This is a genomic window from Amorphoplanes friuliensis DSM 7358, from assembly GCF_000494755.1.
Classification (GTDB): Bacteria; Actinomycetota; Actinomycetes; order Mycobacteriales; family Micromonosporaceae; genus Actinoplanes; species Actinoplanes friuliensis.
Genome location: NC_022657.1, coordinates 7391854 through 7449524, shown reverse-complemented (window position 1 = coordinate 7449524; position 57671 = coordinate 7391854). Strand labels below are relative to the sequence as shown.

Here is a 57671-nt window from a genome sequence, read left to right as displayed (position 1 = left end):
AGGAGTCTCCCGCAACGTGTATCCCAGGCCGCGCAGCGTGTAGATCAATCGCGGCTCACCCTCGGCCTCCATCTTGCGGCGCAGGTAGCTCACGTACACCTGAAGGTTGTTGGCGGTGGCGCTCATGTCGAAGCCCCAGATCGCCTCGAACAGCGCATCGCGGGTCAAGACCCGGGTCGCGTTGCGAACGAGAACCTGCAGCAGGGAGAACTCGGTACGGGTCAGTCGCAACGGCCGTGCGCCACGCCAAGCCTCGAACCTGTCGGGATCGAGCCGGACGTCGGCGAACGACAGAATTTGCGACTCCCCATCACCGGGCGCGCGGCGGCGCAGCAGGGCCCGCACCCGGGCCAGCAACTCCTCGGTGGCGAACGGCTTGGGCAGATAGTCGTCGGCGCCCGCGTCCAGGCCCGCGACCCGGTCGGAGACCTGGTCACGGGCGGTCAGCATCAGCACCGGCAGATCCTGGCCCGCAGCCCGCAACCGCCGGCAGGTCTCCAACCCGCCGAGGCGCGGCATCATCACGTCGAGGATCAGCAGATCCAGCGTGTCACCGCCGGCCCCACCGACCCCGTCGAGCACAGCGAGACCGTTGGCGACGGTGCTGGTGTCGTAACCCTCGACCTGCAGCACCCGCTCCAGCGACTCACGGATGGCCACCTCGTCATCCGCGATCATGATCCGCACGCCGGCCTGCCCCTTCCCGTTGATGCTTCTGCCGGTCACTCTCCCGGATCAACCTGAGACCAGGATTAGAGCCGTCGCCACTGCGGTGCGCCCGGGCGCGGCCGCTCACGCCCAGGTCATACCACGCAGCAACGCGTCGAACTCGGATTTCCCGATCGTGGTGCCGGGCACCTCCAGCGTGAAGCGCACGGCCTCGGTGTTGGAGGACCACCAGCCGGCGGTCATGCTGCCGGCATGGTCGTACACGTCGATCCGGCCACCTTTCACCTCCAGGGAATGATCAGGCTTCTCGACCGTGCCGTCGGGCTCCGGCTGCCAGCGGGACGCCAGCACCCGCAGGTCCGGACCGCCGGCCCGGGTGAACCGGAACGCGATGGTGGCGTCGCCGGAGCCGAGCCACACCGGCGACTGCTCGCTCCACCCCCCGGCCGCAAGATCAGGCAGGTCCGTGTCGGAGAAGACGAACGGTTGCCCGTACGGACTGCGCCCGTCCTTCAAGAACCGCGTACCGACCGCCTGCGGCAGCTCGAACGTCCGTGCCGTCACCTGTGTGTCATCGGCACAGTCCGTGTACGCGCCGTCCAAGGACATCGTGACCTTGTCCTCGGCGGACACCAGCTCGTCAGGGGCGGGTTCGAGCTCGACACACTTGCCGCGCAGCGGTGCCGCGTACACGGTGATCCGTTTGCCGGTCCGGTCGATCCGCGCGCCGAGCCATGGCACACCCACCACCGGCGCCTGGGAAGCGGCCGGTTGGGGAGACACAGGCGCCGGATCCTGTCGCGCGACCGCAAATCCACCGACGATCACCAGTACGGCGGCCGTCACGGCCCCCCACCCGGCTGCCCGGCGGCGACGCACCCGGCGCCGGATCGCAGCATGCGGTGCCGGCAGCAGGGCCGGCGGAACCGTGGCCACCGCCCGGTCGAACAGGTCCACGACCTCCTCGTCACTCATCGATCCACTCCCTCGCTCAACAGTGCCCGCAACTGCGGGTCGCGGCGCAACGCCGTCAGGGCGCGCGATGTGTGTGACTTCACGGTGCCGGGCCGCAGACCCAGGACCTGGGCCGTGTCGGCCTCGCTGAAGTCCCCGTGGAACCGCAGCATCAGCACCGCCCGCTGCTGCCGCGGCAGTCGCGAGAGGGCACCGGCGAGCAGGTGGCGCAGCTCGACCCCGTCGAGCTCACCCCCACCCGCCGCCTGTTCCGGCAGGTGCTCCGTGGGCAGCTCCCCCCGCCACCGCCTCCGCCACCAGCTCAGGTACGTGGTGGCGAGCATCGCGCGAAAATACGCGTCGGGCGTGCCCTCCCTGATCCGCGGCCAGCGGCTGTACCCGCGGGCCAGCACCGCCTGAACCAGGTCCTCCGCGCGGTGCCAGTCATGCGTGAGCAACCACGCGGACCGCAGCAAGCGCGGCCACGCCGCACTGACGTACGCCTCGAAATCCTCCACCGGTCACCTCCTGACCTCTCAACAACGCCGGCCCAGGAAATGGTTGTCACAGATCATGAAGTTCCGCGCGGCGCAAACAAGTGGCGATGGCATCGCGGTAGCTCAGCGCGGTCGCGGCCAAGACCAGCATCCTCAGACCTCACTGCACCTCCGCGAAGCCACGCCTTTACTCCGCGCCGCGAGCAGCGCGCCGGCCGGGACGAAAGGAAGCGGGTGGCGGCACGCCAACCGCTCCTCGCGACATCACAAGGGCGGAAGACCGGGACTACCGCAGACTGGCGGAGTTTGGAAGTTCGCGGCGTGGCTTGGTTTGGGCGACAAAATCGCTGATGGCCGCTCGCAACTTTCAGTTGCGAAAGAGTGACACTCTGCCAACATGGAGCCCGAAGTTCTGGTGTCTGCCATGGCGATGGTCGTGTCGGTTCTCGCCTTGGGGATCACTTCGGCGTTGACTCGCGCTCAAGTGCGGTCGATGCGCAAGGCCAACGACCTTCCCGTCATGATCGAGCTGCTGATCAAGGAATACGTCAATGACGAATTCCAGGCCCAGCACCGCTTGGTGACGGAAACCCTGCCTACCGTCGATGCATCTCTGGGCTTTGAAGGGCTGCCCGAGCCGTTGCGAACCGCCGCGTACCGCGTCGCCTGGTATTACAACGCTACCGGCGGTCTGATCGCGCTGGGCACGGTGGACGAGATCATGTTTGTCGGCGGCATCAACTTCCGGGTGCGTCATGCGTGGAGCGCCATGGAGGCTCACATTGGTGTCGAGCGCAACAGTCGTGGACAGCCGTTCCTTGATGGCTTCGAGCATCTCGCTGCCCGCTGTTTTGCCAACAGCCCGCATGTTCTCGAGCAGACGCGCAGGCTCGAGAAAGTACCGGCAACCGCGCAAAGAGTCGGGTTTTCTCTCGACCCCGCGCAAGCTTCAGCCCAGCCGACAACGTCATCGGGCAGCAACACTCCGTGACGAGGCACGCTGATCGCGTGGCGCGGCCACCATCCGGCGCAGGAGATGGGGTTGTCGCTGCCCACGGCCGCCGATCATGGGCCCAGTGGACAGTTGGTCAGATTTCCATCGATGGGGGTCTACCGAGGGCCGCCGGGATCTGTCAGGATGATCTTTTTTTGAAGAAGGACGCAACTTTTTCGGGCCCCGCAGCCGTCTGTACATACAGGGCCTTGGATGGCGCCGGTTGACATCCCCTTGAATGTGAGAGTAATGATTCAGCGACGTAAAGTGATCATTGGCGCGGTCGGTATAGCTGCGGCTGCGACTGCTGCCGGGTGCTCGACGTCCGACAAGGGCAAGGCGGGCGGCGCTCCCACGGGGTGGGTCGAGCCGGCGGCGAACATCGAGGCGGCGGCGGCTCCCGTCAAGGTGAGTGTGACGCCGGCGAACGGTGACACGGGTGTGTTGCCGTTGAAGCCGATCGTGGTCGGGGTTGCGGACGGCAAGCTGCAGTCGGTCACCGTCACGGCGGGTAAGTCGAAGATCGACGGTTCGGTTCAGGACGACGGGACCTGGCGGTCGACCGAAAACCTCGCGTACGGCAAGAAGTACAAGGTGAGCGTCACGGCGACCGACAGTGCGGGCGCGGCGACCACTGAGGACAGCACCTTCACGACGTTGAAGCCGGAGAACATCGCCCGGGTGACTTTCCAGGCGAACGGCATGCTCGCGTTGAAGGAGGGGCGGACGTACGGTGCCGGGCAGCCGGTGATCGTGGCGTTCAGCCGCGCCGTGAACAAGAACGCGGCGGAGAAGGCCATCGAGATCACGACGTCGCCCGCGGTGAAGGGCAAGTTCTTCTGGAAGGACGACAAGACCGTCCACTGGCGGCCGGCGAAGTACTGGGCCGCCGGGACGACGGTCAAGGTCAAGGTCGACATGTTCGGCGTCAAGCTCGGCAAGACCACGTACGGGTCGAAGAACGTGTCGACGAGTTTCAAGGTCGGCCGGCAGCTGATCGCGGTCAGTGACAACCGGACGCACCTGACGAAGGTCTACATCAACGGCAAACTTGTCCGCACGATGAAGAGCAGCCTCGGCAAGGGCGGCGGCACGACCGGCGCGAACGGCGAGCGCATCAGTTACTGGACCGCGGGTGGCCCGCACGTCGTGCTGGGCAAGAAGCGTAAGCACACGATGAGCTCGGCCAGTTACGGCGTCACCGACCCCAAGGACCCGAACTACTACGTGTCGGAGAACATCGAGTTCTGCACGCGGATCAGCTATTCCGGTGAATATCTGCACGCCGCGCCGTGGAACGCGTCGCTGGGCCGGGCCAACCTGTCGCACGGCTGCATCAATCTGAGCACCGCCGACGCCAAGTGGGTCTACAACAACTTCCTGGTCGGCGACATCGTCGACGTCAAGAACACCCCCCGCGAGCTGCCCATCTGGAACGGTCTCGGCGACTGGACGGTCCCGTTCGACCGGTACGGCAGCTGACCCGCGCCGTCAACGATGCCCGCGGGGGTGCTCGGGGCGGTTACGGTTAACCACCATGACGACCTATTCCGGCCCGGCGCGGCTGACACTTGTCGACGGCAAGCGTGTTTCGGGGATGGCCTCGCTCAGTACGAACAATCGCGGTGGTGTCGAGGGCTGGGGCGGGACGTTCCGGCCGGACCAGACGGGCGAGGACATTCGTGACGCGGGTGACGGGCTGTCGCTGGAGTTGCCCTACGACCAGATCGGGTCCGTGGATGTTGTCGGTGTCCGCAAGCTGCTCGCGACGCAGCTCCTGGTGTCCCTGGCCGGGCGCGGCCCCGCACCGTTCTGACCTGTGGTGAAGACACGCCGGTGGGTCGCCGCCGTCGCCGGGCTCCTGCTGCTTGCCGGTCTGGTCCTGGGGGCGGTGGCGGTCCTGCGGTGGAAGGCCGCCGGCGTTCCGCATCCGATCACCCCGCCGGCGGCGGGAGAAGCACAAGAGTACGACCGGGTTGTCCTCGACCGGGCGAGCATCATCGGCAGGAGCCTTCGCAACGATCGCGGGGACGCGACAGTGCGCATCTACGCCATGCCGCCGGGATCGCCGTGGTTGCAGGCGCGGAAGATCGTGGCCACGCAGCTTGATCATTGGGAGCAGCTCGGGGCGTGCACCGACCGGCCCGAGGCGCGGATCCTCGAGTGCGCGTGGCGGGAGCCGACCCGCTGGTGGCCACGCCGGGTGCAGCTCACCATGCTGCGCCCGCCGGCCGGCGAGCAGGGCCTGACCGTTGTGATCATCGGCTCCGGCCGGGGCGCCTGACTACTGCAGCAGGGCCAGCTCGGTCTTGGTGCGTTGCTGGTCGGCCGGGGTGACCCCGTACGCGCGGAGCGCCGCCGACATCCGTGCGGCGACCGTCGTGGCCTTGCCGATCGGGCAGCGGGTCGACAGTTCCAGCAGGTCGGAGCCGTCCGGGTACCGCCAGCGTTCGGCGGTCAGGTCCCGGCTGAGGCCGCGCAGCTTGATGCTGTGGCAGCGGACGTCGATCGGGCCGTACACGATGAGGCCGTCGGTCGTCGGGGCGTACCGGGTGAGCAGTTTGTGTTGCCGGGCGGAGAGCAGCCCGGTCAGCGGCCGGCCCGCCGCGAGCGTCCGGGAGATGTCGTTGCGGCCCAGCCGCCGTTTGAGCGTTCCGGAGCAGACCGCGTGGTCGGGCAGCGCATCGATCTCGACCTGGAAGCGGTCGGCGGTGCGCAACCAGCCCGGCACACGGCGGGGCTCGACCGGCCGCAGCTTGATCACCGCGTCGTCGCGCTGGTTGCGCCGGTCACGGAAGCGGATGATGACGCCGTTCCGGTAGAGGTCGAGATCCGGGGTGTCGAGGAAATAGACCCGCCGATCGGGTTTCCGGTCGGGGTCGAGGCCGAGCGACCGGCCGCGGTGCTCGGGCACCACCAGCTTGAGCTCCACCTCCGACGCCTGCCCGGCCAGGACGCGGACCGGGTCGGGCTGCCAGAATCCCATTTTTGTCACAGCGTGTGTTTTCCTCCGCCTCGGGTGGTGGCCGGGCGCATACCCCTGACACCCCAGCTTATGCGCACGGCCACCGGCTGGAGGGTCAGCTCCAGGAGGCGGAGGACCAGTCGTCGCTGGACCAGGAGCGGCCCGACCAGGCGCCGGCCGACCACGAGCGCCCGGACCACGAGCGTCCGGACCACGACGGGTCGGCCCAGGTCGTCGAGGCGCCCGTCCACGGTGCACTGTTGGACCAGACCGCCGGTGACCAGGTACGGGAGGCCCAAGAGGTGCCTGTCCAGCCGTCGCCCGCCAGTCGGTAACCCATCCAGACCCCGCCGGCCCAGGCGGCACCCGCGGCGGACTTCGCGGCCCAGCCGCTGGTCGCCAACGGCCCCCACACGGAACGCTGGCCCGAGAGCGGCACGTTGTCGAACATCACACGACTGTCACCGCGGGCGTTGTCCAGCGTGCCTGCGCCGCTCGACCTGTTCCAGCTCTGCGCCTGAACGGCGGAGCCGCTGCGGGCCAGTGCGGCGTTCACGTTGATCTCCTTGAGACCGAGCGCGGCTGCCGTTCCGTACGGGAGGTAAGTCGCGCTCCTGATCAGCCATTCCTTGATCTGGTCGGGGGTGGCCCACGGCTTCGCCTGCAGCAGCAGGGCGACGGCGGCGGAGGTCACCGCGGCGGCCTGCGAGGTGCCGCTGCCCCGGAACAGCGTGTCGCCCACCCGGGCCGACGGGTTGGCCAGGTCGACCGACGAGCCGTTGTCGCGCAGGGACAGGATCGACGTACCGGGGGCGAGGACGTTGATCTGCTTGCCGGCCTTCGGAAGGTTGGTGAAGGTGGTCAGCTCGTCGTCGTAGGTCGTGGCGGTTCCCTTGGTCGCCGTGGCGCCCACAGTGATGATCCACTCGTCGGAGGCGGGGTTGGCCAGCACTCCGGCGCCGTTGCCGTCGTTGCCCGCCGCGGCGACCACGACGATCCCGGCCTGCCACGCCTTCTCGACGGCAAAACCGAGGGAGTCGTTCCAGGTGTTCGGGGTGCCACCGGAGCCGTACGAGAGGTTGATGACCTTGATGGGGTTGGCGGTGTCGTCGTTGCGGTGCGCGACCACCCAGTCGACCGCGGCGATGACCTGCGAGACGTCGACCGTTCCGGTGGCCGTGCCGACCTTGATCGAGGTCAGCTTGACGTCGGGGGCCAGACCGACGGTGCCGGTGGCGGCGTCGTTGCCGACGATGATGCCGGCCATGTGGGTGCCGTGCCCGAAAGTGTCGAGGTAGCGCAGCTGGGGGGCCTGCGACTCCATCGACAGGTCGGGGCCGTTCACGATCCGGCCGGCCGGCAGACCGGGCACCGGCGCGACACCGGTGTCGATCAGGGCCACACCGACTCCCCGGCCGGTCAGCGCAGCCGTCGCGGTGGTGTCGGCGCCGATGACGGTACGCACCTGGCGCAGCGTCGTCGCACTCTCCGTGCTCGTCGAGCCGAGCCAGCTCGCCCAGTTGCGCGCCAGGGGGCGTGGCGGGGCTGCCGAGGCGGGGGTCGCCACCACGCCGAGCGGCAGCACCGCCAGGGCGGCGGAAACAGCTGACATGACAACGCGCTTCGTGCTGTCGGCCATGGGCACTCCAGTCTCGCTCTCCACTACGTCGAGCGAGTGCATCGGCCGCACCGGCAGGGATCTGAGAACTTTCCTGCCAGTCAGTCGGCGACGACCAGGGCCTGCGGGGCGGCGGCCTTCATGCGTGTCCGCAGCCACGCGAGCTGGATCGCGGTCTCGGCGTCGCAGCTGGTCACCACCTCGATCAGATCCCGGTCGCGGACGCCTCGCGCAGCCTGGCCGACAACCGTCCAGCACACGTCGCACTCCGCGGCCATCAGATAGAGGTCCTGCAGGTCACGCAGCAGGCCGATCCCACCCGTACGCGTGCCCCGGAACAACTCGGAGTGCAGCCGCTCCGGTTCTTCGGGGGCGTCCTCGGCGTAGCGGCGCGCGAACGGCTCCAGCCGTGCGGCGTGGTCGTCGCACCGCTCGGCCTGCTGCCGGCAGAGCAGGTCGATGTCCGGCTCGTCGCCGTGCGCGGCGGCCACCTGCCGGAACGCGTCGGCCAGGGTGAGCTGGGCGCGGTGCAGCAGTCCGAGGTAGTGGGCCAGGTGCACGGTCATCCCTCCGGTCCGGCGAGCTTGGCGATCCGTACCGCCGCGACCTTGAAGATCGGTTGTTTGGACACCGGGTCCCAGGCGGTCACGGTGAGCTCGTTGGCCGCCCGGGGCCGGCGGCCGGCCGGGTCGACGTCGAAGTAGCCGTAGTGGAACGGCACGAACACCACCCCGAGCCGGATGCCCCCGAGGCGGGCGCGGGCCTCGATCCCCCCGCGGGGTGAGGAGATATTGACCAGGTCACCCTCGGTGATCCCGTACCGGGCCGCGTCGTCCGGATGCAACTCGACCCACACGTCCGGCGCGGCCGCGTCGAGCTCCGGCGCCCGGCCGGTCTTGGTACGCGTGTGAAATTGGTAGATCGTGCGCCCGGTGGTCAGCAGCAGCGGGAAGTCGCCGGAGGGCACCTCGGGGGAGGGCTGGTAGTCGGCGGCGTGGAGGAACGCCCGCCCGGCCGGCTCCTTGGCGCGGTACTGCTCGGCGGTGAACTCCGCACCGGTGCTCAGATCCTGCCCGTACGTCTCGCAGTAGCCGGGATCGGTGTTGAAGACGCCGTCGGTGTAGAGCCGTTCACCACCCCACTGGATGCCGCTTCCCCCGCGCAACCGCTCGTAGGTGATCGCGGTGTAGTCGCACGGCCGTCCCGCCGAGCACCACTTCCACGCCTCGAACGCCTCCTCGGGTGTGGTCCAGCCGATCAGCGGTTCGCCGTCGCGGTTGCGGAAGTCCATGCGCCGGGCGTAGTCGAGGAAGATGTCCAGGTCGGCCCGCGCCTCGCCGGGCGGGTCGACGGCTTTCTCGCTCAGGTGCACGGTGCGGTCGGCGTTGGTGAACGTGCCGGTCTTCTCACCCCACGTCGCCGCGGGCAGCACCACGTCGGCCAGTTCCGCGGTTTCGGTGAGGAACAGGTCCTGCACGACCACCAGGAGCTCCGGCTGCGCCAGGATGCGGCGGATGCGGGCCAGGTCGGGCAGGGACACGGCGGGGTTGGTGGCACTGATCCACAGCAGCTTGATCGAGCCCTGTTCGGCGTACCGCCAGATCTGCAGGGCGTGGGTCGGGGGCGACCAGTGCGGGATCGTCAGGTCGTCGACGTTCCACAGTTCGGCCAGCTCGCGGATGTGGTCGGGGTTGTCCCAGTTGCGCAGGCCGGGGAGGTCACCGTCGGCGCCGGTCTCACGCGTGTTCTGCGCGGTGGGCTGACCGTTCATCTGATAGACCCCGGCGCCGGGACGACCGAGCTGGCCGCGTACCAGGTGCAGGTTGTTGATCTGGCAGGACGCGGCGGTGGCCTGGTTGGACTGGTAGAAGCCCTGCAGGACGGTCGAGAGTAGGCGGCCGGCGGTGCCGATGACCTCGGCGGCACGTTCGATGTCGGCCGCCTTCAGGTCGCAGATGCCGGCGACCCGGTCGATCGGACAGGCGTCGACCACCCGGGACAGCTCGTCGAATCCGATCGTGTGGGCGGCGAGGTAGGTGTCGTCGCACCAGCCCCGCTGGATGATCTCGCGGAGGAGACCGTTGAGCAGGGCCTGATTGGTGCCGGTCCGCGGCGCGAGATGCACGTCGGCCTCGCGCGCCACCGGCGTGGATCGCGGATCGACGGCGAGCAGCGCCGGCGGGTTCGGTCCGCTGCGGCGATCGAGCATCCGCATCCAGAGGACGGCCTGCGTCTCCGCCGGGTTGTGCCCCCACACGGCGATCGTGTCGCAGTGATCGACGTCGGTGTAGGAGCCCGGCTGGCCGTCGGTGCCGAAACTGGCCTTGAGCGCCGCCGCGGCCGTGGCCGTGCACAGCCGGGTGTTGCCGTCCATGTGCGGGTTGCCGAGACCGGCTTTCCCGATCAGGCCGAGCGTGTAGTAGTCCTCCAGGAACAGCTGTCCGCTGGTGTAGAACCCGAAATGTCCCCAGCCGCCCGGGCCCTCGAGAAGCTCCCGCGAGCGGTGCACGATCCGGCCCATCGCCGTGTCCCAGTCGGTCTCCACCAGCCGGCCGTCCTGCCGGATCAACGGCCGGGTCAGCCGGTCGGGACTGTTGTTGGCCTGCCAGCCGTAAAGATCCTTGGGCCCGAGCCGGCCACGGTTGACCCGGTCCTCCGCGCGGCCACGCACGCCGACGATCCGCCCGTCCTTGACGGCGATGTCCATGGCGTCGCCGTTCGAGTGCAGGATCGACGCCGACTGCACCCAGCGGTCGACGTCCGCTTCTTCGACACCCTCGGCGAGGTGCAGGTCGACGCGGGCGGGCCACGTCTGCCCAGGCCCGTACGGCGTCCGCTCGCCCCAGGGGTCAGCGATCCGGTCAGCCATGGTGCACTCCCTCCCGTGCCGGCCTGACCGACCACACCGACATCCGGCGGCCGCCTGACTACCCCTGCCGGGCCGGGCTAGTCGTCGTCAGTCCCGTTCGCGTTCCACGGTCCGGAAGGTGCGGAAACCGCGGCGCAGATAGTTGGGCAACGCGCCGGCGTGGTCCGCCGTTGACGTGTGCAGCCAGATTCGCCGAACGGCGGGGATCAGCTCCCAGGCGCGCCGCACCGTGAGGGTCAGCGCGTGTCCGCCGAGGCCCCGGCCGACGAACTCCGGCACCAGACCGAAGGTCTCGATCTCCACCTCCGGGCCGGGGTGCAGATCGTAAGCGGCCAGGCCGGCGGGCTCATCGTCGAAGGACAGCTGCCAGAACACCCGGTCCGGATATCGGGCACGCCAGGCGGTCCACTCCTCCGCCGTACGGGTGGCGCACTTCCAGCCGTGGGGAGCACCTATGCGTACCTGAAGGTCGACGACCAGGGGTGAGTCGCGGTCCAGAGGATCGAGCGTCAACCCGGCCACCGGATCCGCCGGAACGAGCTGGTCCTGTGCCGTCATTTCCAGATAGGTCACGGTCTCCCTCACTCTTCGGAGATTACGGGAGGTCTGGTCCGGTCGTCGTCGGCCCACCACCTCAGCCTTGGCTCGGGACCGAAGGCCGGCGGCCGTAGGGCCGTTGAAAGATCCGGGACGGGTCTGGGTCCCCGTCCCGGATCTCGTCCGTGCCGCCGCGCTCACCGTTGCAGCGCTGGCTCCTGATCGTCCACGAGCGGCCGTCGATCGTCCGGCAGCTCCACCGGTCGGGACAACCGGCTCGGCCACCACATCCGTCGGCCGATCAGCAGGGTGAGGGCGGGGACCAGGACCGACCGCACCAGCAGGGCGTCGAGCAGCACGCCGAAGGCGACCAGGAACCCGACCTCGATCAGCATCACCAGCGGTAGCGTCGCGAGGACCGCAAACGTGGCCGCCAGGACCAGCCCGGCCGAGGTGATGACGCCACCGGTGGCGGAGAGGGCTTTGAGCATGCCCTCTCTGGTGCCGAGCCGCACGGTCTCCTCCCGGGCCCGGCTGGTCAGGAAGATGTTGTAGTCGACGCCGAGTGCCACCAGGAACAGGAATGCCAGCAGCGGCACCGAATAATCGACTCCCTTGAACCCGAGAATCGTGTCGAAGACGAACACGCTGCCACCGAAGGCCGCGGCGAACGAGACGATCACGGTGGCCATCAAGATCAGCGGGGCCACGATCGCCCGCAGCAGCAGCCCCAGGACGATCAGGACGACGGCGAGCACCAGCGGGATCACCAGCTTCTCGTCGCGACTGGTGGTCACCTCGGTGTCGAGGTTCTCCGCGCTCGGCCCGCCGACGATCGCCTCCGCCCCGTTGACCGCGTGCACGGCGGTGCGCACCCGCTTGATCGTGTCGTATTCCGCGGCGGTGTCCGGCGCGTCGGCCGGGAACACGGAGATGTCGGTCCAGCCGCCGCTGGTCTCGCCCGGGGCGGCCTGTGCGACGCCGGGAGTGCGCTTGACGACGTCGAGAATCTGATCCTGGTACGCCGGCCGCGTGTAGATCGTCATCGGCTGGCCACCGAGCTCGGGGAAGTGCTGGCGCAGAACGGTGAAGCCGGTGACCGACTCCGGCGCGGACAGGAACTGGTCCTGCTCCCGCAGGGCGCCGGTGTTGCCCGACAGCCCGATGGCGAGCACGCCCAGGATGCCGAGTGAGCCGAGCGTCGCCACCCACCGGCGGCGGCTGATGGCGGTGCCGAGCCGTCCCCACAGCCCCGGCTTCGCCTCCACGGCCGCGTTGAACCGCGGGATGGCCGGCCAGAAGATCCGCCTGCCGAGCACCACGAGCAGCGCCGGGAACAGCGTCAGCATGGCCACCAGCGCGCAGAGGATGCCGGCCGCACCGATCGGGCCCAGCCCGCTGGTGCTGTTCAGGTCCGCGACGAGCAGGCAGAGCAGGCCGGCGACCACGGTGGCCGCGGACGCAACGATGGCCGGCGCCGCGCCGCGGAGCGCGTGGACCATCGCGACCCGGACGTTCTCGTGGTGGTGCAGACTCTCCCGATATCGAGCGATGAGCAACAGCGCGTAGTCCGTGCCGACGCCGAACACCAGGATCGTCAGCAGCGCCGAGTTCTGGTCGTTGACCACGATGCCGAAGCCCTTGACGAGCAGGTAGACGGTCGCCATCGAGGTCAGTGCGGCCGCGCCCACGGCCACGAGCGGGATGAACCACAACACCGGGCTGCGGTAGGTGAGGATGAGCAGGACCGTGACGACGATGACGGTGGTGAGGAAGACCTGCAGGTCGATGCCGTCGAAGACGGCGTCCAGGTCGCCGTCGATCGCGGCGGGGCCGGTCACCTCGAGCTGCAGGCCGGCGGGGCGGTCCTTCGCAGCGTCACGCAACGGGCCGACGAGCGCCTCCGGTGCGCCGTGGGTCGTGCTCACGTCGAGGGTGAACACCATCGCCTGGCGGTCGGTGGACAGTCGCGTCGGCGAATCGTCGTCGTCCTCGCCGGCCGCCGCAGTTTTCGGCGGATACCGTTTGGCCAGGGTGTTGTAGTGCCGCTGGACTGTCGCGCGGTCGGCGTCGGTCAAGGCGCCGGCGCGGTGGTACACGAAGACGAACGTGTTGTCCTCACCGCCGGGGAGACTGTCCTCCAGAACCGCCACCTTGGTGGACTCGGCGCCGGCCGGCAGGGTGTCCACGGCTCTGTCGGTGGTGACCGAGCTCAACTTTCCGCTCAGCGGCACCATGACCACCGCCAGCGCCAGCCACAAGCCGATCACCAGCCACGGCACCCACCGGCCCGCCAACCGACCGGGCGGCGTTTCCTTGGGTGACACTGCGTTGCTTGACATCAATAGCCTCCTGACGAGTTGCATTGCTTGTCCGAGGCTGAATTCGTACCGAGCGAATCTGAGACGATCGTTAATGCGGCGCTCCGGGAGCAGGACCGTGGTACTGCCTTCCTCCCGGGAATCACGACTGCGGTACGACGAGACGCGACAACATCGGTCCTAGCGTTCAGGCCATGAGGAAATTCGACAGTCCACGGTGGAAGTTCGCGGCGGGTGCCATGACGCTGGTGACAGCGTTCGCTGCCGTCGCCGCCTGCGGCTCGGACGCCGACAACAGCGTGGCGCCCCCACCCGCCGGTTCGCACAGTGCGCATGCGGGCGCGTCGTCGGCTCCACCGCAGCCGCTGCGCGCCGGCGAACGGTTCCTGGACCTGAAGATGGCCGAGGCCTACACGCCGACGCCGCCGGAGGGCGGTGGCTCGGACGAGTACCGGTGCCAGATGATCGATCCGGGCCTGACCAGAGCGGCGTTCCTGACCGGTACACAATTCGCACCGGAGAACGTCGCCATCGCGCACCACGCCATCGTGTACGCGGTGCCGCCGGGCGGTGCTGCCGCGGTGCGCAAGCAGGACGCAAAGACCCCTGGCCTCGGCTGGCAGTGTTTCGGCGGAACCGGCGTGGCCGGCGCCGAGGTCGAAGAGGGAGACGCGGCGTGGGTGGACACCTGGGCGCCAGGTGCCACGGAAACGCTGCTCGACCAGGACGCCGGCTACAAGCTGGAGCCGGGCGGCCTGATCGTCCTCCAGATCCACTACAACCTGCTCGCGACCGACGGCAAGCCGACCGGGTCGGACCTCTCGGCGGTGCGGCTGCGGCTGACGGACGGCACGCCCTGCACCCGGGAACTCGAAACGTGGTCGCTCGACGGGCCGATCGACCTGCCCTGCGCCGCCGACGAGTCGGGCCCGCTCTGCGACCGGGCGGCCTCGATCGCGGACGTGACGAAGCGGTTCGGCCCGGAGGTCGGCGAAATGGCGGACGACCAGGTGGAGGAATGCAACCGGGGCGGCGCCCCGAAGCCCGGTGACACCCAGACCTGCGACCACAAGGTGGAAGCCCCGGCAACGCTGTTCGCCGGCTTCGGCCACATGCACATGCTCGGGCGGGCCCTCAAGGTCGAACTCAACCCGGGTACGCCGAAAGCCAAGGTCGTGCTGGACGTGCCACAGTTCGACTTCGACAACCAGCGCCTGATGAAGCTGCCGTCACCGGTGGAGATCGGCCCGGGCGACACGCTACGGGTGACGTGCAAGCACGACGTCGGACTGCGCAAACTGGTGCCCCAGCTGAAAAAACTGCCACCCCGCTACGTGGTGTGGGGCGACGGCACCAGCGACGAGATGTGCATCGGCATCATGGCGGTCTCGCCCCGCAAGTCCTGACTACGGTGTGCTAAACCGGCCGGGTGAGTCTCAAATTGTAGGCGAGGATGACGGCCTGGATCCGGTCCCGAGCGCCGATCTTGGCGAGGACCCTCCCGACGTGCGCCTTCACCGTCGACTCCGACAGCGTGAACCGTTGCGCGATCTCGCCGTTGGTGAGGCCGTGGCCGATAGCGACAAGAACCTCGCGCTCGCGGCCGGTCAGGAACTCCAGCCGGGGATCCTCCCGCACGGGCCCGCCGAGATCATCGTCGAGCTGGTCGCCGAACGCATCAAGCAACCGCCGAACCAGCGCCGGCGCGATCACAGCATCCCCGGCCGCGACGGATCGGATACCGGCAAGAAGTTCCTCCGGGCGAATGTCCTTGAACAGAAAACCGCTCGCCCCTGCCCGCAGCGCGGCGAACGCATACCGATCCAAGTCGAACGTCGTCAGCACCAGGACCCGCGACCGCCCACCGGCAGCGACAATGCGCCGGGTGGCTTCGATCCCGTCGACACCAGGCATACGGATATCCATCAGCACCACGTCGGGCCGCAACTCGGTGATCCGACGAACAGCCTCGGCACCGTTCTCGGCCTCGCCGACGATCTCGGTGTCGGGGGTGTTCTCCAACAACATGCGAAAGCCGAAGCGCTGCAGCGGCTGGGCCTCCGCCACCAGCACAGAGATCATGAAAGGCTGCCTTTCAGGGTCGCGGCCGTCCGGTGGGGGCCGACGCTGACCTTGCGGCCGTGAAGCGCGACGTGGGCCTCGGCCAAGCTGACGAGGCCGAGACCCGCGTCGCCCGGCGATGCCTACTTCCTACTGAGCGATCCTGAGACGACCGTTAAAACGGCGCTCGCCGGCGGGCCGCTACCGTGCCCGCGCATCCCTCTGCGACCTAGCGCCCGGCAAAACAAGAACCGGATACCCGAATAGGGCATCCGGCTCAACAACGGTGCTGGTGGGCGGTACCAGGATCGAACCAGTGACCACTTCCGTGTCAGGGAATTGTCATGGCCGTTCGGCCAGCACCTAAGCGAGCCCTGAGCTGCAAGAAGGGTCCGTCAGCGTCCATGGGCGTCCGGGTTCGTACCGTTTGGTGGTCACTCAGTCAGTCACCCCCGGCTTCACGCGTAGCCACGTCGCCAGACCCCGGCCCACGAGCCATGCGCCGACCCCCGCCAGCATGAAGCCTGGGATGTGGTAGTCCGCAGTGGTCCAGATCGAATACACCACTACGGCGAAACCTAGGCATAGCAACACTGTACCGACAGCGAACTGCAACATCAGTTTACGAGGATCATTGTCGTGGTTCATGGCGTAAGAGAAGCACACGGTCGCATGTGGGCATGCATTGGCTGAATGATGGTCCGTCACAGCCAGGTCGCTCGTGGTCACACGTCTGCTCATGAGCTGGACGAGCCAGCTCAGTTGCCGCTGGGGATCCAGGCAACCCGTGATCCCGAATAAGCTTGGACAACACGCGGGCGACCCGCACACAGTCACCCTTCTGGTCAGCATTCCGTGTTGCGTGGCGGTTCGCGGTCTCTCTGTTTCCGAATGTCTTGCCACACCTCGTGCAAACGAGGCCGGTCTGAGAACCGAGGACACCATATTGCTCGGCATAGTGACGAAAGAAACGACTCTTGTTTCTCTCGGTAAGTGGTCGAACCGCCACCATCAACTACATAAATAAATTCGGCGGGGTTAAAGTCTTTGCTTTTTGCAGCTCCTTAGGGAGCTTCTGTGTCAAGTTTGCGCCAATCTCAAATAGGGCATCAAGCTCGTACCCACCTAAAAGAGTTTATGTGGGCACTTTTTGATGCAGTCCGGCGAACCGAGCGACGACAAGCTGGTCAGTCGATGTAAGGGTCGTCCTGTGCTCGAACCCGTGATCGATGCGCAAGCGCATGGACGGGTGGATGTCGAAGGAGTCCTGCGGTACAGCTTCGTGTCGCTGCTGTCCGACGGCGGTGTATCCATCGGCGACATCGCCGACCTGTGCGGGCACTCAGGCACCGCGACACGTAGGCCTGCAGGGACACCGCGGGACTCGCCGGCGGGTCGTCACCCCAGACCTTGGTCACCGAGAAGGTCCACCACTACCAGCGCCGGCGCGGCGGCCATGGATCGGATCTTCGCCGAGAGTCGGCTTACTGAGGCTTAGTCACTCAGGAACTGAAAGAGGCCATATCCGTCGATAGGATATGGCCTCTGACCTGGTGGGCGATACTGGGATCGAACCAGTGACCTCTTCCGTGTCAGCTAGGTCAAGGTCAATTCACCACGTCGGCGTATGGCTATCTGCCCTGCTAGCGGCGTTGGTGGTTGTTGGTTTGGGTCGGTCGTTCCGGCGCAATATTGCAAGATCGTCTCCCAAATTTCTCCCAAGCGAGGGGATCGCCTACCTGAGCGGGCATCCCGTCGCGCAGGCTTCGCCCGGCCGGGCCGCGCCAGCCCGGGCAAGGTGGAGCACCCCACGTCTGACCGACCTTGACCGGGCTGGCGCGGCCCGGCTGCCTCCCGGTGTGCGATGGATACCCGCTGGACCTCGGCATCCCAGAGCCGCCGGGTCCAGGGCGGGTAGCCCGGCCGCCGGAGGCATCTTCCGGGTGCAGGGTCGGAGATCCTGCCCGCCGGAGGCTGCTCGGTGGTTAACCCCCCGAGGGCTCAATGCATCTTGTTGCCGGCGGCGGTGATGATTGCTTCATGAGGACGATTCGGGTGTCTGCTCGACGTGGGGTGGTCGTCGCCGCTCTAATCATGATCATATCTATCGGTTTCCTCGCGGTGATCGTCGCGTCTCCGTGGCTGACAAGATCATTGGTGGGTCGGCCCGGCGACTGGCGCGAACTATCTGAAGTCGGTCAGGCGTACGGTGGAATATCCGCGATCCTGTCGGGGCTCGCATTCTGCGGGATCGCGTGCTCACTGATCTTGCAATGGCATCAAACGCGGCTGAGTCAATCTATGACGGCCCGGGAGCGCCACTTCGAACTCGTCAAGATGGGGCTAGAGGACCCGAGCCTCATCATGCAGACCGAGGTTCCGGGAGGCGATCCAGCTATGCGGCGGAAGTTTTTGGTGTGCAGTTTGTGGATGGCACACTGGGCGATGCTTTGGGATACGAGAACAGTGGACCGGACGGAACTGCGGACCCTCTTCGACGAGTTTTTCGTTGATACCGACGCCGTGACCTGGTGGTCAGGTGTGCAGTCACATGGTTGGGGACGTGGCGCCACCAGTCGACGGCGTGCCTTCCTGACAGTTGCTGAAGAAGCGCACCGCGTGGCCCGCGGGAGAACGCCAGCAGCTAACAGCAAGGACGGCGTAGAGCGTCCGCAAGAGATGAAATCTTCCAGCGCTCGCCTCGGGTCGTCCCCGTCGAATGCGGCTATGTACGGACCCTCCGCGGAGGTCTGAGTCGCGAAGTGGGCGGTGTCGCGCGTCGTTCGATGCTTACGCCGAAGCTCCGGTTGCTCCTTAAACGGACCATCGAGGCTTCGGCGCGTCTGCGTAGGCTCGCCATCTGCGCGGTCGGGGTCGGCCCCCGGGAGCGAAGCGGCAAGGCGCCGATCCCCGAATCGCGCCTTGAAGGCGTATGGAAAGTTCTCACCGTCGGGTCGGCTGTTCAACGTGTCTGTACGTTTTTCAAGGAGGCCCGAAACGGGCCGCTCACGCCGCCGCCTGGGCGCGTGCCCGGGCCGCCGCTGCCGCTTTTGCCCGGACACGCAAGCAGCCCGTCGGCTGGCGTGGAACCGCGTAGTCGGGCCGCGACGACGACAGGCAGAAGCAGCGGTTTCGTGAAGGTCAGCAGACTTCGCCGGCAGCCGACCGGGGTGCGGCCTTGGCGACGTGGGCCAGCTGTCCGCGCCTGGCCGCAAAGCGACTCGCGGCCGTCAGCTCCGGGTGCGGCGGCGCGCATGGTGTCCGGGCCGCTCCTCCACCGTCAAGGGCGCTTCGCGTCGCAAGCGACGGCCATAGACCGGCCGCCCTGGACGGCGGAGCCTCTGCGTCCCTGAGCGGTCAGGGGTCAAGCGGCAGGCCAGTGGCCTGCCCGCAGGAAGGCGCACGCCGCCGCACCCGTCACCGACTCGGTTACACGCCCGGCGGGCGTCAAGGCAGCCTTGACGAATGCACGTTTTCTGAGGACCCGGTGTGCCGTTGCATCCTAGTCTTACTATCGGCCTCGTGTTGTCGACTACAACGCCCTAGTGGACCATTCTCTTGGTAGCTGCGGTCTACCCCGGGTTTCCGGCATCCTCCTGGCACGCGGGGCGGTAGAGACTCGACTGGCCACCACCCAGGTTTAGAAGCGAGGAATCGTGACCGCAGACTTGACAAGTAGATATTCCAGGTGCCAATTCGCAATCGTGACGGTGCTCTCGTGAGTCGTGTTAAGGTGAAAGCACTTGTGCGTGCCTATGCCCTGTTGGTCATTGCTGTCTTGCTCATTGTCGCGGCAACCGCAAATCTGATATTTGGGCAGATCGGGAAAATAGTCACGTCTGCTCCTGCATGGATAGCGCACAATTGGCCAGCCGTAACCCTCGCAGCCGGCATTCTGCTACTTGCGGCTTTCCTGATTAGGCGCTTATCGCTAGGCCGAGATCCCAAATCCCAACCCGTAAGCGCGGCGCATGTTCAGCCCATATCGATGAAGTCTGTGGTATTCGTTGCGTTGCTCGCCATTTCGGTCAGCTTAGTAGCACTAGCGTTACTTATGGGTCTTGCGAATCAAGCAATCCCTGCTAGTCGACCTCAAGCTCAGATTGATGCCGTGAAGACGGGATTGAGCGTAGCAGCGGGTATCGCGGCGGCAGGAGCTCTAATGTTGGCCGTTCGCCGGCAGAGACTCGCAGAAATAGCGCATTTGAGCCAGGATCACGACGCAGCGGAAAAGCGTAAGAACGAAATGTATGTAAAAGCCGTAGAGCAAATAGCATCGGAGCGGCCACAGGTTAGAATGGCTGGATTCTATGCATTGGAGCAGCTCGGCCAAAACAACCCGGAAGTAAGGCAAATGGTTGTCGACGTCATTTGCGCATATCTACGAATGCCCTTTGTTCCGCCGCCGGAGGCGTATCGGATCCCGTATTGGGCGCGAGACGCCGCAAACGATCTCGCTTTGATGAGTCTTGAAGGACGATTGGATGAGGCGCATCAAGCGCGATTCGAAGAGTGGCAGGTGAGAATGCTGGCTCAGGAGATCCTTGACCACAAGACGTTGAAGTATGGTGACCCTGTCCCCGACAGCTACTGGCCCGGCCTGTCGCTCAATTTGACTGACGCGGTTCTTGTAAATTGGCATTTTGGCGGCGGTCATATCGAGCATGGAAACTTTTCAGGCGCCACCTTTATAGGTAGATGTTTCTTGGATAACACAACTTTTACAGGTCAAGCGTGGTTTCGAGGCGCCGTATTTGTGGGTCCGACTTCCTTCTTTAGGTCTGTATTCGAGTTCACTGCGGATTTTCACGATGCGGAATTCAAACAAGATGCACATTTCGTCGAAGCTGAATTTGCAAGAAAGCCAGACTTTAAGGGAACTATTTTTGCGAAAACCCCTGTCGCCCTCCGCGCGAAACTTGCCGACGTTGTGGTCGAGGACGGTATCTTCGAAAAGAACGCCGCTGACGCTAGGCACATGATCAGTAACGACTCGAAGCGTCCGGGTGACTAGCTGAGTGACAATCGCCAGCGACTATGGTGTACGCTCGCGGACGACTCAGGACTGATACGTGCTGTTCGCCGCACTGTTGACCAAGCTCATTCGAGATCATGAGTTGCCAGCCGGCAGATCCGGGGCATACAAGTCCGGGTAGGCATGACGCCTCCGGCGGGGACTCTAATCTCCGGGATGGGTGGCGCCATTCCGTCAACCTTCGTCAGGCGAAGCCGAGCAGACAGGGCCTGCCTGGTCAAGGCCGGTCAGACGTGGGGTGCTCCACCTTGCCCAGGCAGGCCCTGTCCGCTCCATGGTGTGCGGACGAAGGCCGACGGGATGGCTCTAGCGGGCAAATGGCTCGGCGTGGGCAACGAGCGTCGGTTTATCCCTAGATCGTTGACATATTTCGGAATGGGAGCGCGAGAAGAAACATTGCTACGCCAGACTTCTGCCGATTATGCGCGAGGTTACGGCTGGCCGGCCAGGGCTTTAGCTCGCTTGATGTGCTCCTTAACGGTAGTCGAGGCCTCGTCTATGTCGTCACTCCGCGCCGGTTCCAATCGGCCATGAGCAATGCGATTTCGTACGTCTAGCGCCCGCATTAGACGCTCCAATTCGTCAGGAGCCAAGTGGGCCAACGTGGCGTAATCCCTCACGGCTCCACCAAATGGGCGCGAGGCGTGCAACGCGTCGGTGTCGTCTCCGACGGCCGTTCGAATCGAGCGCTCAAGTTCCCCCCATAGCACGAAGAACTCTGACGCGGTAATAGAGGCACGCTTATTCTTCGAGGCAATCCGGGTTTGAAGAATGGCCTGTCGCGTCTGTCTCATAATAAGCAGTGTCAAAAGCACTCCCGCACTTGCTACAAGAGCCGCGATTGTGCTCGCCCACTCGCTGGCTCGGTCGAGATCAGACGGATCGGAACGGCTGAGTATATAGAAAACAATCGAGGTGCCCACGACTAATGCAAGGCCGCCCGTCACTACGGCGAACCATCGCTGCCGCTGACGGTAGAGCTTGCTCCGGTCAGACGCGTCCTCCGCGATAAGCCCTAATTCAAGAAGGGCGACCCTGATGTGAGGCTCTGAGATTGTCGCCGCGTCCTCTTTAAGGGCCTCGCTACTGGCGAGAGTTAGAACGTTCTCGCGGAGTCTTGCAATGCGACGGTCCAATAAGGCCTCTGCCGCCGCGTCTAGATTGAGTGGCGGCACACTCCGCAATCCGTCTGTCATGACTGCGACCCCTTATTGAAGCAGATAAGGGCAGCGGCTCCGCAAATCACGAAACCGATTGCGCCCCACGATTCAGTCAAGTTGTTTGTGAAGTGTCCACCGACGAAGGTAGCTAGTAAGCTACACAGCATCCAGTTTCGACGATCATCCGCTTTTCCGGGCTGAGCGTATCCGATCCGCTGCAGCGTGTCGGCGTCATGAATCATGGTGGGAGTGATCAGGGGAGGCGCTAAACCAGGGTTGGCTGCAGCTTCTAAGCGGCTGGCCTCGTTCAGAAGAACTCGTCCATGCTTTACAAGCGCTTCTGCTAAGGCCTTATGCGTGGCGTCATGCAAGTCGCTGGCCCCGGTGACCACCACGGGTAGGTGATCACCGTTGTGTGGCGCTTCTTGACCGAGCCGAGTTACCTGGCGGCCCGACGGGGTGGCAGTCACGTCCCGCGCTTGTGACTGCTCCTGGCCCTGAGCATTGGTCGGGTGAACGTCATCCGTCATCGCAGGCCTCCGGGCGCACGCGTACCGAAGCCCTCGAGCGCTGGAGGGCGAGCGGTCATTGGATGACGCACCATGATGACGGTCGGCGGAACTCCTCCGGGGAGTCGCCCTCGATGCTACAAGAAGCTCAAGTGCTGTGCCACCAGAGTGAACGTCGGCAGCCGAGTCGGTCGGTTGTCGTCAAGGTACATAGGAAAGACGCAGGCTGCCGTTCGCGGCCGTGCCCGCTGCGTGCCCGATGTGGCGGCCAACGGGCGGTCAAGGCGGTCAACGACGGTTAACGACGACTGCCGCTGAGCTGGGAAGACGGTAGGTGAGTGACCCGCGACCGGCGGATGATCGAGGATTCCTAAACCGTGTGTCGCAGGTTCGATTCCTGCCGGGGGCACCAGGTCGGAGCCTTGACCAGCGATCATGGTTTCTCCTTCTAGGTCTTTCGTGCCCGTTGGCCTGCCACTTTCGACGTTGTCGAAGTGCTCGGCGACCTGGGCGTCACGGTCGTCCATCGGCCGGGCGTAGTTCTGGGGCGTGACACTGGCGTTGGCGTCACCGAGCCAAAAAGCTGCGACCATCACCCCGTGCGAGCCGGCCACCCAGGAGGCGTGAATCGCCCGAGGGTTCCGTTTCGCAGGCCGCTCGCGCCGCCCAGCAGGCCGGGCCGGAGGCCCGCCCATCATGGCCCCGCCCGGTCGCTTCGCTGGGCGCGGCCCGACAGTTGCAGCCCGCCGGCAGGCTCGACACGCGAAGAAGCCCGGGCCGCCGAAGCAGCCGGCAATCCCGGGCTTAGCAGTCCGCGGTGACATGACGCCTCCGGCGGGGACCCTGACCTCTGGGATGGCTGAGCAGCGCGGAGGCTCGCCTTGCGTGCACCGCCGACAATGCTGCTGTGAACATGAGCTGGCCAATCATCGTTGTAGCTGTTCTCGGCGTGATCGGCACTTTCGGCGCTGCCGTGACAACCCAGGTTCTTACGACGCGAAGGGAGGAGCGTCGTGCGGCGAGGGACCGCGAGGACCAGCAGCGACGGTGGGACCGTGAGCAGAAAGACAGGTCCTACATATGGCAGCGCGAGGACGAACTTCGCCACCGGGAGACAAGGGAGGAGGTCTACACGCAGTTCATGCGAGCGATTTGGGCGTGGGGCCGTAAGGCGTCGGCGGCACGAACAGCACTGCAGGGCGGGGCGAAGAACATCACGCGAGAGCAGTATGACGATCTAACCGCCAGCGCGGTCGAAGCAGTGGACACCTTTGCTTTGCTGGAGCTTACGGCTTCGGCTCCAGTTAGAAAGCCGGCCCGCGACTGCTGCAATCTGATCAGTAGTTTCAACAATGCCTTCCTCGCGAAAATTGTGGATCAAGAAAAGACATTAAAGATCCACGACTCATACAAGGTGAGCGCTAGACAGGCTCTCGAACTTATGCGTCAAGATCGCGGGCTCCCTCCAGGCGGCGTAGTAGCCAACGGCGACGCGCCCGACCTGCTAGAAAGCTCGCAACCAACCACGGCAATCGGGGCGGCTGGCTCGGCCTAAGCACTCGGCACCACGATACTTGCGCTAGGCACGCCGAGCGTCTGGCGCCGGCGACCTCGCTGATGGCGATGACCGCACTCGAAGGCGTCGGGCGGCAACCGCTCCTTGGCTTAGGACTACGACCGACCTACCGGGATGCCACTCGGGCCGCGCGAGTAGGGGCCAGCGATTACTCACTGTCGTGGAACGACGATGGCTCGTACCATGCGCTCATGGCAACCGGGATCCCGTTCCACGAACCAGGCGTTCCACGGCTTGGCCCGATGGGCGGCGCGGAGCCCGAGGTGAACTTCTTCCTCCAGTCGACCAGGGAGATTGCGGTCGCCGCTCGTACCAACGTCAACCTGTGGTACTCGCGAATAAGCGACCCTACATTATCTCTCCTTAAGCGTTTGCGCGATGATAATTCGAATGTGCACCGGTCGGCGCTCGACGAACTCTTCGTCAACGAGCTATTGCGCCGTCAGTTCTGGCGAATTGAATACGAAGAGGAGTTGGGCGCTCCGGATTTCCGTTTATACGATACTGATAGTTACCTCGCTGGCCTTGAGGTGCTCTCCTTATTTGGAAGATCAGATTGGGAAGCCGAACATTACCAGCACGCCCGAATAGCTGACGAGCTAAACCGACGCCTCGTTGCTGATCGATGGTTCATCCACTTTGAAATTATTCACCTGGACCGTGAGCCGCCTATACGCAAGTTGGCTGATTGGGTGCAGCGCACAACGCGTGCTCTTGCTGCCGAAAAAATATCAGTGATGCATGACGAGCCGATTCCACCCGCCACCTTTGCTTCTGAGGGCGTGCTTCTCAAGTTTGATTTTATCCCACGAACGTCTACTGGCGAGCTGAGCGCGGATCGCATCGTCGGTATGGGCGCTCTTACCGGAGGCTTTGTGAACTCTGGTCGGCGACTCAAGGTTGCGCTGACCGGCAAGGCAGGCAGCAAGTACAAGCTACTCGGCGGCCCGTACGCTCCATGCGTCGTTCTTCACGACTTCTTTTGCTCTGACGAACAAGTTCTCGATGCTCTGTATGGAACTGAGCAGATCGAGCTGGCCTCGATGAAATGGCAAAGGGCATCGAACGGTCTTTTTGGGCTCGGAAAGAACGGTGGGAAAAATCAAAGAGTGTCGTGTGTATATGTGGTTAAGAACTGGCTGCCGTGGGCGCCGGACGAGGTTACGATATCGCGGTTCGACAACCCGTTTTGCGCAGCTGAGTACCCAGAGCCGATCTTGCAGCCCCAGGCGTGGTTTCGTCGAGTACTGAGCGACAACGGGAGCATCCATCTCGACTGGCAAGCCGAAATATGAGACCAAATTGCAGCAGCAAACCAACCAACAACGATCCAAGGCGAGCGGCGCCGGCCAAGTCTGAAAACGGCCGGTCGTTCGACCTTCCCATTCCTGATAGCGGCTGGCTAACGTGTTGATGGACGCCATGGCGGCAATCTACGACTGCCGATCACTAAAGTTCAGGTTCGCGGCTGCGACATTTTTGCCCAGTCTGAGAGCTCTGGCGGCACCGTCGCCATCATTCGGTGCAGCATGGCTCGCGCTTCGCGTTCTTGGTCGAAGTAGTGAGTCACTGTCAGGCCGTCGGCACCGCCTTGCCGCCCGAGCGCCTGCCATCCGGTCTCGGTGCGGAGCAGATAGACGTCGCGCCGGTTTGGCCCGTAGTGCCTGTTGAACCAATGTTCGATGCGCTCCGCCATGTCGTCACGTTAGAATATGTGTTCGACCTGATCGAATGGCGTGCTGCAGAGGTGTCGGGCGTCTCTGGGGTGCTGGAGGACCGCATCTGCACGAGTCGGAACTGGCTGGCGCGTACCAGTAGGCTGGACAAGTCTGTCGGATGGGTCGAAGGGTCTAAGGCATGGGGGAAGTCACGGCACGCGTCGAGGTGGCGATCCGAGGACTCGTCACGTCGGGGGAATACGGCCCACAGGACAAGCTGCCGTCTGAAAGGCGGCTTGCTGAGGATCTGGGAGCCGGTCGAACGACGGTGCGTCTCGTGCTCACTATGGTAGCCGAGCCGACGCGTGCCCGGGTCCAGGCCGCCATCGCCGAACTCGGCTACGTCCGGTAACGGGTTCGCGACCTGGGTGTTCCACCCGGCGGCGACCGGCCGCTATCCAGGCAAGGCCCCGCTGCCGGCGCGGCCGGTCCCGGTGCTGGCCGACCCATGGCCGGGGGTGCCGGTCCGGGGGCGCAACGCTGCCGGACGGGCCGACGCTTGCTGGCTGCCGATCGCCCCGAAGCTCACACCGCACGGGCTGCGTCATACCTACAAGACCATCATGGTCGAGCTGGGCACGCCTGCGACGCTCATGGATGACCAAATGGGCCACGAGGACGGCTCGGTGCAGGCCCGCTATGCGCACATCACTTCGGGCATGACGGAACGCCTGCTCGGCGGCCTGACCGAGCTATGGCTGGCGGCGCTTACCGCCCGGCGTTAGTTCAGCCAGCGGTAGGCCGTGGCGGTACTCGATCGGCTGCTGACGGAGCGTGGGGAATGACGTTCTCCCCGGCCCCAAGATCCTCTCCCCAGATTCTCCCGAGAGCCCCGCACAACGGAAAACGGGCTTCATCCCCGGAGGATGAAACCCGCTCTGACCTGCTGTCTTGCGTGGTGGGCGATACTGGGATCGAACCAGTGACCTCTTCCGTGTCAGGGAAGCGCGCTCCCGCTGCGCCAATCGCCCTCGTTCTTGTTGCCGAGGTGGAGACGGGATTTGAACCCGTGTACACGGCTTTGCAGGCCGTTGCCTCGCCTCTCGGCCACTCCACCGAGCCGGCCCCGCACGTAACCTGTGGCGGCCTCTCCGAGCGGACGACGGGATTCGAACCCGCGACCCTCACCTTGGCAAGGTGATGCGCTACCAGCTGCGCTACGTCCGCTTGTCTCTCCGGTGCGTTCCCCGGCGACGGATGAAACATTAGCGGGTACCCCGCCGCCTTGCCAAACCGGGGTACCCCGGCGCGTCGCGGCCCGGGTTATCCACAGGTCAGGAAACAGGCGAGCGCGCCGCCGTCGTTCCCGGTTGGATGGCTTCATGGAGATCCGGCAGGTGTCGGCCGCTGAGCGTACCGACACGATGTTTCCGCTGCAGACCTACGCGTTCATGCCTTCGCCGTGGCCGGAGGCCGACCGGGAGGTTTATGCCGGTCGGATGCGCTTCTACGAGACCGCCGTCAGCCTCGTGGCTGAGGAGGGTGGGCAGGCGCTTGCGGGGGTCGCGGCGTTCCCGATGCGGCAGAACGCGCGGGGCGCAGTGCACGACATGGCCGGCGTCGCGTCGGTCTCCACGCATCCTGCGGCGCGGCGGCGGGGGTTCGTGCGGGAGCTGTTGTGGCGGCTTCTGCATCAGATGCGCGATCAGGGGTGCACCGTCAGCGCGCTCTACCCGTTCCGCCCGTCGTTCTACGGCCGGTTCGGCTTTGTGGGCCTTCCCCGGGTCCGGACGGCCACCTTCGCCCCTGAAGGGCTCTCGCACCTGCTCAGGGCCGATCTGCCGGGCGAGGTGCAGCGCCTCCCCATGGCGGAGTGCTTCGACGACTTCAACGCCCTGACGCTGCGCCTGCTGGGGGAGCGGCACGGCTTCTCCGTGTACGACGAGGTGCGCACGGCCGAGTTTCGGGAGAGCCCGGCGCGCTGGGTTGCCGTCGCGCGGTCGGGTGGGGAGGTCGTGGGGGCCGTGGCCTACCGGATCGATCAGTACGGCGGTGATCTCATCGCCGACGACCTCCTGGTCACCGGGTCGCTCGGGCGGGCGCTGCTGCTGCAGTTCTTCGCGCGGCACGTCGACCAGGTGTCCCGCGTCAAGCTGACGATCGGCACCGATGAGGTGCCCGAGCTGTGGGGGACCGACTTTGCGGTGCTCACCGAGGGCCGTGTGGAACATCCCCGCAAGGGCGGTCCGATGGCGCGCCTGCTGTCCCTGGAGGCCCTGACCGGCACCTCCACGGCGGCGAAGGACGAGGCAGTGGTCGTCGAGGTGGTCGACGACGAGTTCATCGGCGGGCGCTACCAGCTCTCGGCCGACGCGGGCCGCCTTGTGGTCGAGCCGAGCAAAGCCGAGCCGCAGGCCACGCTGACCTGCGCGGGGATCTCGGCGCTCGCCTACGGTGTCCTGGATCCGATCGAGGTGTTGACCAGAGGCTTCGGCCAGGTGGACGCCGCGGCCGCTCAGTCCCTCGCCGCACTGTTCCCCAAGCAGATGCCCTACCTGTTTGCCGACTTCTGACGACCGCGTGAGGGCGGGTCAGACGGCGGCGGGGAGACCGGCGGAGCTGAAGGCACGGCCGTCGTCCGTCACGACCGCGGAGTTGTATCCGTCGGCGACCCGTTTGGCGAGCCAGGCGATGCCGGGCTCGCCCATGGCCAGCGCGGCGGTCGCGTACGCGTCAGCTAGCGCCAGGTCGGGGCCGACGACGGTCACGGAGCGCAGGCCGCGCGCCGGGCCGCCCGTGCGCGGGTTGAAGACGTGGTCGCCGCGTTCGTAGGTGCCGGAGGTGGCAACGGCCTCGTCGGTCAGGGAGAGCACCCAGCTGAGCTTGTCCGCTTCCCAGGGATGCCGGATGCCGACCCGCCAGGGCAAGCCCTGGCCGGAGCGGCCGCGGGCCCGGATGTCGCCGCCGGCGTTGACGCAGTGGTTGACCGAACCGGCTTCGGCCAGACGGGCGGAGGCGATCTCCACGGACCAGCCCTTGACGTATCCGGACGGGTCCAGGGGGCCCGCGGCGTACGCGTCGAAGTAGCCGTCGGTCTCCCGCCACAGATCAGCACACGCCTCCAGGACGTGACGCATGTCGGCGGAACATTCGGACGGCTTGAGCTCGCGGCGGCGGAGGCGGCTGACCTCGCTGTCGTCGCGGTAGGTGCTGAAGCGGTGGTCGACCTCGTGGAGCCAGCCGCACACGTCGCCGATCATCGCCCGGAGGGTCTGGTCGGGGAGGTCGTCGGCCAGGTCGATGCTGACGACGGTGCCCATGACGTGTTCGGCGTGGTGCATGGCGCGGGACTCTACGCGGTGGCGGCGTCGATCGCCGCCTGCAGAGACTTGACGTACGACTCCGACGTGAACGTGGCACCGGACACCGCGTCGACCTCGGCGCTCTGGGCCTGGACCGTGGATTCCTTGAGCGAAGCGATCGCGGGCGGGTTGATCGTCGCGCTGTCGCCCGTCACGGGGTACGTGGCGTCAGCGGCCGTGATCTTGCCGCCGGAGACCTTGATCGAGACCTGGATCGTGCCGTAGGGGTTCTTCGCGGCTTTGCCCTTGAAGATGCCGTTGGTCAGGCCGGTGCCGCCGGCCTCACCCGACGATTCTTCCGACTCGGCGTCCTCGGCCGGAGCCTTGGGCTTCTTCGAGGCCGGCTTCTTGGTCGGGGACGCCGACGGGTCGGCGTCCTGGCCCGAGTTCGCCAGGTCGACCACGGGCGGCGCCGCTGAGGGAACCACGGGCGCGGTGACGCTCAGCCGGACCCCGACGATCAGGGCGGCGCCGGTCAACGTTCCGACGGCTGCTGCGGTGCTGCGTCGCATGAGGAAACTCCCGAAATGGGCTGGGGGATCGGAGGCGGATCAGAATTCGAAGGGGTCGAGGTGCATCTGGCTGTCCGGCACTTCCAGTTCGCGCAGGGTCTGCACCGCGGCGTCGACCAGCCCGGGTGGCCCGCACAGGTAGACGTCCCGGCGGTTGACGTCGGGCACCAGCCCGAGCAGACCGGTCGCCGTGAAGAGCCGGCGGGGGCCTGGGTCGTTGCGGGAGCCGACGATGTATCGGACCCACGCGTCGCGGCGTTCGGCCAGGTCCTCCAGCTCCTCGCGGAAGACGAGCTCGTCCGGGCGGCTGGCGCGGTAGATCACGATCGTGTCCGGCGGCATGTCCTCGAGCAGGGCCCGGATGGGGGCGATGCCGCTGCCACCGGCGATGAGCAGCGCGCGGCGGCGGGTGCGGCGCTGGGCGGTGAAGGTGCCGAACGGGCCTTCCGCCCAGATCGGGGTGCCCGGCTCCATCTCGGCCAGCTTCGACGTGTGACCGCCGACGGCCGTGACGGTCAGGCGCAGCCACTCGGAGTTCGGTGCGGCGGAGAGCGAGAACGGGTGTGACTGCCACCAGCCGTTGGCGGTCAGGAACCGCCAGCGCATGAACTGCCCGGCCTGCGCCGGCAGGCTCTCGAGGCGGCGGCCGTCGATGTAGATCGAGAACGTGTTCGCGCCCTCGGCGACAACCTCGGCGACCTCGAAGCGGTGGCGCGCGTTCAGCCACAGCGGCTCGACCAGGCGGCCCCAGACCAGCGCGGCGATCACGAGGGCGCTCAGTGCGGGCCAGAAGACCGACGCGAAGCGGCCGGACAGGTTGGCGCCCGTCGCGACCTGGTGGCCGTACCCGAGCAGGAGCACCAGGTACGCGGTCAGGTGAATGAAGTGCCACAGCTCGTACGGCAGTTTGCTGCGTGCCGCGCGGATCGAGATGACGCTGATCAGCACCAGCAGACCGGTGGCGACGGTCGCGCTGATCATCTCGGGGAGCGTGGTGATGATCGTCCAGGCCTGGTCGACCACGCCGGACTCGGCCGTCAGCGCGTACCCGTAAACGATGAAGACGATGTGTGCCAGGACCGTCACGACCAGTGAGGTGCCCAGCCAGCGGTGCCAGCGCAGCAGGTCGCGGGCGCCGACCCACTCCTCGAGCCAGGAGACGCGGCTCATCATCAGCAGCTGGATGAAGAGCAGGTAACCGGCGATCAGACCGGTGATCCGGCCGACGGCCATCATCAGCGTCGCGGTGTCGTTGATCGCGCCGGCCTGGGTGTCGAAGAGCCAGAGCGAGACGCTGGTCGCCAGGCCGGCGAAGAACAACAGGACCGTGAGCAGGCGGTTTCCCGAAGTGGCCTCGGCCGGCGGGCGATCATCGGTGGAGATCGGCGGGCCGCTGGTCTGCCAGCCGGACGGGTCCTGCGGCGCCTCGACGACGATGTCGCCGCGCGGCACACCCTCGTTCAGGTCGGGCTGCGACCAGAAGTCGCGTTCCGGTGCCAGGGTCTGGCCGAACGAAGGCTCACGCTGGTCTTCGAAGGATTGGAACATGGTCGGCTCTGGTCGCCCGGCAGTATCGCCGTACGCTCGCGCCATCGACCTCACCCGCTCAGCAGTCGTCTTCCGGCGTCTGCCACCCCCCAGCGGCCGACGTGACGACCCGGTCTCGGCAGGCCGTCGACGGGTACTACGCGGTTCAGCTGGCGAAGGCTCAAACCTGAGAGAGAAAAAATCTGCGGGGGAGGGCTGAGAGCCCTCCGCGACCGGCGGCTACCGTCACGACGTGACTGACAAACCCGCCGGACTCACCGTTGTCGGCGTCGGCGCCGACGGCTGGCCGGGCCTGTCGGGTACGGCCACAGCAGCGCTCACCTCCGCCGAAGTGATCTTCGGCAGCTCACGCCAGCTGACGCTGCTCCCGTCAGCCGTGACCGCCGAGCGTGTGCCGTGGCCGTCGCCGCTGGTGCCCGCGCTCCCGGGTCTGCTCGACGCGCACCGCGGCCGGCACCTCGCGGTCCTGGCCAGCGGCGATCCGATGTTCCACGGCATCGGCACGACACTGGTCCGCCTGCTCGGCGCGGCAGCCGTCCGCGTCCTGCCGCACCCGTCGTCGGTGTCGCTCGCGGCGGCGCGCCTCGGCTGGCCGCTCCCGGAGGTCGACGTCCTGAGCCTGGTCACCGCCCCGGTCGAGGAACTCCACCCCCTGATCCACCCCCACCGCAAGATCCTCGTCCTCAGCGCCGGTGCCCACACTCCGGCCGCCGTCGCGGCCCTCCTCACTTCCCGGGGGTACGGGGACAGCAGCGTGAGCGTCCTCTCCCAGCTCGGAGGCCCGGCTGAGCAGATCCGCACCGGCCGCGCGGCGGAGCTGGACGCCGGCGATATCGACCCCCTGAACGTGATCGCGGTCGTTTGCTCGGGTGGCTCCGAGCCGAGGCCGCTCGTGCCGGGGCTGCCGGACGACGTCTACGAAAGCGACGGGCAGCTCACCAAACGTGAGGTCCGGGCGGTCACACTGGCGATTCTCGGGCCGCAGCCGGGGGAGCTGCTCTGGGACGTCGGCGCCGGTTCGGGCAGCATCGCGATCGAGTGGATGCGCGCGCACCGGGACTGCCGGGCGATCGCGGTCGAGTCCGATCCTGTACGTGCCGGACGCATCCGGAGGAACGCGGGCGCTCTGGGCGTACCGAAGCTGACGGTTGTGGAGGGACGCGCGCCCGCAGCCTTGGACGGCCTGGCCGGGCCGGACGTGGTTTTTGTCGGCGGCGGCGTGACGCGCGAGGGTGTGGTCGAGGCGGCCTGGGCCGCGCTGCCGAGCGGCGGGCGACTGGTCGCGAACGCGGTGACGCTGGAGTCGGAGGCCGCGCTGGCGGCCCGATATGCCGAACTGGGCGGTGAAATGACCCGGATCGCCGTCAACCGGGCGTCGCCCATCGGCGGTTTTACGGGATGGAGAGCGATGATGCCGGTGACGATCTGGTCGGTGAGCAAGCCGTGACGGTGCACTTCATCGGTGCGGGGCCGGGCGCCGCGGACCTCATCACGGTGCGGGGCCAGCGGCTGATCGGGTCGTCGCCGGTGTGTCTCTACGCCGGGAGTCTCGTTCCGGCGGAGCTGCTGACGTTCTGCCCACCCGGCGCGCGGCTGGTCGACACCGCCGGGCTCGACCTCGACCAGATCCTCGCCGAGATGGTCACGGCCGAGAAGGCCGGTCACGACGTGGCGCGGCTGCACTCCGGGGATCCGTCGGTGTTCAGCGCGGTCGCCGAGCAGATGCGGCGCCTCGACGAGGCCGGGATCGGGTACGACGTGACGCCCGGCGTGCCCGCATTTGCCGCCGCGGCGGCCTCGCTGGGCCGGGAGTTCACCGTGCCCGGGGTCGCACAGACGGTGATCCTGACGAGGACGGCCGAGCGGGCCACGGCGATGCCGCCGGGCGAGGACCTCGCCACGCTCGGCGCGAGCCGGTCGACGATGGTCCTGCACCTCGCCGTGCAACGGATCGACGCGGTGGTCGCGGAGCTGGTGCCGAATTACGGCGTGGACTGCCCGGTCGCCGTCGTGGCGCGGGCGAGCCGGGAGGACGAGCTGATCGTTCGCGGCACGCTGGCCGACATCGCCGCGAAGGTGACCGCCGCGGGCATCAAACGAACCGCGGTGATCGTCGTCGGTGCGGCGCTGACCGCCACCGCGTTCCCGGACAGCCACCTCTACTCGACGGAACGCTGCCGGCCGTGAAAGTCCTGGTCCTCGGGGGTACGACCGAGGGGCGGGCACTGGCCACGGCCGCCGTGGACAACTTCGAGGTGATCAGCTCGCTGGCCGGGCGCACGAGCACACCGCTGCTTCCCGCCGGCCGCGTACGGATCGGTGGTTTCGGGGGTGCCGCCGGACTGGCCTCCTTTGTGCGCGCCGAGGCGATCGACGCGATCGTGGATGCGACACATCCGTTCGCGGCGGTGATGACCGGCAACGCCGTCGCGGCGGCGCGGGAGACTGGCGTGCCGCTGCTCGTGCTGCGCCGGCCCGGCTGGACCGAGCAGCCCGGCGACCGCTGGCTGCGGGTGCCGGCGCTCGACGCGGCCGCCGCGCTGCTGCCGTCGCTGGGGGAGCGGGTGTTTCTGACCACCGGGCGGCAGAGCATCGCGGCCTTCGCCGGGGTCGACGAGTGCTGGTTTCTGTCGCGGTCGGTCGAGCCCCCGGAAGCGCCCCTGCCGCGGCGCCTCGAGGTGCTGCTCGACCGCGGCCCGTTCACCACCGGCAGCGAGGGTGCCCTGCTCGACCGGCACCGGATCGACGTCCTGGTCACCAAGGACAGCGGCGGCAGCACCGCAAAGCTCGACGCCGCCCGCGACCGCGGCATTCCCGTCGTCGTGCAGGACCGCCCACCTCTTCCGTCCGGTGCTGTTGTTGAAACCGTGGACGCCGCCCTCGACTGGCTCAGGCGGGGTAGTGACGAGGTGTGTACACCTGGGTAGAGCCGTCGCCGCGGGTCGTCATGCGGGTCTGGCTCGAGCCCACGATCAGCAAGCAGCGCATGTCGACCGTCGCCGGATCGAGCTCGCCCAGCGTCGTAACCAGGATCGACTCCTCGGGCCCGCCCACGTCCCGGCCGACAACCACCGGGGTCTGCGGCGTGCGGTGCTCGAGCAGGAGCTCACGGGCCTTGACCAGCTGTTCCTTGCGGCTCCGGGAAGCCGGGTTGTAGATGGCGATGACCAGGTCGGCGCTCGCCGCGGCGGTCAACCGGCCGGCGATGACCTCCCACGGCTTGAGCCGGTCGGAGAGCGACATGATGCAGAAGTCGTGCCCGAGCGGCGCACCCGCGCGACTGGCCACGGCCTGCGCCGCGGTCAGACCCGGCACCACCCGGACCGGAACGTCCTTCCACTGCGGGTCCTCACTGACCTCCAGCACCGCGGCGGCCATCGCGAACACCCCGGGGTCGCCCGACGAGACCACCGCGACACGACGGCCGCGCTTGGCCAGGTCGAGCGCAAACGCCGCCCGCTCGGCCTCGACGCGGTTGTCCGACGGGTGTTTCCGCCGGTGCGGGCTGTCCGGAACCCGGTCCACATAAGGCCCATAACCGACCACGTCATCAGCCTCGGCCAGTGCAGCCTGCGCCTCGGGAGTCAGCCACTCCTGCCCAGCCGGCCCCAGTCCGACGACCGTCACCTCGCCTCGGCCGTCCTGCGACACCGGCGTTTCAGTCGGAGCGGCTGTGCCGGTCAGAGCGGCCTTGCTCGGCAGCAGGGCCAGGGAGAAGTAGGGGACCGTCGACGGGTCGATGTCCGCGACCTTGCCGGAGCGCTCGCGATCGGTGGTCGCCCGCTCGACGTACCAGGCGTCGTCGAGGCGACCGGCCTGCTCCAGCGCGTCCCGGACGCCGGGGAAGGTGCGGCCCAGCTTCATGATGGCCGCGGAGTCGGTGCCGGCCAGTCGCGCTGCGAGCTCTGCTGGTGGCAGGGTGCCGGGCAGGACGGTCAGGGTCTCGTCGCGTTCCATCAGCGGGCGGCCGAGCACCGCCGATGCGGCACTCACCGAAGTAACGCCGGGCACGACCACGGCCTCGTAGCGGTCGGCGAGCCGTTTGTGCATGTGCATGTAGGAGCCGTAGAAGAACGGGTCACCCTCGGCCAGGACCACCACGTCACGGCCCGCGTCCAGATGGGCGGCCAGCCGCTCGGCGCTCTCGGCGTAGAACTCGTCGATCGCGCCCTGGTATCCGCCCGGGTGGTCGGTCGTCTCGGTGGTGACGGGATAGATCAGCGGCTCCTCGATCTGACCCTCACGCAGGTAGGACTCCGCGATGGCCCGCGCATTGCTGCGTCCGTGGCGCGCCGCGTGGTACGCGATCACGTCCGCCGCGCCGATCAGCCGCGCCGCCTTGACGGTGACCAGCTCCGGGTCGCCCGGACCGAGCCCGACCCCGAACAGCCGACCCGCCATGCTACTCCTCCTCCGAGGCGAGGGCGTTGACCGCCGCCGCCGTCATCGCACTGCCACCACGCCGTCCGCGCACGACCAGGAACTCCAGGTCGGAGGCGGCCAGGGCGTCCTTCGACTCGGCCGCGCCGATGAAGCCGACCGGGATGCCCAGCACCGCCGCCGGTCGTGGTGCACCCGCTTCGATCATCTCCAGCAGCCGGAACAGGGCCGTCGGCGCGTTGCCGATCGCAACCACCGCGCCGGCGAGGCGGTCGCCCCACAGGTCGAGCGCTGCGGCGCTGCGGGTGTTGCCGAGCTGCGCCGCGAGGGCGGGCACCGTCGGGTCGCGCAGCGTACAGACGACCTCGTTGCCGGCCGGCAGTCGCTTGCGGGTGACCCCGGAGGCGACCATCTCGGCGTCGCAGAAGATCGGCGCGCCACCGAGCAGCGCCTTGCGTGCCGCGGTCACCACACCCGCGCTGTAGGCGATGTCGGGGACCAGGTCGACCATCCCGCACGCGTGGATCATCCGGACCGCGACCCTCGCCACGTCGGCCGGCAACCCCGACAGGTCGGCTTCCTCCCGGATCGTGGCGAACGACCGCCGGTAGATCTCCGCGCCGTCGTGCACGTACTCCATCTCAGCCCTTCCTCGCGGCGCCGACCAGCGCGCCCACTGCACCTGCCGGTGCGGAGCCGCTGAACTCCGGCGACCGCACCTCGTATCCCGTCCCGGTGGCCTCGACCCGCACGTGCGGCCCGGCCGGGCTCCCGCAACCGCGCTCACAACCGACCCAATGCACGGGCAGGCCCTCGCCCGCGGTGGTCGCGGCATCGGCGTCCGCGCGCACGTCGGCCAGCGATTTCGCGCAGCCCGGCCGCCCGGCGCAGGCGCTCACACCCACCCAGCGCGAGCCCGCCGACACCTCCAGCCCGGCGTCCCGCAGCGCTTCCACCCAGCCCTCGACCTCGGACGCGGGCAGATCGGGCACGACGATCCCGCGCCACGGCGTCACGACCAGGGCCGCGGCCCCCGACAAAACCTTCATCTGTACGGCGGTGAGGCGCCCCAGCGGCACCAGCGCACCGACGGCCCGGCGCCCGTCCGGCTGGGCGATGGCCCCGATCGGCTCGCGCACCGGCGGCCGAGTGAGGCGAACACGCTCACCCAGGCTCCGGCCCAGCGTGGCGGCAGTGCGTGCGGCGACCCGGGCCGGGCCGTCCGTCAGCTCCCGCACCCGCCAAGCCACACGATCCGCCCCTTGCTGCTGGGCGGTGCGCTCGTCCAGGAATGCGTGGGCGGCCGCCAGCAGCGCCGGGATCACCTCGCCGGTCGGCACCCGCAGGCCGGCGTCGGTGCCCGCGAAGAGGATCGCCACGTCGCCCTGATCGGGGAGCGGCAGCGCTGCCACGTCAGCCGGGAACGCCACGTCCCCCGCGCCGCTGTCGAGCGCAAAAAGGAACCTTCCGGGCAGCGACGCGAGCCGGGGATCCGCGCACAGCGCCTGGTCCAGTCCGGCCACGTCCGGGCCGCCGGCCAGTGGGGACGCGGCTATGTTGCGTACCAGCTCGTGGGTGTCGGAGGGCAGGAGGCCCGCCGAGCGCAGGCGGGCCGCGAGCTGGTCCACCGGAACGTCTTCGAGGGCTCTGAGCTGGAGATTGGCCCGGCTGGTCAGCTCGGCGTGGCCGTCACCCCACTGCTGGGCCAGGACCCGCAGCGCCGCCAGCTGCGCACCGGTCAGCCGCCCACCCGGCAGGCGGACGCGCGCCAGCGGCCCGTCGGCTGCGGCGTGCAACCGCAGGGCGCCCGGGCAGGCGTCCGCATCGGCACGTGGTGATGGCTGAGGCACGGCCCGGATACTACGGATCGGGCCCGACACTTTCCCGGCGACGGTCGGCATCGTCACACCGGCCACCCCGCCTTGACGTCACCCTCACCGGTCGCAAGAGTGGGAGTCCACGTGCGGCGACGCCGCGGAGGAAGCCGGTGCGAGTCCGGCGCGGTCCCGCCACTGTCACAGGGTCCTGATAGACCTTGCAGCCAGGAACTCCGGTCGCCGTGAATTCCTTCGACCCGGGGCGCGGACCCCGAGGGGAGAGCCGTGTTTCTGCTGCTGTCGACGTCCGACACCGACCTGCTGAGCGCCCGTGCCAGCGGCGCCGATTACCGCCTGGCCAATCCGGCCCGCACCGCGGTCGCCGACCTGCCCGCCCTGCTCGACGGGGCCGAGCTGGTCGTCGTCCGCATCCTCGGCGGGCGCCGGGCCTGGGAGGAGGGCCTCGACGCGCTGCTCGCCGGGCCTGTCCCGGTGGTGGTCCTCGGTGGCGAGCAGGCCCCCGACGCCGACCTGATGAAGCTGTCGACCGTGCCCGCGGGGGTGGCGGCCGAGGCGCACGGCTACCTGGCCTACGGCGGCGCGGACAATCTGGCGGCGCTGCACGACTTCCTCTCCGACACGATCCTCCTGACCGGTCACGGGTTCGCCGCGCCCGTGCCCGCGCCCGACTGGGGTCTGCTGCCGCGCGATGCCGCCGACACCACGGGCCCGACGGTCGCGGTGCTCTACTACCGCGCGCACCACATGGCCGGAAACACGAACTTTGTCGAGGCCCTCTGCCAGGCCCTCGAGGCCAAGGGCGCACGGCCACTGCCGATCTTCACGGCCTCCCTGCGTACGGCGTCACCCGAGCTGCTCGCCGAGCTGCGCAAGGCGGACGCCCTGGTCGTGACCGTGCTCGCCGCCGGTGGCACCAAGCCCGCGACCGTGTCCGCCGGTGGCGACGACGAGGCGTGGGACGTCGGCGTGCTCGCCGACCTCGACGTGCCGATCCTGCAGGGCCTGTGCCTGACCAGCAGCCGCGCCGCGTGGGAGGCCAGCGACGACGGTCTGTCCCCGCTGGACGCGGCGACGCAGGTGGCGATCCCCGAGTTCGACGGCCGGATCATCACCGTGCCGTTCTCGTTCAAGGAGATCGACCCCGACGGGCTCTCCGTCTACGTGCCGGATCCCGAGCGTGCCGCACGGGTCGCCGGCATCGCCGTCGCCCACGCCCGGCTGCGGCACATCCCGCCGGCCGAGCGGCGGATCGTGGTCATGCTCTCCGCGTACCCGACCAAGCATTCGAGGATCGGTAATGCCGTCGGGCTCGACACTCCGGTCTCGACGGTCCGCCTGCTCCAGGCCATGCAGGAGCGCGGTTACCAGGTCGGGGAGTTTCCGGGAGTGGCCGAGAGTGACGGCGACAAGCTCATCCACGCGCTGATCGCGGCCGGTGGTCAGGACCCGGACTGGCTGACCGAGGACCAGCTCGCCGGCAACCCGGTCCGCATCTCCGGCGACTCGTACCGTTCGTGGTTCGCGACGCTGCCGGCCGACCTGCGCGAGTCGATGGAGCAGCACTGGGGGCAGGCGCCCGGTGAGCTCTACGTCGACCAGGACGACATCGTGCTCGCCGCCCTGCGCGGTGAGAACGTCGTCGTGATGGTCCAGCCGCCGCGGGGTTTCGGTGCCAACCCGGTCGCGATCTACCACGACCCGGATCTGCCGCCGAGCCATCACTACCTCGCTGCGTACAGGTGGGTGGCCGAGGAGTTCGGCGCGCACGCGGTCGTGCACGTCGGTAAGCACGGCAACCTCGAATGGCTGCCCGGCAAGAACGTCGGCATGTCCGCCTCGGACGGCACCGACGCGGCCCTCGGTGACCTGCCGCTGATCTACCCGTTCCTGGTCAACGACCCGGGCGAGGGCACCCAGGCCAAGCGCCGCGCCCACGCCACCCTGGTCGACCACCTGATCCCGCCGATGGCCCGCGCCGAGTCGTACGGCGACGTCGCCCGGCTCGAGCAGTTGCTCGACGAGCACGCCAACATCGCCGCCCTCGACCCGGCGAAGCTGCCCGCGATCCGCGCCCAGATCTGGACGCTGATCCAGGCGGCCAAGATGGACCACGACCTCGGACTCGACAACCGCCCCGACGACGAGGAGTTCGACGAGTTCATCCTCCACGTCGACGGCTGGCTCTGCGAGATCAAGGACGTGCAGATCCGCGACGGCCTGCACATCCTCGGCGCCGCCCCGACCGGCGAAGCCCGGGTCAACCTGGTGCTCGCGATGCTGCGCGCCCGGCAGATGTGGGCCGGTCAGGTCGCCGCCCTGCCAGGTCTGCGCGAGGCGCTGGGCCTGGCCGAGGAGGCGTCCACCGCCGAGACCGACGCTGTCGAGGCGCAGGCTCACGCGCTGGTTGCCGCCATGGAGGAGCGTGGCTGGGAACCGGCTGCCGCCGCGGAGGTCACCGACGACGAGACGGTGGCGAACGTCCTGCGTTTTGCCGCCACCGAGGTGGTGCCCCGGCTCGCGCGAACGACCGACGAGCTGACCAACGTCCTGCACGCCCTCGACGGCGGATACGTGCCGGCCGGGCCGAGCGGCTCACCGCTGCGCGGCCTGATCAACGTGCTCCCGACCGGCCGCAACTTCTACTCCGTCGACCCCAAGGCCATCCCGAGCATGCTGGCCTGGGAGACCGGGCAGGCCATGGCGGAGTCGCTGCTCACCCGCTACCGCAGCGACTACGGCGACTGGCCGCGGTCCGTCGGGCTCTCGGCCTGGGGCACCAGCGCCATGCGCACGGCGGGTGACGACATCGCCGAGATCCTGGCGCTGATGGGCGTACGCCCGATCTGGGACCAGGCCTCACGTCGCGTGACGGGCATGGAGCCGATCACGCTCGACGAGCTCGGCCGGCCCCGCATCGACGTGACGGTCCGCATCTCCGGCTTCTTCCGCGACGCGTTCCCGCACGTGGTGGCGATGCTGGACGACGCCGTCGGCCTGGTCGCGGGTCTCGACGAGCCGCTGGAGCAGAACTTCGTGCGGGCGCACGCCCTCGCGGACGTCACCGCGGAGAAGACGTGGCGCCAGGCGACCACACGCATCTTCGGCTCACGGCCCGGTGCGTACGGCGCGGGCATCCTGCCCCTGATCGACAGCCGCAACTGGCGCGGCGACGCGGATCTGGCCGAGGTCTACGCCGTGTGGGGCGGTTTTGCCTACGGTCGCGGACTGGACGGCGTCGAGGCGCGGGGTGACATGGAAACCGCGTACCGGCGGATCGAGGTCGCGGCGAAGAACATCGACACCCGCGAGCACGACATCGCCGACTCCGACGACTACTTCCAGTACCACGGCGGCATGATCGCCACGGTGCGGGCGCTGACCGGGCGGGCGCCGGCGGCGTACATCGGCGACTCCACCAACCCGGACGCCACCAAGACCCGCAGCCTGACCGAGGAGACCGCCCGCGTCTTCCGCGCCCGCGTGGTCAACCCGCGCTGGATCGCCGCGATGCGCCGCCACGGTTACAAGGGCGCCTTCGAACTGGCCGCAACGGTCGACTACCTCTTCGGGTACGACGCCACCGCGGGCGTGGTCGCCGACTGGATGTACGAGCAGCTGGCCGCGACGTACGTCCTCGACCCGGAAAACCAGAAGTTCATGACCCAGTCGAACCCGTGGGCCCTGCACAGCATCACGGAACGACTGCTGGAGGCCGCGGACCGCAAACTCTGGGACTCTCCCGACCCGGACACCCTGGCCGCCCTCCAACAGGTCTACCTCCAGACCGAAGGCGATCTGGAGGGCGACGAATAACACCGGACTGGTTCACACTCCGCCACGCCTACGGCCGCGCGACGGACACACCGAAGCACCTCGAAGCCCTCGAGCACGGTGACCCCGAGGCGCGGCGGGCGGCGTTGGAACATCTCGAAGTGGCGGTGCTGCACCAGGGTTCCCCCGAAACGGCCGCGCCACCGGTGGTCCGCGCCGTCGGTGCGCTTCTCGTCGACGGCCGCGCCCACCCGGACGTGGTCGACGGCCTGATCGAGTTCCTCGGCTACGCCGGCCGATGCGTGCTGTATTCGGCCGAACTCGGTGAAGCCGTGGCCGAGGTCTATGCGGCGATACAGCCGATGCTCGAGTGGGGCCTGCCGTTTCCCCTGGCGGACAGCCTGGTGGCAATGGCTTGCACACCACTCCTGGCCGCGCAGCGTGCCGAGCTCGCCGCCGCGATCCGACGCCAGGCCGCCGAGTTTCCTCCGGGTCCCCTGGCCGCGCCGGGAGCGGCGGACTGGGTGCGGTTGCTGGCTGAGCTGGGTGAGGACGTTCGTGACCGGCTCGACGACCCGGATCCGGCGGTGCGGTTGCGGGCCGCGCTGGCCACGGAGGACGAGCCGGCTGCCCGGCGGATCATCCTGGCGGCGCTGCGGACGCCTCCACCGCGCGGCGTTCACGTGTCGGAGCTGGTGGGCGCGGCGATACGGGTGGCGGGAAGCTTCGCGGAGATATCCGAGGCCGCGTGCGCCGTTGTTGCCCGCGCACGGTGGACCGGGTTCGGGGACGACTGGGGGCCGCTGGTGGCGTTTGCTTTTCTGCGGCCGTACCGGGGTCGGTTGGACGACGCCCAGCGTGAGCTGGTCCGGGCGCTGGTGGCGAACGATGATCTGTGGGATCCGGCCAACGGCAGCGTCGGGCTGGTGTACCGGCAGGCCGGACTGCCCTACGACCGGGCAGAGTGCCGCTCAGCCCTGACGGCGACGTAGCAGGTAGGTGTCCATGATCCAGCCGTGGCGCTCGCGAGCCTCCGCACGCACCCGGCGAATCTCGTCGGCTACCTCGTCGAGCGGGCCGGAGACGAGCAGCTCGTCCTCGGTGCCGAGGTAGGCGCCCCAGAAGATGTCGACATTCGCCCCGTCGACCGTGCCGAACGTCTGGTGCGCGTCGAGCATGACCACTACGTCGTCCACGCCGGCCGGCCACTCCTCGGCCAGACGCCGGCCGGTCGTGACCTGGAACGGCTGACCGACCCGGTTCAGGCCGATCTTGTGCCGCGCGGCGAGGGTCGACACGCTGCTGACGCCGGGGATCACCTCGTACTCGAAGGTGGTCGCGCCACGCGCCAGGATCTCGTCCAGAATGCTGATCGTCGAGTCGTAGAGCGACGGATCACCCCAGACGAGGAACGCACCCGTCTCCTCGTCGAGCAGGTGCTCACTGATCAAGGCCTCGGTGACCTCGGAACGGCGGTGCCGCCAGTCGGCGATGGTGCCCTCGTAGTCGGCAGGGGCGCGGTTACGGTCGGGGTCGCGGCCCTCGGCGATGCGCCGGCTCGGACGGCCGTAAGCCTTGAGCATCTTGCGGCGCAGCTCGATCATGCTTTCCTTGGCCTCGCCCTTGTCGAGGAGAAAAAACACGTCGGTCCGGCCGATGGCCTTCGCCGCCTGCAGGGTCAGCTGGTCCGGATCACCCGCACCGATCCCGATCACGTAGATCTTCCGCACCCCAGCAGTCTGCCCCACACCGCGGACCTGTCACCGCGGGACCCTCATCGGCCGGTGACATCGCGGGCCCAGGAAGGGCTCGGCCGCGGTTTCACGACCACGCTCGCACCCGCGTCGACCAGGACGGCACCGAGCCGGTCGGCGCTCTCGCTGGTCAGGTCGTCCCAGACCGGTCGGGAGGGATCCTCGGCCCGCTGAAGTGCCTGACCAAAATCCAGGCCACCGTGCTCCCTCAGCTGCGCAACCACCTGAAAACGGTCCCGCCCGGGGTCGGTGACAAACACCGCGGTGGCGCCCCCATGCGCTACCTGCCACGGCGCCGGGTTGCCGTGCCGCACATAGCGCCACCATTCCCTCGACCCCAGAGCGCCGAAGACCAGAACAAAAGCCAACGACTGGATCGTGTAAGCCACCAGCTCGGGAGTCACGGCTGAGGAGAAGGCGCTCAAAGCGTTCAGCCCGACAACAACGATGAGGCGCGGAGCGGCGCGGCGAAGCATCCCTGCGATGACACGGGCCGGGCGGCTGGCGGGTGCGCGCTCCGGTTCGTCAACCACAGATTTCCGCCCCTCGGTCACCGCTATCGCACGACATCGTACGAAGTAGGAAGGCGGGAGTCGTCACCTGGAAAGGCGAATACCGGGCGCCAAACCGCCTGCTGCTACCGCGTGCGGGACGCCGACGCCCCGGTTAGTAAGTGTTTACTAACCGGCTGCGCCACGCCGGGGCTGCTCCGCGCCGGGCTGCGGCGGGCCGCGCCGGGCCGGGCTGCGCCGGGCTGCGCCGGGCCGGGCTGCGCCGGGCTGCGCCGGGCCGGGCTGCGCCGGGCTGCGCCGGGCTGCGGCGGGCCGCGCCGGGCTGCGCCGGGCCGCGCCGGGCCGGGCTGCGCCGCGCTGGAAGGTGCCGGGCCGGTTGCGCTGGGCTTCGCCGCGTTGAGTTGGGTTTGGGGCGTGCTGGGATGTCTTGGGCTGCGCCGGGCTGCGCCGCGCTGCGCCGGGCTGCGCCGGGCCGCGCCGGGCCGCGCCGGGCCGCGCCGGGCTGCGCCGCGCTGGGTTGCGCCGCGCTGGGTTGCGCCGCGCTGGGTTGCGCCGCGCTGGGTTGCGCCGCGTTGGGATGTGCCGGACTGGGCTGGGCTGAGTCAGACCGCGACCGCGGCCGCCCGCGCATGCTCGACGGCCACCTGTACAGCGCCGTGCAGCGCAGCGTCCGTCCCCAGCCCTCCGTACTCGATCCGGGTCGGCCCAGGAAACGAGATAGCCTCCCGCACCCGGGGGAGCAGCGCCGGATGTGTCCCCACCGGCCCGCCCAGCAGCACCAGTGCCGGATCGACCACCGCAGCCACCGAGTTGATCGCCCGTGCCACCGCCTCCGCGAGCACCCGCAGCGCAGCCTCGTCGCCGCGGTCGAGCAACATCAACGCCGCTGCTACGTCGTTCGAAGGCGCATCGGTACGGCCGAGTCCACCGGCAGCAAGGTCGGCCGCGATCGTCGGTGCCGACGCGCCCGGCAGGTAGCCGATCTCGCCGGCCAGCCCGTGGGCTCCGCGGATCAACTGGTCGCCGATGTAGAGGCCGACGCCGAGACCGGCTCCGACGTAGACGTACGCGAAGCTGGCCTCGCCCGTCGCCCGGCCGGCGCGGTGTTCGGCGAGCGCGGCGAGGTTGACGTCGTTGTCGACCAGGACCGGGGCTTTGACCAGGTCGCCGATCATCGAGGTCGGGCTGAGGAGACCTTCCGGGAACGGCGTACCGGCCAGGGGGACCGTCTGGTGCGTGACCGGGTCGACCGGGTTGGCGATCGAGACGCCGACCGCGCGCAGCGGACCCGCCCCCGCGGGGATCGCCTGGACCGCCGCGCGCACGCTCTCGACCAGCGCGGACACGTCGCCCGGCGGGGTCGGGCGGCGGCGGAGATCGGACAGGGTGGCACCGGAGAGGTCGGCGGTGCGGGCGTGGACGCCGGACTGGTCGAGTTCGAGGCCCAGGACCCAGCCGGCCTGCGCGCCCAGCGAGTAGAACGTGCCGACGCGACCGCGGCGGCCGGTCTCCTTGAGGCCTGTTGCGTCGAGCAGGCCGGCCTCGACCAGGCGACGGACAGCTTCCGAAACCGTGGGCCTCGAGTAGCCGGTGACGTCGGCGAGCTCGGCGCGGGTGGTGCGGCCCTGGCGGATGGTTTCGTCGAGGAGGCGGCGGTCGGTGGCTTCGCGGAGAACCGTCTGCGGCAGTGCTCGGCCGACTTCGTTCACACCCACCCCTTGTGATCTTCCCCGTGCCTCTCTTACATTAGGACAAGCTTCTAGTTAGGTCACCTAATCAAATCGCCCAGGGAGGCACCCAGTGATCACCGCACCGGACGACATCCCCGCCGCCATCCGCGAGACCAAGGCCAAGCTCCGCGCTCAGGTCGGTGACGTCGCCGGCGCGTTTGCGCAGGCCGAGGCCGCCGTCCGGGCCGAGGTCGCCGAGGTGGTGGCCCAGCGCGAGCGTGGCGAGGAGGTCTGGCCGGTCGTGCGGTTCGCCGACATCGCCGCCGGCACCGTCCCGGCCGAGACGGTCGAGGCCGTCCGCCGCCGCGGCTGCGCGGTCGTCAAGGGCACCTTCCCGCGCGCCCGCGCCGAGGCCTGGGACGCCGAGCTCGTCTCCTACCTGGACCGCAACAACTTCGCCGACACCTACCGCTACGTCGACGACGGCGTGTTCGGTGGTCTCGCCGCGAGCAAGCCGTCGATCTTCCCGATCTACTGGTCACGGCCGCAGATGGAGGCGCGTGAGGACGACAACATGGTCGCCGTCCGCGGCTTCCTCAACTCCTTCTGGCAGCACGAATCCGAGGGCAAGATCTGGTTCGACCCCACCCGCGACACCGCGTACCCGGACCGCGTGCGCCGCCGCGAGCCCGGCAGCACCTCGTCGGGCCTGTCGGCCCATACCGACTCGGGGTCGATCGAGCGGTGGCTGCTCCCCGCGTACCAGAAGGTTTTCCGTCATGTTTTTGCCGGCAACCCCGAGGCCTACGACCCGTGGGACGGCGCCTACCGCACCGACGTCCACGAGTACGAGTCGACGGTGATGTGTTCGGCGTTCCGCTCGTTCCAGGGCTGGACCGCACTGTCCGACATGGCGCCGACCGAGGGTGTGCTGCACGTCGTGCCGATCCCGTCGGCGATGGCCTACCTGCTGCTGCGCGCGTTGCAGGACGATGTGGCCGACGACGACCTGTGCGGTGCCGCGAACGGCCAGGCCCTGCCGATCAGCGAACGCTGGCACCCGGCGCTGATGCCCGCCCTGACACCGATCCCCGCGGTCGAGCCCGGCGACACCGTGTGGTGGCACGGCGACATGATCCACTCGGTCGGCGCGGTCGAGGACCAGCAGGGCTGGGGCAACGTCATGTACATCCCGGCCAGCCCGTGGTGCGAGAAGAACGCCGCGTACGCCGCCGAGTGCGGTGAGGCGTTCCTCAAGGGTGTCAGCCCGACCGACTTCGCGGCCGAGGACTACGAGGTCACCTGGTCCGGCCGCCCGTCCGCCGACGACCTCTCGCCGACAGGCCGCGCCCAGCTCGGCCTATGACGGTAAACCAAGGTCGCGTCCGGCTCGGCCTGTGACGCCGACGCCGGTCCAGGGCGGCCGCGGCCAGCGGGCCTGTGACGCCGAGACGGCGCCGCGCTCAGCTCGGCCTATGACACGCTGAGGTAGGTGAGCACGGCCAGCACCCGGCGGTGCCCGTCACCGCTGTCGGGCACCCGCAGTTTCAGCAGGACACTGCGCATGTGGGTCTCGACGGTGCGTTCGGCGAGCGAGAGCCGGGCGGCGATCGCACCGTTCGACCAGCCCTCGGCGGCGTGGGCGAGAACCTCCCGCTCCCGCGGTGTCAGCACGGCGAGCGGGTCGGCGCGCCCGGTCGACGCCAGCAGCGCGGCCACCACCTCGGGGTCGAGCGCGGACCCGCCGGCAGCCACCCGCCGGATCGCGTCGAGAAAATCGTCGACCCCCAGCACCCGGTCCTTCAGCAGATAACCGAACCCCCCGGTCGCCACCAACGGTACGCAGTGACGGGTCTCGACGTGCTGTGACAGCAGCAGTATCGGCAGGCCCGGATGCTCTTCCCGCAGGCGCCGGGCCGCCAGGGCGCCGTCGACCGTCATCGTCGGCGGCATCCGCACGTCGACGACGGCGAAGTCGGGCCGTTGCTCCGCCACAGCTGCCACGAGGGCGTCGGCATCGGCCACCGCCGCCACAACTTCGTGACCGCCCTCGGCGAGCAGCCGGGCAAGGCCCTCGCGGAACAGCGCGGAGTCCTCGGCGAGCACGATCCGCATTCAGATCACCGCTTCGATCCGGGTACCGCCGCCGGGCGGACTGTCCACGGTCAGTTCCCCGCCGAGCGAAGTGACCCGGTCGCGCACGGAGGTCAGCCCGAAGCCCGGGCTGGTGCCGCCAACGCCGTCGTCGGTCACCTCGATCCGCAGGCCGGGACCGCACGGCTCGACGACAACGCTGATGCCGGTGGCCCGCGCATGTTTCATCGCATTGGTCAGCGCCTCGGCAACCAGGAAGTACGCCGTGGTGGCCACCGCCTCGGACGGATCCAGCTCCGGCACGACGAGGCTGACCGGCACCGAACTGTCGGCAGCCAACGCCCGCAGCGCCGCGGCCAGCCCGTCCTCGAGCCGCGCGGGCCGGATGCCGTGCGCCAGCCGCCGCAGATCGGCAACGGTGGCAGCGAGCGTGCTGACGGCAGCCTCCAGATCCTGATGGGCGGTCAGCGCGGGATCGATGCCGCGCTGCACCGACCGCAGCCGCATCCCGACCGCGATCAACTGCTGCTGCGCACCGTCATGCAGATCCCGCGCAAGACGGTGCCGCTCGGCCGCCCCGGCAAGCGCAAGCCGTGACCGGCCCGCTCGAGCATCGTCGAGCGCAAGCCGCAACTCGAGCCGTAGACGACTCACCTCGATCGGCAGCCGCGCCTGCAGAGCGGCCTCACGAGCACGCCGCAACCGCCGCGCCGACGAGATCCCCAGAACGATGACCCCGACCTCACTGTCACCTGTCCGCAAAGGAACCCGCACCGCTTCCGCCCCCACCCCACCGGAAAGCCGAGCGGAAAGGCCCGCCCCGACCGGAGCTTGCGCCTGCCCAGCAAGCCCCGGCCCGGCAGCAAGCCCCGGCCCGGCAGCAAGCCCCGGCCCGGCAGCAAGCCCCGGCCCGGCAGCAAGCCCCGGCCCGGCAGCAAGGCCCGGCCCGGCAGCAACGCCCGGCGGGGCAGGAACGCCCGGCCCGGCCAGATGGACCGGCTCCGAAGGTGGTCCGAGCTCGGCCGGCCGCCCGGCAAGGTCGACATAAACGCCGGGCGGACTACCCGGCAGCCGCACGAGAAGCCGGAGCCCCTCATCCCGAAGGACCGCACGCAGCACGCTCTCCGTCTCCTCCGGCTCAGCCTCACCACCCCGAACCCGCCGGACGAATTGCTCAATACGAGCCCGGCTGACCGTGCCGTCCCGGTCGACGACCCGGCCGACCAGTTCGTTGAGCAGCCGGTGCAGCGGCAGCAGGCACATCGCGGTGACGAAGGCCGCCCCGGTGAGCCCGGCCGTCGAGTCCGGTCCGGCGATCTGGGCGACACCGGCCACCACCGCCGCGAAGATCGCTGCCGAGACCACGGACGTGCCGAGCCAGGCCAGCGTTGTGCCCAGCAGGCGGTCGACGTCGAAGAGATCGTGCCGGACGACGGCGATCGCGATCGCGCCCGGCACCGCGAGCACCATCATGGCCAGGAAACCCACGTAGGCCACCCCGGTCGGCGCACCGAGGATCTCCGCGATCCATCCGGCGGCGAGCAGCACCGGTACGGTCAACGCGCCGAGCAGCAACCATCGCAGTTGGGTGCGGAGCATTTCTCCGCCGCGCCGATAGCGGATCACCAGGCTGGTCACCGCCAGCGCCACGGCGGCGAGCACGGAGCACAGGGCCGGGACGAGGAGCCCGAAGAACACCGCGTCGGGCACCCGAATGGCAAATACGCCCGGCTCGTTGGACTGCGGCTGCAGCAGCGAGATCGTCAGGTTGACGGAGATGCCGGCGACCACGCAGAACGCGATCACGCCCCGCCACCGTCGCCCCGGGAGCAGTCCGTCGGGGAAGACCAGGCACAGGCTGACAAAACCGGCCAGGTTCCACACCCAGACGCCGGACTGGACAACGGCGAACCACGTCGCCGCCGGCCAGGGGTCGGCGGTCAGCGTGGTCTCACCCCAGCCTTCGATCGTGAACACGACCGCGGGCGCGGCACCGACCCAGCTCAGCGCGGCACCGACGGGACCGGTCCGCACGCGCCACGACAGCAGCAGGCCGATCACGACCGGAACGCCGAGCAGCACCGAGTCCGTCGCCCATTCGACCGGGGACAGCGGCCGGGCCGGGCTGAAGGTGAGCCCGGCCAGCAGCGTGACGGCCGTGGCGTAGACCAGCACGGGCAGCAGGGCGCGCCTGCGCATCCGGCCCACGGCGATCATCGCGTCATCATCACCCCCGAGCACCGTCCGAGTCATCAGTGGCAGCACGTAGCCCAGGTCCGGCGCTGGCCCGGATGTGCGCGACGGGCCTCCTCGGCGAATCTGGTGGCCCGTTCACCTCGGAGGGAATCTCATGGAACTGATCGTCACGGTGCTCGTCGCGTTCCCGCTCGGTTTTGCCGTCCGGAACCGCATGGCCGCCTTTGTCGCCTACATCGCCGTCCACTCCTTCGTTTTCACCTTCCAGACCGCGCAGCTCGTCCGGGCCTGGGTCGGCGGGGACCATTCGGCCTTCCCGGCCGACGGCGACGTCGTCCCGTGGTCCTACCTGATCGTCAACGCCGTGATCTACGCCGCCGGCCTCGGCCTGGTCGCCCTCGGCCACCGCCTCCGCTCCCGCCGCACGAACACCAATCCAAAGGCAGCCGACCTCGCGGTCTAATCCGGCAGGATCGGGACGGAGGGGTTCAGGTCGTGTCCCAGTGACGCGGCTCGTTTGACCGAGGACGAGCCGAACCTGTCCCGGACCTTGTCGAGGGCCGTGTCCAGGCCGTCCTCGACCTGCACGTCGAAGGGCAGCTCCAGCTGGACGGCACCGTCGCTGTCCAGGTTGCCGACCGCGACGCCGACCAGCGTCAGGCCGCGTTCGTCGATCAACGGCCGGGCCTCGCGGAGCAGCTGCCGGGCGGTCTCCAGGATCGTCCGGGTCTGCATCGTGGCCTTGAGCAGGCTGCGGGAGCGGGTCGCCCGGGTGAAGTCGCCGAACCGCAGGCGGAGCGTGATCGTGCGTCCGGCCCGGTGGGCCGAGCGCATGCGGCGGGTGACGCGGTCGACCAGGGCGGCGAGGGTGGCCTCGACCTCTTCGAACGGGCGGGGCCGCCGGCCCAGCGCGCACTGCGAGCCGATCGAGCCGCGCCGGTGGCCGGTGCGGACGCGGCGGGAGTCGTGGTTGTGGGCGAGGGCGTGCAGGTGGCGTCCGGCGTGGGCGCCGAGCATGGTGACCAGGGCCGCCTCGCCGATGCGGGCGACGTGGCCGACGGTGAAGATGTGGCGCTCGCGCAGCTTGCCGGCGGTGACGGGCCCGACGCCCCAGAGGCGTTCGATGGGCAGGGGGTGCAGGAAGGCCAGTTCTTGGCCGGGCGGCACGACGAGCAGACCGTCGGGCTTGCCGACCCCGCTGGCCACCTTGGCCAGGAACTTGGTGCGGGCCACCCCGACAGTGATCGGCAGTCCGGCGCGGTCGCGGACCTCGTTGCGCAGGCGGGCGGCGATGGCCGCGGGCGTGCCGCGGATCTTGAGGAGACCGGCGACCTCGAGGAACGCCTCGTCGATGGAGATGCCCTCGACGATCGGTGTGGTGTCGTGGAACACCTCGAAGACCAGCTTGCTGGCCGCGGAGTAGGCCGACATGCGCGGCGGCACGACGATCGCCTGCGGGCACAGCGCCCGGGCCTGCGCGAGGCCCATCGGCGTCCGCACGCCGTACGCCTTGGCCTCGTAGCTCGCGGCCAGCACCACCCCGCCGCCGACCAGCACCGGCCGGCCGCGCAGGGAAGGGTCGTCGCGCTGCTCGACCGAGGCGTAGAAGGAGTCGAGGTCGGCGTGCAGGATGGTCGCCTGGTCGGACACGCGGTCATCTTCGCACACATGTTCGAACGACGCGCCGCGCAAGGATGGGAAAATGACAACACGACCACCGCTGGCCGAGCGCCTCGACCTGCAACCCCACCCCGAGGGTGGCTGGTTCCGCGAGACCTTCCGGTCCGCGGTCACCTTCACCCCCGACGGGTACGCCGGCCCGCGCGCCGCCGCCACCGGGATCTACTTCCTGCTGATGCCGGATCAGTTCTCCGCCTGGCACGTCGTGACCTCGGACGAGCTCTGGTTCCTGCATCAGGGCTCGCTCGAGTTGCGCTTCGGAGGTGCCGGCGCCGGCCCGGAGGAGGGTGGCGAGACAGTGCTGCTGACCGCGGACAACCCTCAGGCGCTGGTGCCGGCGGGCGTCTGGCAGAGCGCGTACCCGGTCGGTGGTGAGCCGGTGCTGGTCAGCTGCGTGGTGTCCCCGGGCTTCGATTTCGAGGACTTCCGGCTGGCCTGAGAACCCCATGGTGTTGCAGGTCACGGGCCGGAACGGAAGGACCAGGGTGGTCCCCCGGTTATCAGACTTGAGTGCCCAACACTCAACTTGAACCGGAGGAAAAGCCATGGTGCTGCGTAACGACTTCGACCGCCTGACGACCCGAGTTTTCGACACCACCACCCGCGGCACCGGCGCCCGTCTCGACGCCTACCGCGACGGTGACTCCTTCTTCATCGACATCGATCTGCCCGGCGTCGACCCGGCCAGCATCGACGTCACGGTGGACCGGAAGGTTCTCACCGTCCGCGCGGAGCGCAAGCGTGTCGAGCGCGAGGGTGTGAAGTACCTCGTCGCCGAGCGCCCGACGGGCCCGGTCAGCCGGCAGGTCTTCCTGTCCGACTCGCTGGACACCGACCGGCTCGACGCCCGCTACGACAACGGTGTGCTGACGCTGAGCATCCCGGTGACCGAGCGTGCGAAGCCGCGCAAGTTCGAGGTTGCCGCCGCCTGACGTCAGGCAGGCAGTTCTGAGGCCGCGTACCCGTCAGGGTGCGCGGCCTCAGCGCACAAACGCGAAGTAGTTGAGGTTGAGAAACTCGTCGCCGTTGTCGGCGGCGAACACCAGGAAGACCGTGTGCCGGCCTTTGGTCGGCTCGATGTCGGTCTCCTGGCTCGCCCAGTCCTGCCAGCCGCCGGTGCCGCGGGCGGACAGCGTGCCCACCGGCGCGTTCGCCGGGCTGTCGATCCGGATCTCGATCCGGCCGTTGCTGCCCTCGTTCGCGTCGGAGGCGACCCGCGCGGCGAACTTCTTCGCCGGTTGGTCGCCGAAGTCGACGTCGTCGAACCGCAGCCAGTCGCCGGCGGCGATCCAGCCGACGTTCTGACCGCCACCCTCGTCCTCGGTCTCCTGGACGTCGGTGCCCTGCTGCCCGGAGGCCGCCTCGGCCTGAAGTGCGGCGTACGCGTCCTTGCCGGGTGTCGCAGGCTCGGTGGTGGCCGGGGCGGTCGACGGTTCGGCCGTCGGCTCGGTCGCAGGCGCCGCGGACGCGGAGACCGGCGCCGGTGGGGGAGCGGCGATCGCGGGTGTGTCCGAGCCGCCCTGCAGCCGCCCGATCAGGTAGCCGAGCAGCACGAGGGCCAATCCGGCTGCGGCGAGCGCGAGCCGGTTGCGGGTGACCCGCGACCGGGAGTGGTAGACACCGGGCGGCGGAGAGGCAGGCGTAGTCATCGGCTCAGCAGGATAGCCCAGTGATCCGGCTACGGCGAAGTTACCCTTCGTGATTGACCGCCTCCGCTGTGAACAGGTGCCCACCGGACCTCCGGGGAAATCGGCAACTGTCTTGAAAACTTTCGAAGATGGGTGCTGAGCTGCATCAACAGGGCGAAGTGCGCCTCTCGGGATCGTGTGGTAACCGCACGGACATCGGCGGACGTCATCGGTTGACAGCTCCGGACGTGCGTACCAATCTGTGTGAGAGCGCTCTCACTCACAGCGGAGCGTGACGGCCAGGGCGCACCCCCCTTCCCTTGTCCGCCCCCGAAGCGGCCTGGCCGGCGCCGGATCCCTCCCGACGGGTCGTCCCCCGACGGGCCGGTGCCACCCGGGGGCCGACCAAGAGGTGGCTATGCGTCTCAACCGGAAAACCCTGCTCGGACTCGCCGTGGCGGCTGTCGCCATCCCCGCCGCCGTCGCGGTGATTCCCACCGCCCAGGCCGCCGCCGGACCGGACCTGCTCCCGCTCACCGTCACCAACAACTCCGGCCGCGGCGAGGCCACGCACCTGTACGTCCTCGGCGTCAGCGGTGACAAGCTCGGCTACGTCAACGAAGGCGGCGCCTTCACGCCGTGGACCGGCGGTGCGAACCCACCCGCACCGGCGCCCGACGTGTCGATCGACGGGCCCGCCAACGGCTCCAGCAAGACGATCTCGGTGCCGAAGGGCATCTCGGGCCGGATGTACATGTCGTTCGGTGGCAAGCTCGACTTCAAGATCAGCCAGGACGGTGGCCTCGTGCAGCCCGCGCCGTGGGCGGCCGGGGACGCGAACAGCAACATCCTGTTCGACTGGAGCGAGTTCACCTACAACGACTCCGGCATCTGGCTGAACAGCTCGCAGGTCGACATGTTCGCCGTGCCGCACTCGGTCAGCGTGACCGGCTCGGACGGGCAGACCGCGAAGACCGGCGAGCTCAAGCCGGGTGGCCGCAACACGGTCATCGACGCCATGAAGGCCGACGCCTCGTTCAGCGGTCTCGTGCAGTCGCGCGAGGACGGCACCGTGCTGCGGGTGCTGGCTCCGGGCAAGGGCGCCGACCGTGGCAACTTCGACCCGAACTACCTGGGCTCCTACATCGACCAGGCCTGGGCCGCGTACACCGGCAAGGACCTGACGGTGAAGCCGTTCGCCGACCAGCCCGACAAGATCTTCAAGGGCCGGACCTCGGGTGACGTCATGACCTTCACGGACTCGACCGGCGCGCAGGTGGCCACGTTCACCAAGCCGAGCACCGCGAACGTCTGGGGCTGCGACGGCAACCTCGGCGCCCCGAACGATCTCGTCGTCGGCCCGATCGCCCGCAGCCTCTGCGCGGCGCTGCAGCGCACCACGCTGGGTACGCAGGACGTCGAGCCCAGCACCGACGCGTCGACGTTCTACCGGAACGACCCGACCAACCTGTACAACAAGGTGATCCACGAGCAGATGGTCGACGGCAAGGCGTACGCCTTCGCCTTCGACGACGTGGCCAACCAGGAGTCGCTGGTGCACAGCGGCGACCCGACGTCGATCGGCATCACGCTGACGCCGTTCAACTAGAGGTTCACGGAAAAGGGGCGGCCGGTCGGCCGCCCCTTTTTGATGCCCGGAGGTCAGATCTTCGGGATCAGGACCTTGGCGATCTTCTTCGCCTTGGCCAGGTTCTCCTCGTCGCTGTCACCGCGGTTGTAGACGTCGATCGACACCGTGCCGTAGAGCACGAAGAGATGCCCGCCCAGCGCGAACGCGTTCTCACCGACACCGTCCACCGGCTCCGCCTCGGCGATGCTGGTCTGGAAATCAGCCTCGGTGGTCCGGCTCAGGAAGACCGCCAGCTGACCGCTGGGCTGCTGCCACTGGCAGTACCGGGTCGAGTCGCCGTCCTTGACCCCGTCCTCGTCGATCTGGCTGATCTCGCGTCCGGTGAGGTCCTTGACCTCGGACTTGCTCAGCAGCGTGCACGGGTCCGGGATGTCGCCCGAGTCCTTGACCGAGTCACCGAGACCACTGTCGGAAGCAGGGGAGGACGTCGGTGTCGGGGCGGGGGCGGCGGCACTGCCGGCGGCGTCGGAGAGGGCACCACAACCGGAGAGGACAACAAGACTGGCGGCGACGGCGACAAGGGCGGCAAGCGGGCGGCGGTTCATGTCTCTCCCTGGGTGGACGCTGCGTGGTGCGGCGTTCGCCCAGGTTGCCGGTTGGCAGGGGCCATCGGAAGATCCGGAGCCCCGGGTTGACACGTATGCGGGAGAACTTCAGCCGTTAGGTGTCAGCGCGGTGAGAATCTCCTCGGCCCGCTCACCCGCGGCGCGGGGATCGCCGTCCGGTGAGCCGATGAACGGATCCCAGTTGAGGTCGTAGAACAACTCGGTGACGCCGGCCTCCTCGTACAGGCGGGCGCCGCCGCGGATCTGATCCCAGGTGCCCGACAGCGGCACGTTGTCGTCGCGCAGGCCGGCTTGGACAACTCCACGCACGATGATGCGTACCGAATCGGGGTCCCGGCCGGACTCCTCGGCCGCCCGGCGGACGATCTGGGTGCCCCGGGCGATGTCGTCCAGACTCGCCTTGCTGCTGCTCACCCAGCCGTCGGCGATCCGCCCGGCCCGCCGCAACGCGACGTCCGCGGTGCCGCCCAGCAGGATCGGCGGCCCGCCCGCCTGCACCGGTGGCGGCGCCATGACACTCGGCGGCACGGTGTAGAACTCCCCGGCGTGACTGACTTGCCCACCGCGGAACAGGGTCCGGAGCACAGCCAGATATTCCTCGGTACGCCGCCCGCGCGGGTTCGGGTCCGACCCCGTGGCGGCGAACTCCACCTCGGACCATCCGGTGCCCAGCCCCAGGTCGAAGCGGCCGCCCGACAGCACGTCGAGGGTGCTGGCCTGCTTGGCGAGGTAGGTCGGTGACACGTACGGCAGGTTGATCACGGCGACGCCGAGCCGGATCTGCGTGGTGCGCGCGGCGGCGTAGGTCAGCGCGAGCAGCGGATCGAGCACACTTTGATAGACCGGCGCGAGGTTCTGATCGGCGCCGGCGAGCAGCCGCTGGAACGACCACAGCGTGTGGTAGCCGAGCTCCTCGGCCCGCATCGCGAACCCGGTCACCGACAGCGGATCCGCCCACACCCCGGACACCGGGCAGCCACAGCTGATCAACATGCGGACACCGTACTGCCGCTCCCGGTTCCCGGCCACCGACCGGGCACCAGGAGCGGCAGGCCGCTGTGCTGGAGATCAGCGCTGTGGATCAGCCCGCGAGCAGCCGGCCCACCTCCGCGGCCCGGTCGCCGAGCGCCGACCGCAGCGCCGCCGCGGCATCCTCGGTCGACAGGCCGCTGCCCAGCGCGTCGAGCGCCTCGGCCGGCGTGACCTGGGTGCTGACCGGTGCGACCGGCTGGCCCTTGGCCAGGGCGTCGACCGTCGCCTGGACGTTCTCCACCTGGTCACGGATCTGGTATCCCAGGGTCGCGGCCAGCACCGCGCGGTTGAGCGCGTAGTTCGGTCCGAAGGTCGGGTTGGACTTGAAGCCGACCGGGTCCGGGTTGGCCACACCGCCCGCCTTCACCCGGCCGCTCGAGTCGGTGCCCGGGTCGTAGGTCAGGACAGCAACGGCCAGGGCCTCCCGCCCCGCCGCGCTGCGCGCCCACTCGGTCATCCAGGCGTTGAACTCGCTCTTCGTCACGTCTTCCTCCAGCAGTCCCCAGGGGCTCGTGTCGCTCTCCTGGGCAGTGGTGTACCGCGCAGAGAAGTGCGCGTGCTCGGTGTGCGGACTGGCCCCGGTGTATTCGCGGGCGGTCCAGCCCCACGACCGCGACCAGATGCGCCGGTTGTAGATGACGTTCTGCAGCCGGTTGTCGCGGCCCTCGCGGTGCCGGGTGATGATGATCTCCAGGCACCGGTTCATCGTCCAGCCGGACCGGCGCAGGTTGTGGTCCACGTCGATCGCGTGGACCTCGTTCCTCTTGTCGGCGTCCTCGTACGGCGTGTTGCCGGTCTCGTCGGGATTGTGGTCCGACGAGGCCGCGGCGTGTGAGGTGTCGCCGATGGAGCCGTCGCTCGCCTTGTCACGGTTCGGGGCGAGCTGGTTGAACTCATTGCGGAGAGTCACCAGGCACGGCACCAGAATCCAGCTGGCCATCGGGCTCCACCTCCCAGGGGTCGGCAACGGGTTCGCCCGCGTACTCCTCGCCGGGGCCCGGATCGTGGGCCTCGGCGTACTTTTTACCCTCGGCTACGTCCTGCGCGGAGAGCGGGGACTGCCGTTGCGGGTCGGTCATTCTCCTTTTGCTCCTGTCCGGTCGTTATCGGACCGGTTGGTCCGATGATGGCGCGTTTTCGCGGCGCGTGAGTACCCCGACCGGGCGACGGTGATTCTGGTTCAACCGGTAATCACCGTCTTCTGAGAAATGCCGGGCAACCGTGTCGCACGGTCGTGAGAGGGTCACGGCATGGCGCTGACGCTGGTGGAAATGGACGATGAGGACTTCGCGCGCCGTCGCGGTCCGATGGTGACCGGTTACGCGGAGGCGATCTCCACCGCGCGGGGGCTCTCCGTGCCGGAGGCGGAGGCCGAGTCCGAACGGGACATCGCCGACCGCCTGCCCCGGGGTGCGGCGACCCGCGGCCAGCTGCTGCGCAAGGCCGTCGTGGACGATGCCGAGGTCGGCTGGATCTGGATCTCACTCCCCAGCTCGACCATGCCGGAGATGGCGTGGATCAGCGACATCGAGGTCGACACCGGTCACCGCACGCGCGGTCACGGCGCCGCGATCATCACGGCCGTCGAGGCCGAGCTGGTCGAGCTGGGGGTTCCCCGGCTCGGGCTGAACGTCTTCGGTGACAACCCGACCGCCGCCCGGCTCTACACGCGGCTCGGTTTCGAGGTGACCGCCCGGCAGCTGGCCCGCTCGCTGGCCGACGTGCCGGCCGCACCAGGGATCGAGCTGGTGCCGATGGCCGACTACGAGAGCCGCATCGAGACGCTGTTCGCCGACTACGCCCGCGATCTGGTGGAGGAGCAGGGCATCTGGCACGGCGAGGCCGAGGAACGCGCGGGCCGCCGCCTGGCCGAGCTGCTGCCGCACGGGCGCGGCACCGAGGGCATGATCCTGCGGACGGTGCTGGCCAAGGGTGAGCCGGTCGGCTGGCTCTGGGCCGCGATGCCGGCCCCGCCGAGACCCGGCATGGGCTGGCTGCACAACCTCGACATCGACGAGCCGTTCCGCTCCCGGGGCTACGGCGCGGGAGCCATC

49 protein-coding genes, 3 tRNA genes, 2 pseudogenes and 1 riboswitch (2 of these 55 only partly in view) are annotated in these 57671 nt (G+C 68.5%); of the genes and pseudogenes, 23 read left to right on the top strand and 31 right to left on the bottom strand.

The window, feature by feature from the left end; genetic code table 11:
• The 3 genes from AFR_RS34285 to AFR_RS34275 form a co-directional block, all read right to left on the bottom strand.
• A protein-coding gene (locus AFR_RS34285) for a response regulator transcription factor (RefSeq protein WP_193786331.1) crosses the window boundary here: on the bottom strand, positions 1-678 show its 5' portion. Its footprint begins 6 nt before the window's first position; the window shows 678 of its 684 coding nt (coding positions 1-678); its start codon is at positions 676-678; its stop codon lies beyond the left edge, outside the window.
• Between the two features lie 114 nt (positions 679-792).
• Entirely contained in the window at positions 793-1644 is an 852-nt protein-coding gene (locus AFR_RS34280; RefSeq protein ID WP_023561417.1) for an anti-sigma factor, read from the bottom strand.
• On the bottom strand, positions 1641-2141 hold the full coding sequence (locus AFR_RS34275; protein ID WP_023561416.1) for a SigE family RNA polymerase sigma factor: 501 nt from the start codon (positions 2139-2141) through the stop codon (positions 1641-1643). Before AFR_RS34275 ends, AFR_RS34280 begins: the two co-directional genes overlap by 4 nt.
• A 376-nt stretch (positions 2142-2517) precedes the next feature.
• On the opposite strand from AFR_RS34275, the gene AFR_RS34270 reads away from it, so the two are divergent.
• The 4 genes from AFR_RS34270 (at position 2518) to AFR_RS34255 (ending at position 5398) form a co-directional block, all read left to right on the top strand.
• Complete coding sequence (locus tag AFR_RS34270) at positions 2518-3111, top strand: hypothetical protein (RefSeq protein ID WP_023561415.1); 594 nt, start codon at positions 2518-2520, stop codon at positions 3109-3111.
• Positions 3112-3363: 252 nt separating this feature from the next.
• Entirely contained in the window at positions 3364-4596 is a 1233-nt protein-coding gene (locus AFR_RS34265) for a L,D-transpeptidase (protein WP_041841360.1), read from the top strand.
• A 55-nt stretch (positions 4597-4651) separates the two neighbouring features.
• Positions 4652-4930, top strand: a complete 279-nt coding sequence (locus tag AFR_RS34260; protein ID WP_023561413.1) for a hypothetical protein — start codon at positions 4652-4654, stop codon at positions 4928-4930.
• A gap of 3 nt (positions 4931-4933) precedes the next feature.
• Positions 4934-5398, top strand: coding sequence for a hypothetical protein (locus AFR_RS34255; RefSeq protein WP_023561412.1), 465 nt, complete (start codon positions 4934-4936; stop codon positions 5396-5398).
• Here AFR_RS34255 and AFR_RS46935 read toward each other — a convergent pair whose 3' ends face one another.
• From AFR_RS46935 to AFR_RS34225, 6 genes are all read right to left on the bottom strand, one after another.
• Positions 5399-6100, bottom strand: coding sequence for a CYTH domain-containing protein (locus tag AFR_RS46935; protein WP_023561411.1), 702 nt, complete (start codon positions 6098-6100; stop codon positions 5399-5401).
• A gap of 94 nt (positions 6101-6194) precedes the next feature.
• Positions 6195-7718, bottom strand: coding sequence for a S8 family serine peptidase (locus AFR_RS34245; RefSeq protein WP_023561410.1), 1524 nt, complete (start codon positions 7716-7718; stop codon positions 6195-6197).
• A gap of 80 nt (positions 7719-7798) precedes the next feature.
• Entirely contained in the window at positions 7799-8263 is a 465-nt protein-coding gene (locus AFR_RS34240; RefSeq protein WP_023561409.1) for a hypothetical protein, read from the bottom strand.
• The gene (locus AFR_RS34235; protein WP_023561408.1) at positions 8260-10566 is read right to left on the bottom strand and encodes a molybdopterin oxidoreductase family protein; all 2307 of its coding nucleotides are present in this window, start codon (positions 10564-10566) and stop codon (positions 8260-8262) included. Before AFR_RS34235 ends, AFR_RS34240 begins: the two co-directional genes overlap by 4 nt.
• Before the next feature lie 87 nt (positions 10567-10653).
• Entirely contained in the window at positions 10654-11151 is a 498-nt protein-coding gene (locus AFR_RS34230) for a GNAT family N-acetyltransferase (protein ID WP_041841358.1), read from the bottom strand.
• Between the two features lie 149 nt (positions 11152-11300).
• The gene (locus AFR_RS34225; RefSeq protein ID WP_041841357.1) at positions 11301-13445 is read right to left on the bottom strand and encodes an MMPL family transporter; all 2145 of its coding nucleotides are present in this window, start codon (positions 13443-13445) and stop codon (positions 11301-11303) included.
• A 173-nt stretch (positions 13446-13618) separates the two neighbouring features.
• Between AFR_RS34225 and AFR_RS34220 the strand changes: the two genes are divergently transcribed.
• Entirely contained in the window at positions 13619-14830 is a 1212-nt protein-coding gene (locus AFR_RS34220) for a hypothetical protein (RefSeq protein WP_084298233.1), read from the top strand.
• Between the two features lie 10 nt (positions 14831-14840).
• Here the strand turns inward: AFR_RS34220 and AFR_RS34215 are convergent, their stop codons facing one another.
• Entirely contained in the window at positions 14841-15506 is a 666-nt protein-coding gene (locus AFR_RS34215) for a response regulator (protein ID WP_023561404.1), read from the bottom strand.
• Between the two features lie 1246 nt (positions 15507-16752).
• Between AFR_RS34215 and AFR_RS48165 the strand changes: the two are divergent.
• The 3 genes and pseudogenes from AFR_RS48165 to AFR_RS46425 form a co-directional block, all read left to right on the top strand.
• Positions 16753-16836 (top strand): annotated as a pseudogene (locus AFR_RS48165) (site-specific integrase); the annotation flags it as partial.
• A 689-nt stretch (positions 16837-17525) separates the two neighbouring features.
• A complete protein-coding gene (locus AFR_RS46430) occupies positions 17526-18239 on the top strand; it encodes a DUF6082 family protein (RefSeq protein ID WP_148308152.1) in 714 nt (237 codons plus the stop codon).
• A gap of 964 nt (positions 18240-19203) precedes the next feature.
• Complete coding sequence (locus tag AFR_RS46425) at positions 19204-20499, top strand: pentapeptide repeat-containing protein (protein WP_148308151.1); 1296 nt, start codon at positions 19204-19206, stop codon at positions 20497-20499.
• Between the two features lie 1213 nt (positions 20500-21712).
• Here AFR_RS46425 and AFR_RS46420 read toward each other — a convergent pair.
• Positions 21713-22210 carry a hypothetical protein gene (locus tag AFR_RS46420; RefSeq protein WP_148308150.1) on the bottom strand — a complete coding sequence of 166 codons (498 nt, stop codon included), beginning with the start codon at positions 22208-22210 and terminating at the stop codon, positions 21713-21715.
• A gap of 886 nt (positions 22211-23096) precedes the next feature.
• Between AFR_RS46420 and AFR_RS46415 the strand changes: the two genes are divergently transcribed.
• A complete protein-coding gene (locus AFR_RS46415) occupies positions 23097-23744 on the top strand; it encodes a hypothetical protein (protein ID WP_148308149.1) in 648 nt (215 codons plus the stop codon).
• 212 nt (positions 23745-23956) lie between these two features.
• Entirely contained in the window at positions 23957-25060 is a 1104-nt protein-coding gene (locus AFR_RS46410) for a hypothetical protein (protein ID WP_148308148.1), read from the top strand.
• Positions 25061-25221: 161 nt separating this feature from the next.
• On the opposite strand, the gene AFR_RS34200 is transcribed toward AFR_RS46410, so the two are convergent.
• Positions 25222-25461: a hypothetical protein gene (locus tag AFR_RS34200; protein WP_023561402.1), complete on the bottom strand. Its 240-nt coding sequence runs from the start codon at positions 25459-25461 to the stop codon at positions 25222-25224.
• 197 nt (positions 25462-25658) lie between these two features.
• Here AFR_RS34200 and AFR_RS48885 point away from each other — a divergent pair.
• A pseudogene (locus tag AFR_RS48885) lies at positions 25659-26208 on the top strand (GntR family transcriptional regulator); the annotation flags it as partial.
• Between the two features lie 171 nt (positions 26209-26379).
• Here the strand turns inward: AFR_RS48885 and AFR_RS34190 are convergent.
• The 3 genes from AFR_RS34190 to AFR_RS34180 form a co-directional block, all read right to left on the bottom strand.
• Positions 26380-26454, bottom strand: a tRNA-Val gene (locus tag AFR_RS34190).
• Positions 26455-26469: 15 nt separating this feature from the next.
• A tRNA-Cys gene (locus AFR_RS34185) sits at positions 26470-26540 on the bottom strand.
• A gap of 37 nt (positions 26541-26577) precedes the next feature.
• Positions 26578-26650 (bottom strand) — tRNA-Gly (locus AFR_RS34180).
• 155 nt (positions 26651-26805) lie between these two features.
• Between AFR_RS34180 and AFR_RS34175 the strand changes: the two genes are divergently transcribed.
• A complete protein-coding gene (locus AFR_RS34175; RefSeq protein WP_023561400.1) occupies positions 26806-27996 on the top strand; it encodes a GNAT family N-acetyltransferase in 1191 nt (396 codons plus the stop codon).
• A gap of 18 nt (positions 27997-28014) precedes the next feature.
• On the opposite strand, the gene AFR_RS34170 is transcribed toward AFR_RS34175, so the two are convergent.
• From AFR_RS34170 to AFR_RS34160, 3 genes are read right to left on the bottom strand one after another with little or no spacing between them, the layout of a single operon-like run.
• Complete coding sequence (locus AFR_RS34170; RefSeq protein WP_023561399.1) at positions 28015-28764, bottom strand: FAD:protein FMN transferase; 750 nt, start codon at positions 28762-28764, stop codon at positions 28015-28017.
• A gap of 11 nt (positions 28765-28775) precedes the next feature.
• Positions 28776-29297, bottom strand: a complete 522-nt coding sequence (locus tag AFR_RS34165) for an FMN-binding protein (protein ID WP_023561398.1) — start codon at positions 29295-29297, stop codon at positions 28776-28778.
• A 39-nt stretch (positions 29298-29336) separates the two neighbouring features.
• Complete coding sequence (locus AFR_RS34160) at positions 29337-30845, bottom strand: ferredoxin reductase family protein (RefSeq protein WP_023561397.1); 1509 nt, start codon at positions 30843-30845, stop codon at positions 29337-29339.
• A gap of 232 nt (positions 30846-31077) precedes the next feature.
• On the opposite strand from AFR_RS34160, the gene AFR_RS34155 reads away from it, so the two are divergent.
• Genes AFR_RS34155 through AFR_RS34145 form a run of 3 tightly spaced genes read left to right on the top strand, consistent with a single transcriptional unit; the run spans position 31078 to position 33772 of the window.
• Entirely contained in the window at positions 31078-32292 is a 1215-nt protein-coding gene (locus AFR_RS34155; protein ID WP_023561396.1) for a bifunctional cobalt-precorrin-7 (C(5))-methyltransferase/cobalt-precorrin-6B (C(15))-methyltransferase, read from the top strand.
• Positions 32244-33032, top strand: a complete 789-nt coding sequence (gene cobM, locus AFR_RS34150; protein WP_238547173.1) for a precorrin-4 C(11)-methyltransferase — start codon at positions 32244-32246, stop codon at positions 33030-33032. Before AFR_RS34155 ends, cobM begins: the two co-directional genes overlap by 49 nt.
• A complete protein-coding gene (locus AFR_RS34145) occupies positions 33029-33772 on the top strand; it encodes a cobalt-precorrin-6A reductase (RefSeq protein WP_023561394.1) in 744 nt (247 codons plus the stop codon). The genes cobM and AFR_RS34145 overlap by 4 nt, the downstream gene beginning before the upstream one ends.
• Here the strand turns inward: AFR_RS34145 and AFR_RS34140 are convergent.
• The 3 genes from AFR_RS34140 to AFR_RS34130 are packed head-to-tail and all read right to left on the bottom strand — an operon-like array spanning position 33735 to position 37075.
• Positions 33735-35246, bottom strand: coding sequence for a precorrin-2 C(20)-methyltransferase (locus tag AFR_RS34140; protein WP_023561393.1), 1512 nt, complete (start codon positions 35244-35246; stop codon positions 33735-33737). The two genes, AFR_RS34145 and AFR_RS34140, sit on opposite strands and share 38 nt — an antisense overlap.
• Before the next feature lies 1 nt (position 35247).
• Positions 35248-35865, bottom strand: coding sequence for a precorrin-8X methylmutase (locus AFR_RS34135; RefSeq protein WP_023561392.1), 618 nt, complete (start codon positions 35863-35865; stop codon positions 35248-35250).
• Between the two features lies 1 nt (position 35866).
• Positions 35867-37075 carry a ferredoxin-like domain-containing protein gene (locus AFR_RS34130; protein WP_041843109.1) on the bottom strand — a complete coding sequence of 403 codons (1209 nt, stop codon included), beginning with the start codon at positions 37073-37075 and terminating at the stop codon, positions 35867-35869.
• Positions 37076-37146: 71 nt separating this feature from the next.
• A riboswitch (cobalamin riboswitch) is annotated at positions 37147-37294 on the top strand.
• Between the two features lie 33 nt (positions 37295-37327).
• Between AFR_RS34130 and cobN the strand changes: the two genes are divergently transcribed.
• Positions 37328-40876, top strand: coding sequence for a cobaltochelatase subunit CobN (cobN, locus tag AFR_RS34125; RefSeq protein ID WP_023561390.1), 3549 nt, complete (start codon positions 37328-37330; stop codon positions 40874-40876).
• 119 nt (positions 40877-40995) lie between these two features.
• Positions 40996-41826, top strand: a complete 831-nt coding sequence (locus AFR_RS34120) for a hypothetical protein (RefSeq protein ID WP_023561389.1) — start codon at positions 40996-40998, stop codon at positions 41824-41826.
• Here the strand turns inward: AFR_RS34120 and cobF are convergent.
• The 3 genes from cobF to AFR_RS34105 all read right to left on the bottom strand — a co-directional run bounded on the left by cobF (position 41806) and on the right by AFR_RS34105 (position 44809).
• On the bottom strand, positions 41806-42564 hold the full coding sequence (gene cobF / locus AFR_RS34115) for a precorrin-6A synthase (deacetylating) (RefSeq protein WP_023561388.1): 759 nt from the start codon (positions 42562-42564) through the stop codon (positions 41806-41808). The genes AFR_RS34120 and cobF overlap by 21 nt on opposite strands.
• A gap of 44 nt (positions 42565-42608) precedes the next feature.
• On the bottom strand, positions 42609-43142 hold the full coding sequence (locus AFR_RS34110) for a hypothetical protein (protein ID WP_148308147.1): 534 nt from the start codon (positions 43140-43142) through the stop codon (positions 42609-42611).
• A gap of 560 nt (positions 43143-43702) precedes the next feature.
• Entirely contained in the window at positions 43703-44809 is a 1107-nt protein-coding gene (locus AFR_RS34105) for an ROK family transcriptional regulator (protein WP_041843107.1), read from the bottom strand.
• A gap of 91 nt (positions 44810-44900) precedes the next feature.
• Between AFR_RS34105 and AFR_RS34100 the strand changes: the two genes are divergently transcribed.
• Positions 44901-46136: a YbiU family protein gene (locus tag AFR_RS34100; RefSeq protein WP_023561385.1), complete on the top strand. Its 1236-nt coding sequence runs from the start codon at positions 44901-44903 to the stop codon at positions 46134-46136.
• 107 nt (positions 46137-46243) lie between these two features.
• Here AFR_RS34100 and AFR_RS34095 read toward each other — a convergent pair whose 3' ends face one another.
• Both AFR_RS34095 and AFR_RS44225 read right to left on the bottom strand, forming a co-directional pair.
• Positions 46244-46885: a response regulator gene (locus tag AFR_RS34095; RefSeq protein ID WP_023561384.1), complete on the bottom strand. Its 642-nt coding sequence runs from the start codon at positions 46883-46885 to the stop codon at positions 46244-46246.
• On the bottom strand, positions 46886-49117 hold the full coding sequence (locus tag AFR_RS44225) for a sensor histidine kinase (RefSeq protein WP_148308146.1): 2232 nt from the start codon (positions 49115-49117) through the stop codon (positions 46886-46888).
• Between the two features lie 97 nt (positions 49118-49214).
• Here AFR_RS44225 and AFR_RS34085 point away from each other — a divergent pair, with 97 nt between their 5' ends.
• A complete protein-coding gene (locus tag AFR_RS34085) occupies positions 49215-49523 on the top strand; it encodes a hypothetical protein (protein WP_023561382.1) in 309 nt (102 codons plus the stop codon).
• On the opposite strand, the gene dinB is transcribed toward AFR_RS34085, so the two are convergent.
• Positions 49520-50710 carry a DNA polymerase IV gene (gene dinB / locus AFR_RS34080; RefSeq protein ID WP_023561381.1) on the bottom strand — a complete coding sequence of 397 codons (1191 nt, stop codon included), beginning with the start codon at positions 50708-50710 and terminating at the stop codon, positions 49520-49522. The genes AFR_RS34085 and dinB overlap by 4 nt on opposite strands.
• A 52-nt stretch (positions 50711-50762) precedes the next feature.
• Here dinB and AFR_RS34075 point away from each other — a divergent pair, with 52 nt between their 5' ends.
• Positions 50763-51179, top strand: coding sequence for a cupin domain-containing protein (locus AFR_RS34075; RefSeq protein WP_023561380.1), 417 nt, complete (start codon positions 50763-50765; stop codon positions 51177-51179).
• A gap of 106 nt (positions 51180-51285) precedes the next feature.
• The gene (locus AFR_RS34070) at positions 51286-51672 is read left to right on the top strand and encodes an Hsp20/alpha crystallin family protein (protein ID WP_023561379.1); all 387 of its coding nucleotides are present in this window, start codon (positions 51286-51288) and stop codon (positions 51670-51672) included.
• Between the two features lie 48 nt (positions 51673-51720).
• Here AFR_RS34070 and AFR_RS34065 read toward each other — a convergent pair whose 3' ends face one another.
• Positions 51721-52389 (bottom strand): carbohydrate-binding protein, encoded by a 669-nt coding sequence (locus AFR_RS34065; protein ID WP_023561378.1) that lies wholly within the window; start codon positions 52387-52389, stop codon positions 51721-51723.
• Positions 52390-52786: 397 nt separating this feature from the next.
• Here AFR_RS34065 and AFR_RS34060 point away from each other — a divergent pair, with 397 nt between their 5' ends.
• A complete protein-coding gene (locus AFR_RS34060) occupies positions 52787-53977 on the top strand; it encodes a beta-1,3-glucanase family protein (RefSeq protein WP_023561377.1) in 1191 nt (396 codons plus the stop codon).
• A gap of 53 nt (positions 53978-54030) precedes the next feature.
• On the opposite strand, the gene AFR_RS34055 is transcribed toward AFR_RS34060, so the two are convergent.
• The 3 genes from AFR_RS34055 to AFR_RS44220 all read right to left on the bottom strand — a co-directional run bounded on the left by AFR_RS34055 (position 54031) and on the right by AFR_RS44220 (position 56557).
• A complete protein-coding gene (locus AFR_RS34055) occupies positions 54031-54564 on the bottom strand; it encodes a DUF3558 family protein (RefSeq protein ID WP_023561376.1) in 534 nt (177 codons plus the stop codon).
• Positions 54565-54672: 108 nt separating this feature from the next.
• Positions 54673-55578, bottom strand: coding sequence for an LLM class flavin-dependent oxidoreductase (locus AFR_RS34050; RefSeq protein ID WP_041841353.1), 906 nt, complete (start codon positions 55576-55578; stop codon positions 54673-54675).
• Between the two features lie 88 nt (positions 55579-55666).
• Positions 55667-56557 (bottom strand): hypothetical protein, encoded by an 891-nt coding sequence (locus AFR_RS44220; RefSeq protein ID WP_023561374.1) that lies wholly within the window; start codon positions 56555-56557, stop codon positions 55667-55669.
• 310 nt (positions 56558-56867) lie between these two features.
• Here AFR_RS44220 and AFR_RS44215 point away from each other — a divergent pair, with 310 nt between their 5' ends.
• On the top strand, positions 56868-57671 hold the 5' portion of the coding sequence (locus tag AFR_RS44215; protein ID WP_023561373.1) for a GNAT family N-acetyltransferase. Its footprint extends 150 nt past the window's final position; 804 of the gene's 954 nt are visible here — the first part of the coding sequence; it begins with the start codon at positions 56868-56870; the stop codon falls past the right edge of the window.

Coding starts and splice junctions, on each gene's coding strand:
- AFR_RS34280 (WP_023561417.1), bottom strand. CDS start 1,644: ATGAGTGACGAGGAGGTCGTGGACCTGTTCGACCGGGCGGTGGCCACG.
- AFR_RS34270 (WP_023561415.1), top strand. CDS start 2,518: ATGGAGCCCGAAGTTCTGGTGTCTGCCATGGCGATGGTCGTGTCGGTT.
- AFR_RS34265 (WP_041841360.1), top strand. CDS start 3,364: ATGATTCAGCGACGTAAAGTGATCATTGGCGCGGTCGGTATAGCTGCG.
- AFR_RS34260 (WP_023561413.1), top strand. CDS start 4,652: ATGACGACCTATTCCGGCCCGGCGCGGCTGACACTTGTCGACGGCAAG.
- AFR_RS46935 (WP_023561411.1), bottom strand. CDS start 6,100: ATGGGATTCTGGCAGCCCGACCCGGTCCGCGTCCTGGCCGGGCAGGCG.
- AFR_RS34245 (WP_023561410.1), bottom strand. CDS start 7,718: ATGGCCGACAGCACGAAGCGCGTTGTCATGTCAGCTGTTTCCGCCGCC.
- AFR_RS34240 (WP_023561409.1), bottom strand. CDS start 8,263: ATGACCGTGCACCTGGCCCACTACCTCGGACTGCTGCACCGCGCCCAG.
- AFR_RS34235 (WP_023561408.1), bottom strand. CDS start 10,566: ATGGCTGACCGGATCGCTGACCCCTGGGGCGAGCGGACGCCGTACGGG.
- AFR_RS34225 (WP_041841357.1), bottom strand. CDS start 13,445: ATGTCAAGCAACGCAGTGTCACCCAAGGAAACGCCGCCCGGTCGGTTG.
- AFR_RS34220 (WP_084298233.1), top strand. CDS start 13,619: ATGAGGAAATTCGACAGTCCACGGTGGAAGTTCGCGGCGGGTGCCATG.
- AFR_RS34215 (WP_023561404.1), bottom strand. CDS start 15,506: ATGATCTCTGTGCTGGTGGCGGAGGCCCAGCCGCTGCAGCGCTTCGGC.
- AFR_RS46430 (WP_148308152.1), top strand. CDS start 17,526: ATGAGGACGATTCGGGTGTCTGCTCGACGTGGGGTGGTCGTCGCCGCT.
- AFR_RS46420 (WP_148308150.1), bottom strand. CDS start 22,210: ATGACGGATGACGTTCACCCGACCAATGCTCAGGGCCAGGAGCAGTCA.
- AFR_RS46410 (WP_148308148.1), top strand. CDS start 23,957: ATGGCAACCGGGATCCCGTTCCACGAACCAGGCGTTCCACGGCTTGGC.
- AFR_RS34200 (WP_023561402.1), bottom strand. CDS start 25,461: ATGGCGGAGCGCATCGAACATTGGTTCAACAGGCACTACGGGCCAAAC.
- AFR_RS34175 (WP_023561400.1), top strand. CDS start 26,806: ATGGAGATCCGGCAGGTGTCGGCCGCTGAGCGTACCGACACGATGTTT.
- AFR_RS34170 (WP_023561399.1), bottom strand. CDS start 28,764: ATGCACCACGCCGAACACGTCATGGGCACCGTCGTCAGCATCGACCTG.
- AFR_RS34165 (WP_023561398.1), bottom strand. CDS start 29,297: ATGCGACGCAGCACCGCAGCAGCCGTCGGAACGTTGACCGGCGCCGCC.
- AFR_RS34160 (WP_023561397.1), bottom strand. CDS start 30,845: ATGTTCCAATCCTTCGAAGACCAGCGTGAGCCTTCGTTCGGCCAGACC.
- cobM (WP_238547173.1), top strand. CDS start 32,244: ATGGAGAGCGATGATGCCGGTGACGATCTGGTCGGTGAGCAAGCCGTG.
- AFR_RS34140 (WP_023561393.1), bottom strand. CDS start 35,246: ATGGCGGGTCGGCTGTTCGGGGTCGGGCTCGGTCCGGGCGACCCGGAG.
- AFR_RS34135 (WP_023561392.1), bottom strand. CDS start 35,865: ATGGAGTACGTGCACGACGGCGCGGAGATCTACCGGCGGTCGTTCGCC.
- AFR_RS34095 (WP_023561384.1), bottom strand. CDS start 46,885: ATGCGGATCGTGCTCGCCGAGGACTCCGCGCTGTTCCGCGAGGGCCTT.
- AFR_RS44225 (WP_148308146.1), bottom strand. CDS start 49,117: ATGACTCGGACGGTGCTCGGGGGTGATGATGACGCGATGATCGCCGTG.
- AFR_RS34085 (WP_023561382.1), top strand. CDS start 49,215: ATGGAACTGATCGTCACGGTGCTCGTCGCGTTCCCGCTCGGTTTTGCC.
- AFR_RS34075 (WP_023561380.1), top strand. CDS start 50,763: ATGACAACACGACCACCGCTGGCCGAGCGCCTCGACCTGCAACCCCAC.
- AFR_RS34070 (WP_023561379.1), top strand. CDS start 51,286: ATGGTGCTGCGTAACGACTTCGACCGCCTGACGACCCGAGTTTTCGAC.
- AFR_RS34065 (WP_023561378.1), bottom strand. CDS start 52,389: ATGACTACGCCTGCCTCTCCGCCGCCCGGTGTCTACCACTCCCGGTCG.
- AFR_RS34060 (WP_023561377.1), top strand. CDS start 52,787: ATGCGTCTCAACCGGAAAACCCTGCTCGGACTCGCCGTGGCGGCTGTC.
- AFR_RS34055 (WP_023561376.1), bottom strand. CDS start 54,564: ATGAACCGCCGCCCGCTTGCCGCCCTTGTCGCCGTCGCCGCCAGTCTT.
- AFR_RS34050 (WP_041841353.1), bottom strand. CDS start 55,578: ATGTTGATCAGCTGTGGCTGCCCGGTGTCCGGGGTGTGGGCGGATCCG.
- AFR_RS44220 (WP_023561374.1), bottom strand. CDS start 56,557: ATGGCCAGCTGGATTCTGGTGCCGTGCCTGGTGACTCTCCGCAATGAG.